Raw genomic sequence first — 57,671 nt, forward strand, 5'->3', positions numbered from 1 at the left:
ACCGATGTGAACAACTATTATCCTTTTGGCCTGAACCATATTGACGGACAGATCTCCAAAGGGAAATTAGGAAGTTATCTTAGTTATAAGTACAACGGGAAAGAGCTTCAGGAGACAGGAATGTATAACTACGGTGTAAGATTCTATATGCCTGACTTAGGAAGATGGGGAGTGGTAGATCCGTTGGCAGAAACATCCCGAAGGTGGTCTACTTATAATTACGCTTACAATCATCCGATTAGATTTATTGATCCCGATGGAAGACAGAATAAGGACGTGATTATTACGGGTGATAGAGCAGAAGAGGCTTTTAAACATCTGAAAGCATCAACCAATTTGGTGCTTAATAAAGGGAGTGATGGCAAATTAGAAGCTTCAGGAACGGTGAAAACAGAAGCCGATCAAAGATTATTAGATGCAATTAAAGATCCGGAAAAAACTGTAAAATTGGATGCAACCTCTTCTTATAAAGTTGGAGATGATGGTTTAATTATAGTGGGGGGATATTTAGGATCTCATAAAGAAGGCGATAAAATCATAGGGGATCTAGTTATTAATACAGATCAAGCAAGTAAGATAGAAGGAAATGGAGGAAAAAAGGTTTCAGCATTAGTTTTGCATGAGATATTAGAGTCTTATGAAGCGATGCAAGTAGGTAATGGTGTTCATAATTATCTTACTAAGGAGGGGCAAGATGCATATAAAATAGCACATGATAAGGTTATGAAGTATCCAGAAGCAGCTTCCGATGAGAATATATATAAAGATGAAGGTATTAGAAAGCTAGGGTATAATATATATTATCATAAAAATCCTGAAACAAATAAGACTAAAGATTTATTTATGCTAGAAACTAATTAAGTTAATATATATGAAATATTTATTTAATATAATTTTGATGTTAAATGTCTGTACATTTATTAGTTGTGTAAGTAACAAAAAAACATCAATTTATAATGTTGAAAAACTTGAAATTTATTCAATAGATACTACTGCAGATTTCTATGTTTTTGGAGTACAAAATAATTTGAAGAAACAAATAATTATTGCTGAAAAAGATAAAATAAAGTCCTGCAAACCATTTAAAAAATATATAATTGCTGATAGTATTAAAGAAGAAGTTAGAATTAAATCTGGTTCTAAATATGTAATGATTGGGTTTAATGAGTTTACAATTAATAAAATAAAAATAAAAGAAAAAGGAGAGTTAACTAAAGTTATTAATAATTGTAATTCTTTTTCAAAGTAATTATCAATATAAAATGTTATATTTTCCCGCTCTCCAAAGTTTGAAACTTCGGAGTAAGATAAATAAGTAGTCAAAGTTGTAAATTCTCCTGACTTTGTGCCAATAAACATAAAAACCACTGCATCTGTAGTGGTTTTTAAATACAGATTTAAGAAAACCGCTATATTTACTAATACAGAGACCACTTGAAAATGCCAGAGTGAGCTATGCCAAAAGCAGCGCAGGCTTTCCTGAAATAACGGATGTAAACAACTACTATCCTTTTGGTCTGAACCATATTGACGGGCAGATCTCCAAAGGGAAATTAGGAAGTTATCTTAGTTATAAATACAATGGCAAGGAGCTGCAAGAGACAGGAATGTATGATTACGGAGCTAGAATGTATATGCCGGATTTGGGTAGATGGGGTGTGCTGGATAGAGCTTCGGAACACGTACCAGAATTTTCACCGTACACTTTTACATTTAATGATCCGATTGGGTTTGTTGATAATGATGGAGAATTTCCCGGGCCTACAGGTGCTGTAATAGGTATCTTAGCTGATTATATTGGACAAGTTGCAGGACATTATTTCTTTGATAACATGTCCTTTAAAGATTCTATGGTTAAAGATATTAATTATTGGTCTTTGGGGATCTCTGGAGTAACAGGAGCGCTTACTGGAGGAATAGATTCATTTAAAACTACAATCACAAGTAAAGTAGGAAAAAGAATTTTTGTAAATATGATTGATTATGGTGTTGATGTTCTTGTGAATACGGTCGGAGGCGTATTATCAGATCAATTAGATGAAGGCAAATTTGATGTTTGGAAATCATTAACAGGAGGATTGATTGAAGCAGGTGTAGGTAAATTGATACCATTAAAATATGTTGATAAATTAGAAAAAAAATTATTACATAAAATGAATGTTAATGCTAATAAAGCAGCAAAAATTAAATCAAAATTAGGAAACGTTACAAGAAAGAAAACAATAAAAAAATTAGAAGCCAAACTTCAGGTAGCAGAAAATAATGTTATTAATTATACTTCTGCCTATACAGGTGTTAAAACAGTAAACGATGTTTTCAAAAAAACAGGTGTAAATGGATTAACAGATCAGTTGTTTAAAAAAGAAGAAGAACCTAAAAAAGAAGGGAAATTAACAATAGGTGAAGTAATATCTGAAAAAGGAATTTCTAATCAATAAATAGTAATGATAAAGAAGTATTATAAAAATCAAGTACTAATTATAGTTATAATCGTTTTAGGATTATTATTTACTATAAAACAATTTATAGAATATAATGATACAATAAATACAGACAATATTTTTATTACAAAAATCATAAAGCAAAATTGTCACGCAGCACCAAGAATGAAATCTACTGTATGGATTAATTTTAATGAAAAAATATATAGTATTGGGATTCCTTATAATGAATGCGTTAATTATCCGATTGGTAATAATATAAAGGTTTTGTATAATAAGAATAATGATGAATTTATATATAAGGTTGAAAATCCTAAGTATTTAAAAAATATTATTCTTCTAGGAATATTTTTAATAATATCTTTTTTGCCTTGGCAATATATAAATGAGAAACTATTCAAAAAAGTCGCAAAATACTAAGTAAGTGATAAGCACCCTGCTACCGTACGATTATATCGTGTGGCAGATAATAAAAAAACCTCGCAAAATGCGAGGTTTTTTGTGTTTTATAGAGTGTAATTTTCTACGAATAAGCTTGCTTGGCTTTAAAATCTCTTATTAAAGCATCAATAACCAAATAGATTTGTTCTTTAGCAGATTTTGATAAATTACCAATCTCCTCAATACGTTTTAAAGTATTGCTGTCAACTTCCAAAGAAGTTTTTCCTACGAGATAATCCAAAGAAACCTGCAAAGCATCTGCAATTTTAATAGCGACTTCAATCGATACAAAGTTGTAACAATTACGGATAATATTGAGAATAAAGCCCTTCTATATAAATATTTTAAAAATACTAAACCATCTAAAACTTTTAATTTAAAACCCTTTAATAAAAATGTAATATATGATTCTCCCCCTCATTTAGGGATCAGATTTGATAAGAATGGGAAAATTTATTTTATTTGTATGGGAGACAAGACACGTGAAATAAAACAATTACTAGGCTTTAATAGTAAATTGGAAGACTGTCAAGAATAACCACACTGCGCAAAGTACTGACTTTGAGCTAATAAACGTAAAAACCACTGAATCAGTAGTGGTTTTTATGTGCAGGTTAAGAAAACCGCTATATTTACCAGTACAGAGATCACCTGGGCAATGCAAGGGTGAGCTATGCCAAAAGCAGTCTATTATCACGAAGAATATCCTAGATATTTCCAACAGTCAAAAACCAAACCAGCTAAAGGTTCTCACCAAGCAGATAAACAGAGCATTGCTCTCCATCCTGAACCAATATCTTATCACCTTCAATTTTCACTTCCTGTTTATAGCTTCCGTATCCCCCACCCATTTTGAAAGCCTGTATAACTTCAATAATAAGCCGCGATCGCTGTAGATACAATACTCCATAAATAGCTGAACCAGTCCGCCTTACCAACAGCTGTTTGGCTTTCAGGGCATTCTCTGCATAAAATTTTTCCACCGTTCCATTGCTATTAAAAACAAGGTAATCATCATAATGCTTAGTATCTGAACCCCGGCTTATTTCAAGCTTGGGAGGGATAATATTAAATTTGCCTTTTGTTATATAAGTCCCTTCCATGATATACAGCTTATCAAAATAGATTCCTGGAAAATTTGTGGTTCTGAAGCTTTCCGCCTTTTTTAAAAACTTATTATGAATACGTTCCGACGACTGACAGGAAAAAAGAGAAAAGAAGGCAAGAAACACAATGACAATTTTCTGTTTTATCATAATATTAATAGACTTTAGATTTAACATATGTTTTGGTGTAGCCCTTTGTCTGGGGAGAAGGAAGAACCTCCCCTATTATAGTATCATTCTTTATAGATAACTTTTCCCGGGACAGAAACTTTCCGGCCTGTATATGTTTCAGCTTCCATCTCATTTCTGCTTTTTCATTATTGATACAGTAAACTCCTTCCAATGCATCTTTGCCCGATTTTTATTCAATTCAACCACCCGGCTGTTTTTGTAAAATTTCAATCCTTTTTCCAGAGACTTTACCCAAGCTGTGCCTGATCTGGAATTGAGCCAGTAAGATTTTCCTTCTATTGCGATCAGGTGATAAACAGCAGAAGTCTCTATCAGCTTATAAGTAGAACTGTCATTGCATAAAAGGGTTTTCCGTTGCCCTCCTGCTGTACAGCTGCTGCAGATCATAATCATCAACATGATATTCCGTAAAATATTCTCTGTCATGTGAAAGGATTTTATTCATATTAAATATACAAAAAACCTCTGATTATCAATACAATTACAACATCCCGACTGAATTAATTCACTATTCCCTAAAAATTAACCAAAGTTTAATCTAATACATAGGGATTGAAACTTAACGATTTATTATTTTTGATAAAATATACACATTCAGAATGTCAGTACACTTTAATCCACGAGATATTACATGGCTTGCCTTTAATGAAAGGGTTTTACAGGAGGCCATGGACGAAAAGGTCCCTTTACATTTAAGAATACGTTTTCTCGGAATTTTTTCCAATAATCTGGATGAATTCTTCAGAGTACGTGTTGCCGGATTAAAACGGGCCATGGATTTCAAGGAAAAAGTAATTGCCGAATCATTTTACCAGCCGCCATCCAAAATTTTGCAGAGAATCAACGATATCGTAATCCGTCAGCAGCAGAATTTTGACAAGACCTGGAAAAATATCCAGAATGAAATGGCTGAGCACAAAGTATATATCAAAAATGCCAAAAACCTGACAGCAAAACAAAAAGAATTTGTCAGAACTTACTTTGATGAAGTTGTGGAATCTAATGTTATTCCGATTCTTCTTCATGAAAACACCCCAATGCCTTATTTAAGAGATAAAAGCCTCTATCTGGGCGTTGCCATGAGAAAAAAGGACTGGCAGTATTCCAGTAATTATGCCATTATTGAAATTCCTTCCCGTTTTGTGGGAAGGTTTGTGCTGTTACCCACAGAAGATCCGGAAGAAAAAAACGTTATGCTGCTTGAAGATGTTATTACCTTCAACCTCCCGCATATTTTCTCCTATTTCGGGTATGATGAGTTTGCAGCCAACGCTTTTAAAGTGACAAAAGATGCCGAACTGGACCTGGATAATGACATCCGTACCAATTTTGCCGAAAAAATAGAAAAAGGTCTGAAAAACAGACGAAAAGGAAAGCCTACCCGATTTGTTTTTGATAAAGATATGGACAAAGCTTTACTGGAACTTCTGATCCGGAAGCTGAACCTCACCAAAAAAGACAGTATCATTCCGGGAGGAAAAATTCACAATTTCAAACATTTCATGGATTTTCCTGAGGTTTTTGAAAAATACGAAAAACCGGAAGAAAGAACCTCATTCACTCATCAGGCTTTTGAACATGGCGAAAGAGTTACAGACGTTATTCTAAAACAGGACGTACTTCTTACCTTTCCCTACCATAAGTATAACCCTGTAATTGATCTTCTCCGTGAGGCAGCCATGGACCCTGACGTAAAGTCTATACAAATTACCGCTTACCGTATGGCAAGCAGCTCCAAAATCATCAATGCCCTGATCTACGCTGCAAGAAATGGCAAAGAAGTAACGGTAATGCTGGAACTTCAGGCAAGGTTCGATGAAGAATCTAACCTGGAATGGAAAAATATGCTGGAACCGGAAGGGATCACCGTTCTGATAGGACTTCCCAATAAAAAAGTACACGCCAAGCTTTGTGTCATCAAGAAAAGAGCCCACAACAAAACCATCCAGTATGGCTTTGTAAGCACCGGAAACTTCAACGAAAAAACCGCCAGAATTTATGGAGACCATTTACTAATGACTTCTGATCGTGGTATCATGGCAGATATTAACAAAGTTTTCAATGTTCTCAAAAAACCAAAGGAAGATTATCTCCCTGTTTTGAAAACCTGTAAAAACCTACTTGTCTGCCCACAATTCATGCGGGAAAAGATCATTCATCATATCGACAAAGAGATTGAAGAAGCCAAAGCCGGAAGACGTTCCGAAATTATCGTTAAAGCCAATTCGGTAAGCGACCGTCTTTTAATTGAAAAACTCTACGATGCCGCAAAAGCAGGCGTTGTAATCAGAATGATCGTAAGAGGAATCTATTGTGCTGTTAATCAAAAGGATTTTAAAGAAAAAATTAAAGCCATCAGCATCGTAGACGAATACCTGGAACATGCCAGAGTGATGTATTTCTATAATAAAGGAGCCGAAGATATCTACATTTCTTCTGCTGACTGGATGACCCGAAACCTCGACTACAGAATAGAAGCCGCAGCAAAGATCACAGACAAAGCCCTGAAGAAAGAATTAAAAGATATTCTGGACATTCAGTTGAGAGATAACGTAAAAGCTCGTATTTTAGACAAAAAATTGAGCAACGAATATGTAAGGAATGATAAGAAAGAATGCCGTTCTCAAATAGAAACCTATAAATATTTAAAAGCTAAAACAAGCAAAAAATGAAGATCGCCGCGATAGACATAGGAAGTAACGCCGCAAGACTTTTGATCAATGAAGTAAAGATCAACAATAAAAAACCTGAATTTATTAAATTAAACCTTCTGAGAATTCCCCTGAGACTGGGAATGGATGTTTTCACCCTTGGAAAAATCGGAAGTGAAAGAGAAAAAATGGTCATCGATTCTATGAAAATCTTCAGTGACCTGATGAAAATTTATAAAGTAGACCATTACAGGGCATGTGCTACCAGCGCCATGCGTGATGCTGCCAACGGCAACGAAATCATCAGGCAGGTTAGAGAAACTTCAGGCATCAACATAGAAATTATTTCCGGAGATGAAGAGGCTACCCTGGTGTATGAAAACCATGTAGCAGAAGGTCTTGACAAAGAATTTGCCTATCTTTATATTGATGTTGGAGGGGGGTCTACAGAGCTTACCTTTTATGAAAACGGTAAAATGATCTATGAAAGATCTTTTAATATCGGAACCATCCGCCTTCTCAACAACCTGGTTACTGATGATAACTGGAAAGAAATGAAAGAGGCCATCAAGGAAAACATTACCAGTAAAAAGCCAATTGTTGCCATCGGTTCCGGAGGAAATATCAATAAAGTTTTCTCCATGAGCAAAACCAAAGACGGGAAACCAATGTCTCTCTCCCACCTTAAAAAAACCTATAAAGAGTTCAATGAACTTTCTGTGGATGAAAGAATGACAAAGTACAACCTCAGAGAAGACCGTGCGGACGTTCTTGTTCATGCTTTAAGGATCTTCAACAATGTTATGTCATGGGCTGACATCAGCAGGATATTTGTTCCTAAAATTTCAGTAGCAGACGGACTTATTCACAATATCTACAGCAAACTGCACGATAAAAAATAAATCCCGTCAATAAAATCATATTGAAAACCAGCCTTTTCCGGCTGGTTTTTATCTTTCTTATCAAAAAAATCACATAATCATACAAACCCTCCCCCACAAACGTCCGCAGAATCTGTGAAAGAAAAATGCTGGTTAATCTTCTACTTTACAGAACTTATTCAATAGAACTGATAATTAAAACAATTCTCATCAGGAATTTCAGGCTTTGATACTACAAAACAACCATATTCAGTGAAAAACATTCAAAACAGTATAATTTTTGATGTTCTTTAAAGTAAAATCAGATTGTAAAACGTCAACATAATATCAACAGCTAACAATGAATCCGATCAAAATAATTATCACAGGGGCTACAGGAATGGTAGGCGAAGGCGTTTTAATGGAATGTCTTGAAAATCCTCATGTTTCCGAAATTTTAAGCGTAAGCAGAAAACCCTCCGGTAAAAAGCATTCAAAGCTTAAAGAATATATCATTCCGGACTTTCAGACTATTGGTCTTCATGATGAAACCCTGAAAGGTTATGATGCCTGTTTTTTCTGTGCGGGAATCAGCAGTGTAGGGATGAATGAAGAAGAGTATACCAAAATTACATATGACACCACCCTTCATTTTGCTCAGGCTGTACTGAATCAGAATCCTGACATGGTTTTTAACTATGTCTCAGGTGCAGGTACTGATAAAACCGAAAGCGGAAAAATCATGTGGGCAAGGGTAAAAGGCAGAACAGAAAATGCATTAAGGAAGCTTGGCTTCAGGAATGAATTCAATTTTCGTCCCGGTTTTATGAAGCCTGTTGAAGGACAAATTAACATAAAATGGTTTTTTAAGCCTTTTATTTGGTTTTTTCCTATTTTTTTACCATCAAAATCATTAACTTTACACGAAGTAGGTAGAGCAATGATTAATGCCGTACACAGAGGCTATCCTACATCAGCTTTGGAAATTAGGGACATTAAAAATTTAGCAATATGAGAGAAATGTTAAAAAGAATAGTTCTGGTTATTTTTGTACTCTTGGTACTCACCGCAGTTTCAGGATTCTTCTATATGCAGAAACACCCTTTGGAGGGCAAAACACCAGCACAGAAAACTTTTAATTTCTCCGGAAAACAAACTAAATAAACCAGGAATCAGGAAAGCAAAACCATGATTTCATTTTTTGTATTTAAGGAAACCATTTATTAAACATTTCTTAAAGTTCCCTTAAAACAACTGCGGCGTATAAAGTTCATTTTTGCATACATCTAAAGTAAGTAAAAAATGATCAACAACTACCTCTTAAAAGGGTCTGTTATTGCCGCATTCTTCCTACAGAGCGGGCTTTCAGGACAGACACTTATTCATTACTGGAACTTTAATAACAATACATCCGAAATATCCGTCACCACACCGTCTTCGTCTCTAACAGGCGGATCTCTTACTGCTATTGCCGGAGGAACCAGTGTGATAGACTTTGCCAACGGAACCGGACAGAACTTCAATATCGAAAACCTGAATGCCAGAAACGGAGATCCTTCAGGAACCCACTTGAGATTCAACAACCCGATTGGAGGAGCATTACAGTTTAATCTTCCTACAACAGGATACAGCAATGTAGTTATAAAATTTACAACCAGAAGATCCGGACAGGGAGCCGGAACACAGATATGGTCTTATTCCACAGACGGAACTAATTTTATCCCCTATCAGAATGTCAGCCCTCAGGATGCCAATCCACAGTTGGTTACTTTTGATTTTTCTGCAGTTTCAGGAGTTTCTGATAATCCGAACTTTAAATTAAGAGCAGAATTCTCCGCCACAGGAGGCGGAACAGGAGGAAATAACCGCTTTGACAATTTCACCGTAGATGCTGCACCGGCCGGAGGGATTGACACTACCGCGCCAACTGTTGCCTATCTTCCCGCCAATAATACCAATAACGCTTCAACAACGGTTACCCCAACCCTATCTTTCAACGAAAACATAAGGCTGAAAGATAATTCTGCGATCAACGATTCTAATGCACAAAACCTGATAGAATTCCGCCTTGGAAATGCTTCAGGTACACCTGTTCCCTTTACAACAGCTTTCAGTAATAACACCATTACCATTATCCCTTCATCCGGCCTTATACCGGGGCAAACATACTATCTGGCCCTTAAACCTGATACTGTAGAGGATTTCAGTGATAATGCTGTTACAGCATCCACCTCCAGCACATTTACAACAGCAGGAACCACTGTTTCTTTGGATAAAAACTTTGTAAAAGTTAATGAAAATGCAGGAAATCTTGCTTTCAAAATCAATATAGCCAATCCTTCAGCAGCATCTGTGAACCTTGTGGTAAAACCGGCTCCGTTCAGTACGGCTGACAACAGTGATTTTACACTAGCCAGCCAGACCATCAATATTACACCGGGAATGACAGGCTATACCGTTAATATACCGATCATTGATGATACTATTGAAGAACAGCAGGCAGAATATTTTGTAGTAAGTCTTGAAAGCCCTTCTGGTGTAGTAATTTCAGGAGATCAGTCTGCAACGGTGTATATTGTAGATAATGACAAACCGGCTCCGGTTCCTTCCGGGCAGATCCAGCTGAACTATATCGGAAGCTTTGATCCTTCAGGAAATAATAACAGCTCTACAGAAATTGTTGTTCATGACCCTTCCACCCAAAGACTGTTTACCATCAGTTCTATTACGGATGTTTTTGATATCCTTGATTTCAGTACACCCACTGCTCCTTCGGTAATCAGAACAGTTAGTATGGCGCCTTATGGCGGTATTACCAGCATTGCTGTAAAAAACGGGATCATTGCCGCTGCTTCCCCCAATACCAATCCCCAGCAGAATGGCTCTGTTGTTTTCTTCGATATTAATGGAAATTTTCTGAAACAGGTTACTGTAGGCGCACTCCCGGATATGATTACCTTTACTCCCGACGGAACGAAAGTTATCACAGCCAATGAAGGGGAACCTAATGACGCTTACACCGTAGATCCGGAAGGAACCATCAGTATCATTGACATTTCAGGAGGTATCGGAAATCTTACCCAAAGTAATGTAACTACACTTAATTTTAATAGCTTTGATTCCCAGGCAGCAGCTTTAACAGCAACCGGTCTCAGAAAAGTAAGGACCAACAACACGCTATCCCAGGATCTGGAACCGGAATATGTAACAGTAAGCTCAGACAGTCAGAAAGCCTGGGTTTCCCTTCAGGAAAACAATGCCATGGCTGAAGTTGACCTTACTACAAAAACCATCACGGGAATCTGGGGATTGGGTAAGAAAGATATGAGCCTTCCCGGGAATGGCTTTGATGCTTCCGATAATAACGGAGAGGTACTAATCGCCAACTGGCCTGTGAAGGCCTATTACGTCCCTGATGCCATTCAGAATTACAAAGTTGGAAATACTCATTATATTGTAACCGCCAATGAAGGTGATGAGAAAGATCTTTCCGGATATAGTGAAAGAACAACAGTAGGAGCTAATAATTATACGTTGGATCCTGTATTGTTCCCTCAGGCATCAATATTAAAAGCGCCCCATAATTTAGGAAGATTCAGGGTGTCCGGTGCAACAGGAAATACGGACGGAGATTCGGATTTTGAAGAAATGGCAGCATTGGGTGCACGTTCCTTCTCTATTTTCAATACAGATACCAGGCAATTGGTTTATGACAGTGGGGACCAGTTTGAAAGGTATATTGCAGCCAATCATCCATTAATCTTTAATGCAGATAATGAATCCAACGGAACCAAGAACAGAAGCCGCGCCAAAGGTCCTGAACCGGAAGGGGTAGCATTGGGAACCATCAACGGACAGACCTATGCTTTTATTACGCTAGAAAGAACCGGAGGAGTAATGGTCTATAATATCACCAACCCCGGCAGTCCCGTATTTACGGATTATAAACATTCCCGCCTGACTTCTGCTTACGGAGGTGATAACGGTCCTGAAGGTATCATCTATATTGCTCCTGAAAATACAACAACCGGAAAAGGGTATGTCATTATTGCCAATGAAATCAGCGGAACTTTATCCATGTATGAAGTAGCTGTCTCTCCAACTCTTGGAACCGGAGAAACTAAAACAGAAAAGGCAACATTCAACATCTTCCCGAACCCTGTAAATAAAGGAAATACACTATATTTCAACAGAAAACAGGATTATGAACTGTTTGATATGTCCGGAAAAATGATCAGCAGTGAAAAAAATGCGCTGACCATAGAAACATCCAGGCTTTCTACGGGAATTTATCTTGTAAAAACTTCAGAAGGACATGTTAAAAGAGTTATTGTGAAGTAATTAAATGGAATATGGGAGTTACTATTGAACTGTTACCTCTTATCCTCATCTTATTTCCAACCTGAATTGAGATAACAGCTCACCAGATACACTAAAATTCCCGGAATAATCCGGGATTTTTTTATGACTACTAAATTCATTAGTTTTAGGCTTTGATTATTTCCATGAAAGAACAGTTAGAGAGTATCATTCAGCAATCCTATCACAAAGAAAGGCGCAATCTTTTCACCTTCCTGACCGGTGCGGGAATTTCTTCTGAAAGCGGCATTCCCACCTACCGCGGATCAGACGGGATCTGGGTAAAGGGAACACAGTTTCATAAGCCTGAAGAATTTGGTACTATGAGGTATTTCAGACAAAACCCTGAAGAAGTACTGCAGTATTCGCTGTTCAGAAAAAAGATGTTTGACAATGTAGAGCCCAATGAAAGTCATTTTGAGCTTGCTGCGATAGAGAACACACTTCAGGACAGGTTTCACCTGATTACCCAGAATATTGACAATCTTCACCGCCGTGCCGGAAGTGAGAGAATTTATGAAATTCATGGCAACAACAGAGAGATCAAATGTTCCAACGGATGTAAAAAGATTGTGAATCTTCCCGAAGAAATCAAAGGTAAAAATATTGATGAAGACCTTACAGAAAGGGATAAAGAACTGCTGACCTGCCCGGAATGCGGCCACTGGATGCGCCCCAACATCCTGTGGTTTGATGAATATTATGATGAAAAGACCAACAAAAGATTCAGTGCTTTAAAAAAAGCAAAGAACAGTGCCATCCTCTTTATTGTGGGAACTTCCGGAGCAACCAACCTTCCGATCGCCATCGCTGAAACAGCCCTGAGATACGGAGCCTTTATTGTAGACATTAATACCGAAGACAATAATTTCACAAAACTGATCCGGAATAAGAAAAATGCGCTAATTATCCGGGAAAAATCTACGGATACTCTAAAAGCAATCAGAGAGATTCTTGAAAGTATCAACCCGCAGGCGGTATAAAATTTAACTTTTCCTTGACATTGATAACATCATTTAATCCTTATATTTACCCGTACCAAATTCAAAATGAAAATGAAAAATATGAAAACATTAGGTGTTCTGGCTTTCTTACTGATAGGAACAGGAACCGCTTTTTCACAGTCCAGGAAAACAGAATCTTCAAAAGGAGTGGAACAGTCGGACAATGATAAAAAAATCCAGGTAGAAGGTGTCGGGCATAAGCTTAACTACACGCTTAACGGAGGAATTGTAGAAATAGCAGGAGGTGATAATACCGTAACGGTAAAAGGAAGTGCCAGAAAGATCTCCGTTTCCGGAACAGGAAATACCATATACATCGATAAAGTAGATAAAGTGGTGATGGAAGGAGGCGGTAATACCGTTTATTATAAAACTTCAGGAACAAAATCAGGAAAACCGGATGCTTCGCTCACAGGAGTAGGCAATAAAGTGGTTAAGAAATAAATATAATTAAAAATAAGGCTTGGACTAATCCTCTGAGCCTTTATTATTCTGAGCTGACATCCTATTTCTTTCCCTATAAATATAAACTTCTTCCATAATTCTATAACACTGCGGGAAATATTCATACTAATTTTATCCCGCGAAATGAAAAGAGTTTTTCACATACTGTTTCTTATCCTTTATATTGTGGTATCTTCAGGATTTACCACCAGTAAACATGTCTGCAAAGGAAATTCCAGTGAAATACATGTAGGGCTGAAAAACCTTTCAGATCTGGACTGCCCGAAATGCAGTGCCAATAAAGAGAAAAACCATACCGGATGCTGCAAGCTGGAGGTAAAAAAGATCTGTAAAGAAGATAATCTTCCTCATTCTTATAAAAATGCTTCTGTAAAGTTTTTATCCGCTTCCATTCCGTACTACAACTTAGGAACTGTTTTCGATAACATCTCTGCACTTGATCCGGAAAACCACACTTTTTATTTTGATCCTTCAAAATACCATCTTAACTACCCTTCCCTTTTTATCCTTCACTGCGTTTACAGAATTTAGAATACGATTGAATCATATGATACAATCCCCTTATCGGGAAACTATTTTTCAATCTTCATTCTAAATCTATCTTATGAATTTATCATTTAGAGCACTCATCCTCTGGCTGGGCTGCCCTGCTGTTTCCTTTGCCCAGCAGACGGGCTTAGAGGAGGTCCTGCGCAGGGCTGAAAAAAATTATCAGTCTATTCAGAAAAAAGAAGTACATATTCAGGCCTCCAATGAAAGGCTTAAACTTCAAAAAACCTATTATCTGCCGGAAGTTACGCTGATGGCTCAGCAAAATTTCGGAACTATCAACGCTTTAAACGGACCTATGTACAATGCAGGGGGACCGGGAATTGCTTCCACTTCAATGCCTCTTGCAGAGCAGAACTGGAATTCTGCATTCGGAAGCCTGTATCTGGCTAATATCAACTGGAACGTTTATACTTTCGGGAAACTTAAAATGAAGGAACAGCTGGAAAGGGCTGATATTGAGGTTCAGAAATCAGATCTTCGGCAGGAGATCTTTCAGCATCAGATTAAAACAGCTGCGGCTTATTTTAACCTTCTTGTCAGTCAACGTCTCGAAAATGTACAGCATGAAAACCACAAGCGTTCGGAAGTCATCTATACCATTGCAAAAGCGAGGGCTGAGAGCGGCCTGATTCCTGAAGTGGATGCTTCCCTGGCAAAAGCGGAAATGTCAAGTGCCCAGACCAGCATTATTAATGCCAATGATCATGTGCTGGAATATAATAAAAAGCTGGCAGACCTTCTGGCTGAAGATTTCACCCATTATCAGCCGGATCATTATTTCAGCAAAAATATTCCTTCCCTGAAAGAAGATTCTTTTTCTGTTCAGGACCACCCAAGTATCCTGTTCATTAATCAGAAAATCAATAAAAGCAGATATGACGAAGCTTACCTGAATACGATGGGGCTGCCGTCTCTTTCTCTTTTCGGAACATTTCAGGGGCGCGGCTCCGGTTTTGGATCCAACTATGTTCAGGATAATACCGTTTTTTCTACATCCTATTTAAAGGGTGTAGGAGTTGACCGGATGAATTATATTGTAGGATTCAACCTCAGCTGGAACCTTACTGATTTTTACAGAAACTCTTCAAGAGTCACTGAGCAGAAACTGATGACCAAAGCTCTGGATTATGACTACCAGCTTCTGAAACAGGAACTGACCAGCCAGCAGCGTCTCGCCGAAACAAAGTACCATAACGCTCTGGCAAAAGTTACAGAGGCTAAAATACAGGTAGAAGCTGCCTCAGATGCCTTCCGTCAGCAGAAAGCTTTATATGAAAACGGGTTAACCACTATTGTAGATTTTACCCAGGCCCTGTATATTCTGAACCGTGCAGAAATCAATTTTGAGATTGCCCAGAACAATTCATGGCAGGCCGTTGTTCTTATCGCAGCTTCAGCAGGTGATATTTCAGTCATTACAAAAGCAATTATCCACTAACAAAAATCAGATATGAATCTTATAAAGTTTGCCTTACGCAGACCGATATCTGTTATGGTATTGGTACTGGGCCTGCTGTTCTTCGGAATTAAAGCAGCCAAAGACGTTAAAGTAGATATTCTTCCGGAAATGAACCTGCCTGTAGTGTATGTGGCCCATTCTTTCAACGGCTATACTCCGCAGCAGATGGAGGGATATTTCACTAAAATGTATGTGAATATGCTGTTATTTACAAGCGGCATCAAAAGTATAGAATCTAAAAATACCCAGGGATTAACCCTCATGAAAGTTAATTTTTATGAAGGAACCAATATGGGAGAAGCCATTGCACAGATCAATGCACTGTCTACCCGTTCACAGGTGTTTCTTCCGCCCGGAGCGCCGCCGCCATTCATTATCCGGTTTGACTCTTCTTCCCAACCGGTAGGGCAGCTGGTTTTCCGGAGCAATACCAAAACCAATAATGAGCTGCAGGATATTGCCAATTTCAATGCACGTCCTTTCCTGATTGCTATTCCGGGGCTGACCACTGCGCCACCATTCGGTGGAAGTCCCAGAACTATAGAAGTGAATGTAGATCTTTACAGGCTTCGTGCCCACAACTTATCTCCGGAACAGGTTGTGGAAGCCATAAGCAGGAACAATATCACTTCTCCTTCCGGGAATGTATACATTGGAGACATCAATTATCTGACCCCTACCAATAACACGGTAAAAAAAATAGAGGAGTTGGGGGATATTCCACTTTTTAAAGGAACAGCAGACAATGTATACATCCGTGATGTTGCCACCGTAAAAGACGGAGCCGATGTTGCAACAGGTTATGCTCTGATTGATGGAAAACGTTCTGTCTATATCAATATCGCAAAAGCCAGTAATGCATCAACTATGGAAGTTGTTAACAAACTAAAGGAATCCCTTCCAAAGATCCAGCGGAATATGCCGGATGATGTGAAGATCTCTTATGAGTTTGACCAGTCTGTTTATATTTCAAGCGCTCTGAAAAGTTTAGCGGTTGAAGGAATTCTGGGAGCACTATTAACCGGGCTTATGGTAATGCTTTTTCTGAATGACCGCCGGGCTGCCCTCATTGTGATCATGACGATCCCTATATCTATTATTTCAGGGGTATTGTTTTTAAAATTATTCGGGCAGTCGATTAATATCATGTCTTTATCCGGTCTTGCTCTCGCTATAGGAATTCTTGTGGATGAAAGTACGGTAACCATTGAAAATATACACCAGCATTTCGCCATGGGTAAAACCAGAGCACAGGCTGTATGGGATGCCTGCCGGGAGATTGCATTTCCCAAACTGCTGATCATGCTCTGTATCCTGGCGGTATTTGCTCCAGCCCTGATGATGAGCGGTATTCCGGGATCGCTGTTTATGCCTTTGGCTATGGCTATCGGTTTTTCGATGATCGTTTCTTTTATTTTATCCCAGACTTTTGTTCCGGTAATGGCTAACTGGATGATGAAACATGACCCTAAGAACTGTGAAAACCATCAGGAAAACTGGTTTACCGGTTTCCGGGATCGTTTTGCGGTTTTTTTATCCTCTCTTATGAAAAGGAGGAAGATAGTTGTGAGCCTGAGCCTTGTTATTATTTCAGGTATTGGAACCGGACTGTATCAGATTACAGGAAAAGATGTACTTCCAACGGTCAATTCGCGTCAGTTTCAGGTTCGTATAAAAGCGGCTGAAGGAACCCGCATTGAAGTCACAGAAATTAAAGTGAAAAAATTTCTGGAACACCTGAAGCATAAAGTTGGCAAAGACAACATTGCGATTTCTTCGGTGTTTATAGGGCAGCATCCGTCAACTTTTGCAGTAAGTCCTATCTACCTGTACAATGCAGGACCTCACGAAGCTTTAATGCAGGTTGCCTTAAAGAAATTCAACGGAAATTCTGATGAGCTCAAAGATGAACTTCGCAGGTATTACAAAGAGAAAATGCCGGATCTGCAGATTTCTTTTGAACCTATAGAGCTGACCGAAAAAATATTGAGTCAGGGAGCCAATACCCCGATTGAGATCAGGATTTCGGGGATGATGAAAAAGATGAACCGGATGTATGCGGAAAAACTTTTAGCTCAACTGAAAGAGATTGAGTACATGCGTGACCAGCAGATTCCTCAGTCGATGAATTACCCTGCCCTGCAGATTAATATTGACAGAACTCGTGCTGCACAGCTCGGACTGGATGCACAGGATATTGCCAAATCACTGGTCACTGCCACGGCATCAACGCGATACACCAATAAAAACTTCTGGGTTGGCGGTATGATGGGCATTGCCTATGATGTACAGGTGCAAACTCCCCAGAATATTCTTAACAGTAAAGAGGAGCTGGCTAATCTTCCTCTGACTAAAAATTCAGACAGACCTGTTTTAGGAGATGTAGCTTCCATTACTTCCGCCAAAGAATCAGGCGAAAGCTATAACCTGGGAACAATGGGATACACAACCGTTACTGCTAATATTCATAAAACTGACCTTGAACAAGCGTCAAAAGATGTAAAGAAAGCCATTGAAGCTTTAGGTGAGCTTCCGAAAGGAGTTAACATTGAGGTTTCAGGAATGGTTCCTGTACTGAATGAGACGATGTCCAGCCTTTCTTCCGGGCTGCTTATTGCCGCTGCCGTCATTTTTCTTATGCTGGCGGCAACATTCCAGTCTTTCCGTGTATCACTGGTGATTCTTACAACGGTTCCGTTTGTGATCGCCGGTTCCCTTGCTCTGCTTAAAATTACCGGATCTACTCTGAACTTACAGTCGTATATGGGGCTTATTATGTCTGTGGGAGTTTCTATTGCCAATGCTGTTTTACTGGTCAGCAATGCGGAAACCCTCCGGAAATCTACAGGAAATGCCCCGGAAGCAGGTATTGAGGCTGCCAGACTTCGTATCCGTCCGATCATTATGACCACGCTCGCTATGGCTGCCGGAATGCTTCCGATGGCGATAGGTTTCGGAGAAGGAGGAGACCAGGTTTCACCACTTGGCAGAGCCGTAATAGGGGGACTTATCTTCTCTACATTTTCTGTACTGATTATTCTTCCGCTTGTTTTCGGATGGATTCAGCAGAAAGCAGGTACTGTTTCACCTTCACTGGATCCTGAAGATGAAGAAAGTATTTATTATTCTAATTCCCAATCTTAATTTTTACATCAATGAAAAACATTTTATATATAGCCGCCACCTTAAGTTTAAGTAGTATTTATATTTCCTGTAAAGAAGAGAAAGCGACAACTAAAACGGAAGCAGTAAAGCCAATGATGCAGAGCATGGAAACGGTAAAAATCAAAAAAAGCAATCCCAAAGTAGAGTTGAAACTTGCTGGAGAGCTGGTTCCTGATCAGGAGACCGCCATATTTGCAAAAGTACAGAGCTATGTAAAGAAAATTAGTGCTGATATTGGAACGCATGTGAGTGCGGGCCAGGTTCTTATGGTTCTTGAAGCTCCTGAAATACAATCCCAGGCAGCCAGTGCCAAAGCAAAATGGCAGGCGCAGGAAGCAATCTATGCTGCTACAAGATCAAGCTATGACAGAATGTACAGAGCCAATGAAACCAAAGGAGCTATTGCCAAGGACGCTCTGGATCAGATTACCGCACGAAAGCTTTCAGATGAAGCCCAGTTGAACGCAGCCAGATCGGCTTACAATGAAATTCAGGATATTAACCGGTATCTGGTGATCCGTGCCCCTTTCAGCGGGGTTATTACTGAAAGAAATGTGGATCCTGGAGCCTATGTAGGACCTATGGGCGGAATCCCGCTGATGGTGATACAGAGTACCTCTAAATTACGCTTAAGCCTTTCGATACCGGAAGCTAATGTCCCTTATCTGAATATAGGCGACACTGTTTCATTCAGAGTGAATGCAATTCCTGAAAAAAGCTTTAAAGCCCGAATCTCCCGAAAGTCAGGCTCTTTAGATCTTAAACTCCGTTCAGAGAAAATTGAGGCTGATTTTATCAACCACTCCAGGGAGCTAAAGCCTTTTATGATTGCTGAATCATTTATTCCTTTACAAAATAAGGAAGCTACATTTTTTATTCCAAGATCTGCCGTTGTAGAAAGCAATATGGGCATTTATGTGATTAAGAATGAAAACGGAAAGGCCAAATTCATTCCTGTGAGGAAAGGAAGAATCCTGAATGATACTGTTGAGGTTTTCGGAGAGCTGTCGGAAGGAGATACAATCATTAAAAAAGGAAGCGAAGAAATTTTAGAAGGAACCTCCATTAAATAAGATCAAAAATGAAAACAGTATTAAGAAACACATGCATTATTTTTTTCAGCGCGGCTGCTTTATATGCCTGCTCTCATGAAAAATCCCAAAACAAGGTTAAAGAAAATCAGCCTGAAATGGTTCATAAAGCCCGGCCTGCTGCTTCCGGAAAGTATGTAAAAGGAAGCAGGGTTCCCAATGAGGCAGTCTGTATGGTCAACAATGCCTATATGGGTAAAAAACAGATTGAAGTTCCACATGACGGAAAGATATATTACGGCTGTTGCGAAATGTGCGTAGAACGTATTCCGAAGGATAAAAGCGTAAGGGAAGCGATAGATCCTTACAGTGGAAAAACAGTGGATAAAGCCAATGCCTATATTGTGATGATCAGTGATGAGGGAGAGGTAGCTTATTTTGAGAATGAAGATAATTATATGAAGTTTTTAGAACAGCATTCATAGTTATATTTTTCTGATTATTTGTTTGGGTTCCGGGCGTCTGCGACGCCCGGAATCTCTATGTCCAGTAAAAATGAGGGCAATCCAATAAAAAAGACAGGCTTTTTAAGCCTGTCTTCACAATATATCAGATATATTTTTACTCTACATTGATTACTTTTTCAATTTCCGGAGCATGCTGTTTGATGGTATTTTCCACGCCCAGTTTCAGGGTTGAAAAATTCAGTGAACATCCGGAACAGTTACCCAAAAGTTTTACAAAAACCTGATTATCCTTCACGTCAATAAGCTCAATATCGCCTCCGTCTTTATTCAAAAACGGCCTGATGCTTTCCAGAGCTTCCATTACTCTTGTTACTGTATCTTCGTGTGTTATGTTTGTTTCCATATTTTTTGATTCAATTCGGTTTTTCAGACGCCCTGAAAATAATTAATTTTTTGCTTTCGGCGAGCATCCTGCAATTGTGGTGATTTTCACCGCTTCTGTAGGAGGAAGATTTTTATTTCTTTCCACTAAACTTTCTACCATTTTTCTTGCTGTTTCTGTGTAAATGTCAGCAATTTTAGAACCTTCCTGGAGTGCTGCAGGTCTTCCTACATCTCCTGCTTCTCTGATGCTCTGGATTAAAGGAATTTCTCCTAATACCGGAATTCCAAGATCTTCTGCCAGATATTGTGCTCCCTGGTTTCCAAAGATATAATATTTATTGTCAGGAAGTTCTTCCGGTGTAAAATACGCCATATTTTCAATTAATCCAAGCACCGGAATGTTAATACTTTCCATCTGGAACATTGCAATTCCTTTTCTTACATCTGCAAGGGCTACATGCTGAGGTGTACTTACGATTACGGCTCCCGTTACCGGTACTTCCTGAATAATGGAAAGGTGAATATCTCCTGTTCCCGGCGGAAGGTCAATCAGTAAAAAGTCAAGCTCTCCCCAGGCAGCATCTCTGATCATCTGATTCAGGGCCTTGGAAGCCATCGGGCCTCTCCATACCACAGCCTGGTTTGCTCCTGAAAAATATCCGATAGAAAGCATCTTTACGCCGTAATTTTCTATAGGTTTCATGAGATTCTTCCCGTTTACTTCTACAGAAATAGGTTTTTCACCTTCAGTATCAAACATCGTTGGAACAGACGGGCCATAAATATCTGCATCCAGTAATCCTACTTTGAATCCCATTTTAGCCAGGGTAACCGCCATATTGGCTGAAACTGTAGACTTACCTACTCCCCCTTTTCCTGAAGCAATAGCAATAATATTCTGAATTCCCGGGATCTGCTTCCCTTTGATCTGACTCTGCTGAATTTCACTCGGTTCCGGAGAAACAATTTTAAGTTTTAAATGAATGTCTTCTCCAAATTCACTGGCAAAAGCCTGTTTCATGGCTGCTTCCAGCTTTTTCTTTTCATGCATCGCAGGTGAATGCGCCGTCATGTCAATGTAAACATCATTACCCATGATCTGAAGATTATTCACCAAATCGTCTACTTCTATCTCTTTAAGGAAATCTTGAACCTTTTCTTTCGTCAACATACTAAATATAAATTGTTCACAAATTTACGCATTTTTTCGATAATTTAGAATCAATAAAATCTATAACCCAATGTGATAAATAAGATAAGTATCATAGTATTCCATTCTATTTTGCTAACTTCATCCCGAAAAACAAAAAATTCACCAAACACCTCATAACGTATGTCTGCTACTGCCTATCCTTCCAAATATGCTTCCCCAAAAGGTCTTTTCACAGTCGGGAAAACCCGTTTTAAATGGTATGACCTGGCTGCTGATCCGGCAGACATTTCTCAGCAGGACCTTCAAAATGCCCGAATATGTATTGAAAATGCAGGTGAAAATTTTCAGACTACAGACGACCTGGGATTTGTCATTATGCACCGGTGCGGTCATAATTACCTGCTGCTCGTATGTACCTGGAGAAGTGAAAACGAACTTTGGGAAAGCGTTTATTATGACGGATCCGGAAAATTCGAAATCTGGGACCGGAATAAAACCCATCTTCCAACCTACTGTGTCTGGGAAATGGGTATTGTTTACCACGAATCCCGGGCATGGAAAAGATTCTTAGGAACAAACAGGGATGAAAACAACAGACAGGATTATTTAAATGATTTTTTTGAAGGAGAAGTATAAATCTATCCATATTCACAGGCGATTATCAGAACCTGGAATCCTGGTAGTTGTTAAGACAAAAAACTAACATCTGTTTAACAACAGACATAAAAGATTTTGACACCTAAGTTTAAATACTTTGCCTGTAGAAGTTCATTTAAGTTCTTAAAAATCTACAATTTTTATTTACCACAGAATCAGAAATTTGCGGATTTATTGAATAGAAGCGGACTAAAGTCCGCCTAATTAATAAACATCCCGTCCTCCGGCTTTAGCCAGAACCTGAAATTGGCCTATTTTAATTCGCCCTGTACTTTTCATCAAATTTCACATTCCGGTCTGCGCCTTTCACTTTTTTATTTCCAAAAGTATAAGTCGCGGATAAAGTAAGCCTTCTTGCATCATAATAATTGTTGTAATAATGGGTTCCTGTTGTATAATAAATCTCTCCCCTGCTTCTTGACTGTTTGAAAATATCCGAAACAAACAGATTCATCTGGAGGCTTCTTTCCATAAGGCTCAGCTTAAGCCCTGAAGTGAAATTTCCGGCAAAATCCATGTATACATTTCCGGAATTGGAAGGCAGGCGGAACCAGTAATTGAAAATAAGCTGTACTGTTTTACTTTTATTAAGCGACAGATTGTTCTGAACATTAAAATTATAGCTGGTTCCTTTCCTGGATGCAGCGTCTGTAGCAAAAACCTCTGTATTCATGTAAGACAGATCTGCAGAATAATTGGCTTCCCAGAATTTGAAAAAGGTATCAGAGTAATTGAGAGAAACTCCCATGCTGTTCTGGTTATAAAAATTAGCAAAAGTACTGATCCTGTTTTCTCCCTGAAGATTCGCAAGCTGGTCAAACTCATCAACTGATCTCTGATAATAGGCGGAGGCAGACAGTTTTCCTTTATAGATATATGAAAGTTCAAAATTATGATTGATTGAAGGCTTCAGAAGAGGATTTCCCGTGAAATAAGAGTTCACATTGATGTACCAGCGGTAAGGATTGATAGCACGGAATCCGGGTCTGTTGATCCTTTTTGAGTAATTCAGGCTGAAGGTATTATTTTCGTTACTTTTATACGTTACATAAGCTGTAGGAAAGAACTTTCCGTAAGAGTTTTCAGTCTGCTGGCCAGAAGTTAAAGAATTTCCGTTGATGGTAGAATATTCATACCGAAGCCCTGCTTTTGCTGACCATTTTTCGCTGAACTCTTTTTCAAAGCTTAGGTAAGCCGCATAATTTTTCTCATTATATTCAAATACATTACTTTTTACAGGATCTTCAACATAGCTTCCGTTAGTCAGATTCAGATAAGCAATATCAGAATTATTGTCAAAATTGGTGAACTTTATTCCGGCTTCCGTCTTGGCAAACTTATAGGGTAACGTAAGATCGGCCTGTCCTGAATAAATCTTATAATCTACCGTAGAAGGTGTTCTCACAACAAAACTTTGTCCTGAGTTTTCTATAGTGGTGAAATCAATTGTACTTCCCGGAGTATTAGAAAAATAATTTCCTGTGAAGCTCAGTTTATTGTCCTGTTTTCCGAATTTAAGATCATAATAAGCACTCAACGTTTGCTGCCTGTTTTCGGATCGGTGCTCCGCATAAGTTGTCAGTGTATTGGTATAGTTTCCATTCTGAGAATAATCCGAATTATTGTTAATATCCATATTGGAATTTCCAAATCCGTAATCATAGATAAGTCCAATATTAGACTTTTTGCTAAGCTGATAATCCAGGCTCAGGTTCGCTCCCAGTCCATCTCCGAAATCCCTTCTGTCATCAGAACTTTTAACACCGTCTGCTCCTTCGATCCTATAATTTTCGAAAGAATATTTTTCATATTTAAACTGCCTTAGTTTTAAGGAAGATCGAAGCTTATCATTCTGGTAGTTAATGGTTGTACTGTTGGAAGTTCCGGTATAGGTCTGCTGCTGAAGACTTGTGGTAAGGCTTCCGCTCCAGCCCAGATTCTGGTTTTTCTTCAGGACAATATTAATCAGCCCGCTGTTTCCCTGTGCTTCATATTTAGCAGGAGGAGTTGTGATTACCTCAATTTTTTCAATATTTTCAGATCTCAGGCTTTTAAGATAGGTCACCAGCTCACTTCCGGAAAGGTTCAGCATCCGTTCATTAATCATTACTGCTACTCCGCTTTTCCCGATGATTGAAATTCCTGAATTGTCATCTACTTTCAGCAAAGGAGTTGTTGCCAATGCTTCGGCCCCGTCCATCCCCTGTGAAGCTACAGAATTGGATACATTAAAGATCAGGCGGTCGGCTTTTCTTTCGATCATTTTTTTTCTTGCGGTGAGGGTAACTCCTTCAATCTGCTTTTCCTGTTTTTTATCAATAGAAAAATCCTTCTTCATATCACCGTTTACCGTAATATCAGAGGATAACATTTCAGTTCCGTCCTGTATAAGCCTTATGGTATAATTTCCATTTTCCGGAAGCTTCAGCTTATAGTTTCCTTTTTCATCTGAAATAGCGGTTTGCTTCTGCTCTCCTTTTGAAGCAATGATCTCAATATATGAAACGGTATTTCCTGTCTGGGTAATTTTTCCTGTAACCTGTTGTGAAAAAGCAAAAACCGGCAAAAGCATAACAGCCGAAAGTAATGTTTTCTTCATGTATTCTATAGTAGTAGTTTTCAGTAAGACAACCTTACTCTTTCTTTTATTACATTCTGTTCTGCTGTTTTTTCAATATATTCGCTGGCATAAAATTACGATATGAAAAAAAGTCTTGCTGCATTTTCTTTATTCATTGCACAGATTATCTATTCTCAGAATTATGCACAATATGTCAACCCTTTCATCGGAACAGGTGGGCATGGTCATACTTTTCCAGGAGCAACGGTTCCTTTTGGAATGGTTCAGCTTTCTCCGGACACCAGAATAGACGGGAGCTGGGATGGATGCAGTGGGTATCATTATTCAGACTCCGTGATTTATGGCTTTTCTCATACCCACCTCAACGGAACCGGAGTTTCCGATTATGGTGATATTATGCTGATGCCTACGATGGGAAATCCAAGCCTGAATAATAAAGACTATTCCTCAAAATTTTCGCATAAAAATGAAAAAGCTTCGGCAGGATTTTACTCCGTTAAATTAGATAAGAACAACATTGATGTACGCCTGACCACCACCCAGAGAGTCGGCTATCACGAATATACCTTCAACAATCCGGGTAAGGCTAATATCATCCTGGATCTCAACCACCGTGATAAGCTTCTGGAAGGTGAAGTGAAGGTTATAGACGACAAAACTATTGAAGTTCTAAGAAGAAGTGAAGCCTGGGCAGCTAACCAATATGTGTATGCCAGAATTGAGTTTTCAAAGCCTATGAAAATTTCAAAAAAAGAGGTTAACGGAAAACAGGAAGACAGGCTTTTCACCGGAACAAAGCTGGCAATGGCCTTCTCTGCTGATGTAAAAAAAGGAGAAAAGATCAATGTGAAAATAGCACTTTCCCCAACCGGTTACGAAGGAGCAGCCAAAAACATGATTGCAGAAGGAAAGTCCTCAGATTTTGAAGCTATAAAAAAACAGGCGGAAACAGACTGGAATAAGGAACTTTCAAAAATTGAAGTAAAATCTGATGATAAGGATAAGCTGTCGGTATTTTACACTGCCATGTATCATGTTTTCACCCAGCCTAATATCCATATGGATGCTGATGGAAAGTACAGGGGCAGAGACCATAAGCTGTACACGGCAAAAGGGTTCAGTTATTACACCGTATTTTCACTTTGGGATACCTTCAGAAGCGCACACCCGCTGATGACCTTAATTGACCGAAAAAGAACAGCCGATTTCATTAATACCTTTATTAGACAATATGAACAGGGCGGTAAACTTCCGGTATGGGAACTGGCTTCCAACGAAACAGAATGTATGATCGGCTACCATGCCGTTTCTGTTATTGCCGATGCTATGGCTAAAGGAATTAAAGGATTTGATTACGAAAAAGCATTCGAAGCATCTAAAAATTCTGCCATGCTGGATATTTTCGGTCTCAATGCTTATAAACAGAACAACTATATCAGTATAGACGATGAGCATGAAAGTGTTTCCAAAACGGTGGAATATGCCTATGATGACTGGTGCATTGCCCAGATGGCCAAAATTTTAGGCAAAAAAGATGATTACCAGTATTTCATGAAGCGTTCCCAGAACTGGAAAAACCTTTACAACCCCAAAAATGGTTTTATACAGCCGAGAAAGAACGGAAACTGGCTGGAGCCGTTTGATCCCAGGGAAGTCAACAACAATTATACGGAGGGCAATTCCTGGCATTATTCCTATTCGGTACAGCAGGATATTCCGGGACTGATTGCAGCCCATGGCGGAAAGGAGAAATTCGAACAGTTCATTGATGCTATTTTTGCAGCATCTGATAAAACGACCGGCAGAGAGCAGGCAGATATTACCGGACTGATGGGACAATATGCCCAGGGAAATGAACCAAGCCATCACATTGCTTATCTGTACAATTATGTAGATAAACCTGAAAAAACGGATGTCAAAATCCGGTATATTCTCGATCATTTTTATAAAAATACTCCGGACGGCCTGATTGGAAATGAAGACTGCGGCCAGATGAGTGCATGGTATATTTTAAGCTCACTGGGAATTTATCCTGTTACTCCGGGACTTCCTGAATGGCAGACCACTACTCCTTATTTTGATGAGGTTGCCATTCATCTGGAAGACGGAAGCACAAGGGTTATTACTAAAAATACGGCAAAAACTGAGCTTAAAAAATTGGGATTTGAGACTACCCAACCGGCAAAAGATTTTAAATATGCCCAACAGACTGCTTCTCCGGTAATATCTTCAGACAGGATCTTTGATTTTTCAGCAAAAGTAGAAATCACCCCACTGAACCCGGAAGACAAAGTATATTACATGACTTTGGATGAAAGTGATGCCAACAAAAGAAAAACATTCTCTGCATACAAAGGTCCTTTTACCATCAGCAAAACCACCCACGTTCAGGCCTATTCCGAAAGAAAAGGAGAAAAAAGTTCGGTAACAACTGCTGTTTTTAACAGAAGACCTAATTACTGGGATATTTCCATCAGTTCAACGGCTACTCCACAATACGCTGCCGGCGGAAAACTGGCATTAATTGATGGAATCAGAGGGGATATCAACTGGAGAAAAGGTGAATGGCACGGATATCAGGGACAGAATTTTGAAGCTGTTATCGATCTGAAATCACCACAGCAGATCACCAGATTATCTTCAACTTATCTGCAGGACAGCAGATCATGGATCCTGATGCCTAAAAAAGTAGAATATTACGCTTCCATGAACAATAAAGATTTCATCCTCCTGAAAACCATAGACAATACTATTGATCCGAAGGATGAAAAAGTACAGATCAAAGATTTTGAAACAGAAATTCTTCCTACCGAAGCACAATACATCAAAGTAAAAGCTTATTATTTTGGTAAACTGCCGGAATGGCATCAGGGAACAGGCGGTGAAGCTTATATTTTTATTGATGAGATTTCGGTAAAGTAATTACAGATTTTAATTATAAGTCTGTTTCATCTTTTTTATTACCTTAAACCACCAGGCAAAACATCAAATTCCGGACACCAGCACAAAGAAATTAAGCCAGTTGTCTTTATTAGCCAACGCTATTAATACCGAGAAGAGAAAATGAAAGAAGCCAGATGATTTCAAATGGCTTCCATGATTTTAAAATATCGTTCATTATTCTTTTTAATTCAGCCTTTCTGACCAATTCAGCTCTTCCGGCAAATCCATATCAGAAAATTCTATATGAATCACTCTTCTCCTCCTTCCATCGGTTGTCCGGTTGGAACCGTGCAGAATAAGCGGTTTCATAATCATAATGCCTCCCTTTTTCACATCGCATATCTCTTCAGTTTCTGTAGCCCAGTTGATAGTTTCCGGTCTGTAGATTCCTTTGGCGTGTGATCCCGGAACCACTTTCAGGGCTCCGTTATTCTTATCCGTATCATCAAGATGGATTCTGATGGTAAAGATATTTTCCAGAATATTCAGAGGAGGCTGTACTGCAAACTGGTTCTTTTTTGTGGTCCAGGGTCCGAAATCGTCAATATCCAGCTTTTTATCTACTGAAATGGTCAGGTCCTGATGGTAAGCCACGTACCAGTTGGATGCTTCAGGTTTATCGAAATAAATACTTTTCACAGCAATATACTTCTCTCCGAAGACTTCCCTGATAATGGTTTTAACATGGTCATTGAAGATCAGATTCTTTACCTCCGGAATTTCTTTTAAAAACTGGCGTACAGCAAAAAGATCATCAGATTTCCTGAAATTTGAGCTGGAAGTATCTGAACTCTGAATTACTTCGCTGATTTTTTCAATCTCTTCTTCGGAAAATATATTATTGATTGTGGTAAAACCTTTTTCAGTAATATGTTCTTTATGGCTTTGAAGCCCAGTCATATCCATTAGACTTCCTGTGGTGTATTTTCAAGCTGTCCTTCCCATTTGGAAACTGCTGAAGTAGCCAATGCGTTTCCTAATACGTTAGTCATACTTCTTCCCATATCACAGAAGTGGTCAATTGGCAGGATAAGGGCAATTCCCTCAGGCGGAATCCCGAACATGGAACATGTTGCCACAATAATTACCAGTGATGCTCTCGGAACCCCGGCAATGCCTTTTGAAGTAAGCATTAATACTAAAAGCATTGTTATTTGCTGTCCCAATTCCATTTCAATTCCGTAGATCTGGGCAATAAAGATGGAAGCAAACGTCATATACATCATACTTCCGTCCAGGTTAAACGAGTATCCTAAAGGCAGGATAAAAGATACCACCCTGTTATTACATCCGAATTTTTCAAGCTCTTCTACCAGCTTCGGGAAAACAGCTTCTGAGCTTGTTGTAGAGAAAGCGATCAGCAACGGAGCCTTAATTCTTTTAAGCAAATCGAAAAGACGATTCCCAAGAATAAGATATCCTACCAGTAAAAGGACCACCCACAGAACGCCTAATGCGAAGAAAAAGTCTCTGAGGTAAATGGCGTACACCTTGAAAATTTCAAACCCGTTTACTGCAACCACAGCGGCAATTGCTCCCAAAACACCAAGCGGAGCAAACCACATGATATACCCTACCATTTTCAGAATGGCGTGGGCTATTATATCAAAAAGCTTTACTACCGGCTTTGAATATTCTTCGCCCAGATTGGCAAGTGCAACTCCGAACATAATGGAAAACACGACAATCTGAAGTACTTCATTGGTAGCAAAGGCTTCAAATAAACTTTTAGGAATCATATGCTTAACAAAATCTTCCATGGAAAAACTTTTACTGCTTTTCAGAAGATCTTCTGCTGCTGCGGCATCCTGAATCGGCAGTTTGGTTACATGTCCCGGCTCCAGCCAGTTCACAAGCACCAGACCGATAAAAAGAGAAACCAGTGAAGCTGAAATAAACCATAACATTGCTTTTGTCCCTACTCTTCCGATCATTTTGATGTCACTCATCTTGGCAATTCCTACCACAAGAGTTGTAAATACCAACGGTGCAATGATCATCTGTACCAGCCTGATGAAGACAGTTCCCAGCAGTTTTATATTTTTGGAAAAAGGTTCGGCGCTTTCAGGATACTGTATGTGTACCACACCTCCGATTCCCACTCCCAGAATAAGCGCAATGATAATGCCTATAAAAAGTTTATTTTGTCCTTTCATATATATTGTTCAATTGCCACAAATATAATAGTTTTTGAATTGGCACAAGATTTTGTTCTGTGCGGGTTAAGTTTACATTAATTTTATAATCCATTAAAATTAAATTCCTGGTTTAGAAAATATTGCAAAAAATTAATGAAACATTTATTGAGTTTTTATTCTTTTGGTACAAATTTTATTATTACATTTGATTGTATTAACAACATTAATAAATATACAATATGAAAAAAACTATCGCAATGGCTGCATTGGCTGTAGCTGTATCTTTCGGATCAGTTTCATGTAAAAAGAAAGTTTCTGATGCTGATCTTCAGACTCAGGCTACAACCGTGGTAACTTCTAATCCCAATGCTTCTGTAGAAGTAAAAGAAGGTGTGGCCCACTTAAGCGGAACTTTCGCAGACCCACAGTCTAAGGATGCCATGATTGCCAAGTTAAAAGCCATTAACGGAATGAAGGAAGTAATGGACATGGCAACTGTAGCAGCTCCTCCTGCACCGGTTGAAACAACTACTGCCGTAGATCCTGCAGTTCAGAAAAAAGTTCAGGATGCTGTTAAAGATTTCCCTTCTGTAAAAGTAGAAGTTGTAAACGGAGAGCTTACTCTTACAGGAAATGTTTCAGGCCTTCAGGCAAGAAAAATCAAAGAATCTATCGATGCTTTGAAAATCGGAAAGTATAACAATAACCTAGTCGTAAAATAATTTAAGATGAGTACATTACAAGATAAATATTCAAGTGTTGTTTCAGCAGCTCAGTCTGCAGGAATTTCAAACCTTCAGGTTCAGGAGCAGGATGGTATTCTTTATGTTTCAGGAAGCGCTTCCAATACAGCAGCAAAAGATGCAGTATGGAATGCTTTGGGAGCTATTGACTCTACCTATTCAGCTTCAGATATCAATATTGATGTACAGGTTGCAGGACTGGCTTCTGGTGCTTCTTTAACGGTAGCTACTGAAGAGTCTAATCTAAATATCAGACAGGAGCCGTCTACAGAGGCTGCTGTTGTGGGAAAAGCAGCAAAAGGTTCTTCTGTAACTCTTATTGAGCAGACTTCTGATGACTGGTGGAAAGTAAAAACAGATGACGGACAGGAAGGATATGCTTATTCAAGATATTTAAGAGCGTAATCTTTAAAAAAAGTTAAACTTTAAGAAATATTTGCCAAACATCTCCGAAAGGGGATGTTTTTTTATACTTTTACGCCTTTAAAAAAAACGATTACCCATGAAGAAACTCTTATCGGTGCTGATGCTGGCATGTACGATTCTTATTTTGCATGCCCAGGGCCTGCATATTGACGGAAAAGTATCAGATCCCGACAAAAAAGCCGTAGAAAACGCAACGGTTTATCTCCTGAAAGAAAAAGATTCATCCATTATTAATTATACGGCGACCAATAAGGAAGGTAAGTTTTCCCTGAAAACTGATGCTGTGAATGAGCCTTCGTTTTTAAAAATTGATGCTGATAAGCTTCAGTCTTACTCCAAAAAGCTTGAAAAGATCAGCCAGTCTCTGACCCTGGGGGATATAGAGCTGGAAAAAGGAAAGGTAACAAGCATTGATGAAGTAAAAATTATCGCCTCTCCGGTGAAGATCAAGAAAGATACCATAGAATTTAATGCTTCTGCCATTAAGGTACGCCCTGACAGTAAAATTGAAGAGCTTCTTAAGCAGATTCCCGGTGTAGAGATCAGCAATGAGGGAAAAATAACCGTAAACGGAAAGGAAGTGGATCAGATCATGATCAACGGAAAGCCTTTCTTTGACAAGGACGGTAAAATCGCCCTTCAGAATCTTCCCGCAGATATTATTAAAAATATTCAGTTTACCACTACCAAATCCAAAGAGGAAGAGCTGAGTGGAAAAACAGCAAAATCAAACAACACCACAATCAATTTTAATATCGACGAAAAAAAGAACAAAGGGCTCATATCAAGGCTTACAGTAGGATATGGCTCTGATGAACGGTATGAAGGCAGCGCCCTTTTAAGTTACTTTAAAAAAGACACTAAAATAAGTTTACTTGCTGCTTCCAATAACATCAACTCGCAGGGATTTTCCAATGATGAGGTTTTCGACAGCATGGGACATGGCCGTAATTCATGGCTGATGCAGGGAGGATCTGTTTCCACAGTAGGAAATACCACGTATTACAGCTCGGGCGGAAATAATAAAGGAATACAAAAGTCTACCACAATAGGATTCAATTACAGTGATAAACTTGGAAAGGATGCTGATCTGGATACGTTCAGCTTAATGCATGGAGATTCTGATCTGGAAACAAGATCTAAGGTTTCAAGAACAACCCTGCTTCCTGAATTCACCTTAAAAACCAATTCTGAAAACAGTGGAAAAAGTGAAAATAAGCAGTACAGCTTAGATACTTCAGCAAAGATCAGACTGGATTCTCTGACCAGCATTTATATTTCACCAAGATTTAACAGCTCCAGAACCTTCAGCTTTAACAATTCAAAATCATCCACTTTCCAGAACAACAGTCTTCTGAATGAAAGTGATGCGTACACCAGTACAGAATCTATAAACAATTCCTTCAATCCTTATATTTATTTCTCCAGAAAATTCAGTAAGAAAGGACGTTCCCTGAGTGCTAAAATGACCAGTGCCATCTCTGAATCCAGAAGGGATAATCTGAATCGCTCAGAAACGGCTTTTTACCAGAACAGCAACGTAACCACTCCTGTGAATGATAACAGGAACCAGCTTGCCAAAAATAAGAACCAGAGTAATGAATATAATTTCGGACTGGGATATTCTGAACCGATTTCAGATTCTGCATCCGTTAATTTTGAATTGAATTACAGCTCAAAAATAACCCGTGACCTGAGGGATGTTAATGATTTTAATGCAGCTACAGGACAATATTCAGACTATAATACACTTCTGTCCAACAGCATGAGGCAGAAAATTAATAAAATCACTCCTGAACTTACTTTCAGCCTCAATAAAAAGAAAGTAAACATCTGGGCTTCCCTGAACCTTGATGTTTCCGATATGAATGTTAATTCTGTTTTCAACGGGCAGCAGTATAATCTCCAGAAAAACTTTGTTCTTCCCGGGTATAATGTCAATCTTAATTATGAGCTTTCTGAAAATAAAAGGTTAAGCTTCTACCATTACGCAGATTTCAACATTCCCGGTGCAGAGCAGCTTACTCCTTATGAAGATACTTCCAACCCCCTTGTAACCTATACGGGTAACCCAAACCTGAAAAATACCTGGACCAATAACAGTTACCTGTATTTCAATAACTACAATATGGTAAAAAATATGAGTTATTATGTGAATCTAGGGTTTACGTACAGGGACAATGATATTATTAATTATTCGAAATACGACACTGCGGGGAAACAGCTTGTAACCTACGATAACATAAGCGGTAATAAGAATATCAATGCAGGAGCCGGTTTCAGCAAAAGTTTTAAATGGAAAGAAAATAAGGTGACCATCAGCCCGAGGTTCAATATGCAGTATAACTTCAATAAAGGATTTATCAACGGGCAGCTCTTTACGAGTGATTCGTACAGCATCAATCCGGGGCTTAACCTGACTTATGAAATTAAAGACAAAGTGACCATTAAGCCATCTTACAGACTCGGATATAATTTTTCAAAATACACCAATTACAGCATCGATCAGGTAAATACCACCAGCCAGGCCCTGAAACTAGAACTGACGAATTATCTTTTCAAGAGCAGGCTGGTTTTCGGAAATGATTTTGAATATAATACCAATTCCAATATTGCTCCCGGCTTTAAGAGGGATTTCTATTTCTGGAATACAAGTTTAGGTTATTCTTTCTTCAATAAGCAGTTTACGGCAAAAGTAAAGATTTATGATGTTCTGAATCAGAATCAGAGTGTAAGAAGAACAATTTCCAATGCTTACTTTGAAGATCGTGAAGATCTTATCCTGAAGCGTTATGTAATGTTTTCCATCAGTATGAAACTGAATAAGTTTGCAGGAAAAAAATCACAGGGAAAATAGTTTCCTTATCCTATTCACTCAACAGCCGGAACTTTTCCGGCTGTTTTTTTATGAATTAAAAGGCTGTATTATTTTAATCACAAACCTTAGTGGAGTTTTCGGGAAACTATTTTAACCACATCAGGCACAAAGGATTTTGACACTTTAGTGATCTTTAAGTTTAAATACCTTTGCGAATAGAAGTGGATCTATGTTCTTAAAAAATCTTCGAATTTTATTGAGCATCCAATAAAGAATCTGGTTAAATTATATTTTTTCAGGGAAGAATTATAAGTGAAGATACCAGAAACGTATTTTTATTTCTAAATTAGCCGCAAATTTTATGTATGAAGATTCCGGTTTCAATTTTATTCATTTTTCTTTTTATTTTTGGTAATGCCCAAAACAAAGAACAGAAAGATACTTTTGTAAAAGACAATTTCACTAAAAAGGAGGTTTACATCCCTATGCGCGACGGAACGAAGCTTTTCACCGCGATCTATATTCCGAAAGATATTTCCAATAAAAACAAATATCCGTTCCTGATGCAGAGAACCTGCTACAGCATTGCTCCATACGGAGAGAATGAATATAAAACTAAACTGGGACCTAATCCATATCTGATGAAGGAAAAGTATATTTTCGTATATCAGGATGTCCGCGGAAGATACATGAGTGAAGGCACATTCACCAATATGACCCCTCAGGTAGACCGTAAAACAAAGAAAGATGTGGATGAAAGCACAGATACCTACGACACTATTGAATGGCTTTTAAAAAATGTAAAAGACAACAACGGTAAGGCTGGTCAATACGGAACTTCTTATCCTGGCTTTTACACTGCTGTAGGAACACTGGCGCAACATCCTGCTTTGGTTGCCTCTTCTCCCCAGGCTCCGATTTCTGATTTCTGGAATGATGATTTCCTTCATAACGGAAAGGTTACACTGGGGTATTTCAAAACATTTCCTGTTTTTGGAGTACAGAAAACAAAGCCTGAAAATAAAGCCTGGTATACAAACTCCATGATTAAATCCACTTCTGAAGACGGTCTGAAATTTTACAGAGACATGGGAACTTTAAAGGATGGCTATGAAAAATATTATAAAGACAACTTCTTTATGACTGAGATTATGGATCATCCTAATTATGATGAATTCTGGCAGAAAAGAGGTCTGCTTCAGCATTTAAAAGATATAAAACATGCAGTAATGACTATTGGAGGGTGGTTTGATGCAGAAGATCTCGCCGGTCCTTTAAATATTTATAAAACGATTGAAAAGACAAGCCCGAAAGCCAAAAATACTATTGTAATGGGACCTTTCTCGCATGGAGGCTGGTCGCAGGAACAGGGAAAACATTTCCATAACCAGACGTATTTTGGGGACAGCATTGCTACCTACTATCAAAAAAACGTTGAAACTAAGTTCTTCAGCCATTATCTGAAAGGAAATACCAAAGAAGATGCAGGGCTTCCTGAAGCTTTAATGTATGATACAGGTTCCAAAGAATGGAGAGAGTTTGCCTCTTATCCTCCCAAAAACGCTCAGAAAATTAATTTCTATCTGGCAGGAGGAACATTGAAAAAAGCGGCAGGACAAGGTTATTCAGAATATTACAGCGATCCGAATAATCCTGTATTAAGCTCTGATAACCTCAAAGATTTCAACGGATTTACCCCAAAAAATTATATGTCTGAAGACCAGAGGTTTGCCGAAGGAAGACCGGATGTCCTGACTTTTACAACCGAAATTTTAACGGAAGATATTACTTTCGGAGGTGAAATTATGGCTAAACTGAACATTTCCTCTACCTCCACTGATGCTGATTTTGCGGTAAAGCTTATTGATGTTTATCCTGAAGATTTCAAACCGAAAGAGAAGAAAGACGGTGTCATCTACGGAAATTATCACCAGATGGTAAGAAGTGAAATTATGCCGGCCAGGTTCAGGAATTCAAAGGAAAAAGGAGAAGCGCTGGTTCCGAATCAGAAAACTGCGGTTAATTTCAGACTGCAGGATGTAATGCATACTTTTAAAAAAGGGCATAGAATACAGATTCAGATCAGCAGCACATGGTTCCCTCTGTTTGCTTTAAACCCGCAAAAGTTTCTTGAAAATCCAAACTTTGCTACGAAAGAGGATTATACGAAAGCATTCATTAAAGTCTATGATGACAGCTCTATTGAAGCTGATATTCTAAAATAAATAATTATAAAGGCGGCCGAGATTTTCAAGGCCGCCTTTCTTTTTATCACAGCTGTTGAGTACACGGAGATGTTATTAATAAGTTTGTTTTTTTAGTATTGCGGCTCCCATAACATGGAAGCAGTGTCATTATTCTTCAATGGTTCTGAATGTAAGATTTACCCTCGGTGTTTTTATTTTTGTGGTGGGTGGAAGGCGGTGGAGCCAGTTTTCCTGGGTTATTCCTTTCATAACCAGCAGGCTTCCGTTTTCCAGAAATATTTCTACTTTTTCCTTTGTTGTTTTATGTTTAAAAAGAAACTTTCTCTCTGCACCGAAAGTCAGCGAAGCGATGGCTCCGTGTTTTTTAAGGTCTTTTTCACCGTCACTGTGATAGGCCATTCCTTCACTTCCGTCGTGATATAAATTCAAGAGGCAGGAATTGTACGTTTCGCCTGAAATTTCCTCACACTTCTGTTTCAGTTCCAGCAGTTCAGACGTCCAGGGTTGGGCATATTTTGTTCGTTTGGAATAGGTATATTCAAAAGCTTTTTCACCAAACCAGGCTACTTTTCTTTTGGTTAAAATCAGTTTTCCGAAAATTACCGCTTCATCATTTTCCCATGGAATATGGTTAAACAGATAGTCGTAAAAGACATCTGATTTTTCTTTAGAAAATACTTTTCCATAGTAATGAACCGTTCCGTCATTCGGAAGGATATTTAATGGATATTCTGATAGTTCTTCGAACAGGCTCATCATAATTCAGAAAATTTAGTGATGGGTTAACGTATACATAATTTTTGTACCCTCATTATCATTCGCCTATAAAAAGTAAACAATAACGAGTACAAGGACAACAGCCAGTAACAATAGTTTTAGCCAGTTAAATAATTTTTCTTTTCTCTTAGCTTGAGATAACAGCGTTTCTTTCTGGTCGTTTTCAGATAGGATTTTCCGTTCCCTGACATCTTTATCTCTTATTAAGTTCCTATATCTTTCAGTAGAATACTTAAGGATCAGGTCATCTGTTAAAGGAGAGCTGTCTCTGTTAATATGCGGAATATATTTTATGTCTGTTATTTTACCTTCATCGTTCCAACTTTTATGAACCAGCATGTTTCCGTCTTTGTAAATATATTCTTCTTTAGTATTTTCCTGGTCTACATCAGCAGATTCATTGCCAGTCTTATTTTTGTCATAATAATAAGTCCACTTCCCGGTTCTTTTGCCCAATGAATAGTTTCCCTGGGAGTGTAGTCTCCCGTTTTTATACCAGCTTTTATATTCTCCGTCAGCTACATTATTGATATATGATCCCTCTGCATTTTTGATATTATCAGGATAAAGAATCATTATTTTGCCATTTTTACTATATCTTTTTAAAAGGGTATCAGGATTAGTTTTTAAATAATGCTGTATATGATGCTTACCCCAGGTATTAAAATAATGACTGAACTGCCACGGGTACATCAACTGGGAAATCCGTTCTATATCCTGTCTGATTTCCGATTCTGATTCTGGTAAAAATTCAATGACCGCAAAAAGCGGCTCCATTTTCAGATTTTTGTAAGCGCACAGCTTATGATGCCCGTCCAGAATATAGTCATGGAAATAATCTTTTTCTAAATATTTTCCTGTCAGAATTATGGCAAATGGCCTTGCCCCTGACAAAATTAAGCTTTCGTACTGCTTTACGAGATCGATATTGATTTCTTCCTTCGATTTCCAGGCGATAAAAGGATATTCATATCTATAAAAGCCATGGGCATTCGTATAGCTCCCATAAGCATTATAATCATAGATGAGATTTTGAAGCAGTTTCTCATCGTATTTTTTAATTTCTTCTTTTACATCACCCTGATCAAGTCTTTCATCTCCAAATACTGCTGCATTACTATAAACATTCCATGTTTTATTTGTGGAAAAACTCAATTGGTAGTTTCCATTTTGTAATAGGATTAAAAGAGGCTGCAGAATCTGAAACAGATCTTCTTCCCTTTCCGTATAATCCACCTCAAAATCAATTCCCTCAAGTGCATGATTAATAAGGTTTTTGTTTTCCTCGTTGATGGGAAATAATACCAGATTTTCATCCCCCGGATCATCACAGTCATCCCACAAAAAAACAGCAGGATTCATTCCTATTGACAAACATTCACTCTGATGATGAATATCATATTCAACAGAAACCAGGCCTTTACCATTTGTAATTTTAAAATTCATTGATCTTTGCTGCAATCCGGAATTCTTATTCATTCCCGGAAATCCAAAGGTAAGATAAAACACCAATACAAGGCTTATCTTTTAATGAATGAATTAGTATCCGTAAAATTCAGCCAGATCTGTTAAGAATAAGAAGTGAACTTTATAAATATATATGTGAGCTTTCCCAGCCTACGATCAGCTGTTTTCTCTCACTTCCCCATTTGTATCCTCCGATGTTTCCTGTAGACTGAATCACCCGGTGGCATGGGATAAGAAAAGCTACCGGATTGCTGCCGATTGCTGTTCCCACTGCCCTTGAAGCTTTAGGATTTCCTATTTTCTCAGCCAGACTGCCATAGGTAGATAGTTTTCCCATGGGAATAGTCAGTAAGCTTTCCCAGACTTTCAGCTGAAAATCGGTACCTTTTAAGTGCAATTTAATGGTATGGAGTTTCGTCCAGTCTTTGCTGAAGATGGACAGTGCATTCTGCTGTAGGGCATCCTGTTTTTCAGAAAAAGAAGCATTGGGAAATGTCTGTTTCAAATTTCCCAATGCTGTTTCCTTATCGTCTTCAAAAGCCATATAGCAGATTCCCTTTGCTGTAGAAGCGGTCATTACATTTCCAAAAGGACTTTCGGAGAAACTGTAATTGATGCTGAGGCTTTTTCCGCCGTTTTTATATTCTGCCGGAGACATTCCTTCCACTTTCACAAAAAGGTCATGAAGCCTGCTCGTGCTGGAAAACCCTGTCTCGTATGCGGTATCGAATAAACTTGCTTTTTCTTCCTTCAGTAAATTTTTAGCGTGCTCAATACTGATGAACTGTAAAAATTTTTTCGGACTTGTTCCTGCCCATTCTGTAAATATTTTCTGGAAATGAGCCGGGCTCAGATGAACTTTCTCTGCCACTTCATCCAAATTAGGCTGAAGCCTGAAATTGCTGCGGATATATTCTATCGCTTTGGCAATTCTGTTATAATCAATTTGATTTTGTGTGGACATACTATTTTGTTTTATTACCTCACAAATTTCCAAAGAATATATGGCTGAAAAAATCCGATTCCTGCGGAATATTAGTTATTGTTATAAATATCGTTGTAAGCAAGCATTTTGTAATATAATTTTGCTGCCAGGAAAGCCGTTGGCTTAGCCATTGGAGAATCCATTAATTCTACAATATCAAAAGCCACTACGTTGCATTTTTCAAATACTTTTCTTAACAGCTCCAGTGTAGGGTACCATGCCAGTCCTCCCGGTTCAGGTGTACCTGTAGAAGGAGCAATAGAAGGATCAAAGGCATCAAGGTCAATGGTGATATACACATTTCCTGAAACTTTTTCCAGAACATCATTTACCCAGTTTTCATTGTTGGCAATCTCGTGAGCAAAGAATACTCTCCCTTCCGGCAGATATTGTGCTTCTTCTGCATCCATAGAACGGATTCCCACCTGTACCAGGTTATGTTTCTGATTGGCTTCAAAAACAGCACATGCGTGGTTAGAAGTTGAACCATGGAACGCTGGACGTAAATCTGTGTGAGCATCCAGCTGAAGAACCGTTAAATTTTCAAATTTCTCGCCTACTGCACGGATAGAACCTATTGAAACAGAGTGTTCACCTCCGAAAAGAGTGAATACTTTACCTTCATGATTCAAAAGCTCCTTTGTTTTCTGGTAAACGGCTTCCGTCATTGCTTCAGGACTGGAATCTTCAGTAACCTCCCCTGCCAGATAAACTCCCTGAAGATAAGGTTCTGTCTGCGTTTCAATATCATAAAGCTCCATATTTTCAGAAGCATCCAGGAATAATTCAGGGCCCTTATCTGCACCTTTTCCCCATGTGGAAGTTCCGTCATAAGGAACTGTTACCAGCATTACTTTCGAGTTCTCTAACGTTGCGTTTTCTTCAGGAATTCCTGCGTATGTTCTCATGTTTTATTTAAAAATTTAAATGATATAAGATTGAATTATTTACCGCAAAGATACGAAGAAAAGTGATGAGTTGAAGTTCAGAGTTGAAGGTTGACTATTTAAAGTCCAATGCTTTTTGATGTTACACCTCATCTATCATCTATCCGTCTCTCTCACTTTCCTCCTACCAAATAAATACCTATTTTTGTGCAAAACTCAGAATATGTCCTTAAAAGCTGTTCTTTTCGATATGGATGGGGTGATTGTAGATACAGAACCATTGCATAGAAAAGCTTATTTCAAAACATTTGATGAATTGGAAATTGCAGTTTCCGAAGAACTATACACCTCTTTTACGGGAGCTTCTACCAAAAGAGTCTGTGAAACATTAATTCAGCAGTATCATTTACCTCATAGCAACGAAACCATTGCCAGCATCAAAAGGTCTCATTTTAAAGATTATTTTTATAATGATGATGAGTTCGACTTAATTCCCGGGGTAAGAGAGCTGATTATGCATTACCATGAAAACAGGGTTAAACTGATTCTTGCTTCTTCAGCTACAATGACTACCATCAATATGGTTTTTGAAAAATTCGGACTTGAAAAATATTTTAGCGGAAAGATAAGCGGGGCTGATTTAAAAGAATCCAAACCTCATCCCGAGGTTTTCCTATTAGCTGCTGAAATGGCTGGTGAACCCACTGAAAACTGCATGGTTATAGAAGATTCCACTAATGGAATTCTTGCTGCACACAGAGCAAAAATTTTCTGCTCGGCTTACAGAAGCCCACATTCCAAAAATCAGGATTACACATTGGCTGATGTTGTGGTTTCCGATTATGAAGATCTTAGGATTGATAAAATTTCAAAATATTTTTAAAGAATCTGAATTCGGGATAAGGAGTTTTAGTATAATTAGTATAAAAGGCCGCAAGATGGAAGAAAGAGGCTGGAAGTTACTTTTGAAACCTCTGTAAAATCGAATTAACTAAAAAAATGGCAATCTATTCTTGATAACCTTCAGAACTTTCCTCTTCTATCTCCCTGTTTCCAACTTCTATAAATCAAAAAAAATTATCCCAAACGGAGGTTAAATAATAAAAGCTCTCAGATTGTTGAGAGCTTTTATTTTGTTTCTATTTTGGCTAAAGCCTGCTGATTAAACAGATTATTTATATCCAAGAAGCCTTAAAACATCTTCCGGTTCCTGTTTTTCACGGAAAATTTCATATTGAAGTTCTCCGTTTTCATCTTTCTGGATCAGAACGTGTCTTGGCTGAGGCATCAGGCAATGGTGTACCCCGCCGTACCCTCCAATGGTTTCCTGATAAGCTCCTGTATGGAAAAACCCGATATAAAGGGGTTTTGTATCACTGAATACGGGAAGATAAATGGCGTTGGTATGCTGTTCAGAGTTATAATAATCATCTGAATCACAAGTCAGACCGCCTAAAAACACTCTTTCATACGTATCTTCCCATCTGTTCAGCGGAAGCATAATGAAGTGTCTTGAAATGGCCCATGTATCAGGAAGTGTAGTCATGAATGAAGAATCAATCATATTCCACTTTTCTCTGTCATTCTGACGTTTCTGAGAGATAATTTTGTATAGATTGGCACCGCTTTCTCCAACCGTAAAACTTCCGAATTCTGTATAAATGTTCGGTTCTTCCACTCCTTCTTCTTCACAGAATTTTTTAATCTGAGATACAATTTCCTCTACCATGTACTGATAGTCATAATCAAAATTCAGAGACGTTTTAATAGGGAAACCACCGCCAATATTCAGGGAATCCACTTCCGGAGCAATCTTTTTAAGACGCGCGTATACACGAAGACATTTATATAATTCGTTCCAGTAGTAAGAAGTATCCTTGATTCCTGTATTGATGAAGAAGTGAAGCATCTTCAGTCTTGCGTTTGGATGCTCCGCAATTTTCTGGCTGTAATAAGGGATAATATCCTTATATCCGATTCCTAATCTTGAGGTATAAAATTCGAATTTCGGTTCTTCTTCTGATGCAATTCTGATTCCGATATTAAAAGTGGAATCGATGCTTTCTGTAAGTTTATCCAGTTCACGGTAATTATCCAGAATCGGAGTAATGTTTTCAAAACCGCTATTGATCATATCTGAGATCTTAGTCAGATAATCATCTGTTTTGAAACCGTTGCAGATCACCTCAATATCTTTATTTACCTTTCCTTTATCATAAAGCGATTTTACGATATCCATATCGTAGGCAGAAGATGTTTCTATTGAAATTTCGTTTTTCAGGGCTTCTTCAAGAACAAAATTGAAATGACTGGACTTGGTACAGTAGCAATAGGTATAATTTTTTTTATATTCGGTCTTCTCAAAAGCTTCCTTAAACCAGCCTTTCGCCTTCTGGATATTTTGAGAAATTCTCGGCAGGTAGCTAATCTTTAGCGGAGTGCCAAATTTTTCAACGACTTCCATCAAAGGAATATCGTGAAACAACAAATTGTTCTCAGAAACATTAAATTCCTCCGTAGGAAAATATAATGTCTGATCAATAAGTTCCGAGTACTTTATTTTCATTTCTAAACAAGTGAATTAAGAAATGCAAAATTGCTAAAAAAGTTTGATTTTTAAGCGTTAAATTTATTATAATTTTCTATAATCCCTCGAGGACCCTATCCCGAAAATTTCTGTTCTGAAAATCAATAGGTAAACTTCTGAATATATTCATTTCTTTTATTTTCGGAAATACCCAGAATCTCATTTATGTATACATCCGTTGACCCATATTTTCTGGTGATCTCGTCAAATGCACTCTCTAAATATCTTTTTTCTACCCAGCTCAGTTTTTCCAGCACCTGAATATCCATCTTCGGATAAAGAAAATGCAGGGTATTTGCAAGGCTTAATCTTTTCCGGACAAGGTTTTCCCTGTAATTATTAGATAAAAGGTATTCGTTATAAATGGTCTTCCTGTCAAACTTCAGGATGGTCAGAATCAAAGCGGTAACAATTCCTGTACGGTCTTTTCCTGCTGTACAATGATAGAGAACCAGCTGATCAGACTCCATAATTTCCATAATGATTTTCCGGATGACTTCCGGATTTTCAGTTACATATTCTTTGTAGAAATCCGTCATTCTTTTATCGGCATCAGAACCCTTCACTTTCCCTTTTAATACGAGTTTTTTTGCCTGATCCAACTGATCGCCCTCATCTTCAAAAGCCGAATAATTTTTATAGATGATTTCATTGGGAAGATGGTCCTGCTTCTGAGCAATTTCTTTTGAATTCCTGAGATCAATAACCTCCCTGATTCCCAGCCTTTCAATGTCTCTGAAAGAACTTCTTTTAAGCTTATGAAGATGTCCGCTTCTGTATAATAAGCCCTGCCTTAAAGTTCTGCCTTCCATATTTCTGATATTTCCGGTCGTCCTGAAATTGACAACTTTTCTTATAGTAAAACGTTTTTCAGTACCAATGACACCGTAATCCGGGCTCTCAAAATGCTGTGTTTTACAGGCAAAAACACAGAATAATAAAAGTGTGAAAACTGATATTTTGATGAATCTATTCAATAGTTTTTAATTTACCTACAAAAAAGTTTAAATAAGTTTAATATATATTTGGATAGTCTGTCTCATTAATTCCGACAAAAAATAACACATCGCCTGATTCATATTCTACAGAAACTTCATCTTCAACGGCAAAATTCCGGGTTCCTATTCTTGAGATAATACTTAAACTTCCATTGGTCAAAGGCCAGTTAAGCCCTCTTGTTGTGATGTTATGTACTGAGGGAAAAGGATAAAGTGAGATCATCCTGTTTTTTACCCCTTTCAGTTTAAAATGATTAGAAATAAAATAATACTCCGAAAATTCATCATAAAATTTAATCTTCATCCGGTCTTTAAATCCGTAAGCTACTGTAAGATTTCCAAGGAAATGATCCTGTTCTCCACCGCTGCCGCCGAAAACATCAATCTCTGAAAAACTTTTTTCCAGAATAATTTCTAAAGCTTTATGAAAATCTGTTTTGTCCTGATCCAGTGTGAGGATAAATTTCTCCTGATACATCTCTTCATCTGATCCGGAATGTGAATCAAAATCCCCGGAAATAAAATCCAGCTTATCCAGAGGAAACCCCATTCTTTTTAAATAATGAAAAGCACCGTCTGTACAGGCGATCAACCCATAATTATTAAGATCGGGGAAAGATTCCGGCGCGTCTCCATTAATGAAAAGTAATGCTTTATCTTTCATTCGGATTCCAGTATTCTTCCGGTTCATTATTCAGTTTGGAAATGTATCTCGCCAAAACAAAAAGGTAATCTGAAAGCCTGTTCAGGTATTTGATAAGTTCGGGACGAACCTCTTCGGATTCATTTAAGAAAACAAGGGAACGCTCTGCCCTTCTGCAGATTGTTCTTGCTGCATGTAAAAATGTTGCTGATTTTCCGCCTCCCGGAAGAATAAAAAACTGAAGGGGTTCCAGTTTTTCATCAAAAGCATCCATCCACTGTTCCAGCTCTTCAATTTCTTTTTCAGAAATCACTAATGGTAAACGTGATTTTCCGTTGGCCAGCATAAGTTTATCAACCGGTGTTGCGGCCTCTGATCCTACAGTGAAGAGATCAAACTGAATTTTCTTCAGCTGCTTCAGCACTTCTTCATCCTGAATATGACTTTTAGCAATTCCTATGAATGAATTAAGCTCGTCTATATTTCCGTAGCTGTCCACTCTTGCACTGGCTTTGGACACTCTTGTTCCGCCGTATAAAGCGGTCTGTCCTTTGTCTCCTGTTTTTGTATAAATTTTCATAGGTACTAAAATACTTTATTTTACAGAATGTAAAAAAGATTCGTGCAAAAAGAATGACCAATAATCTGCCTTATACCATGTCTATGCTATTTACTGATTTCCACGTATTGTATAACGGTCTGGTTTTTGGGATTATAGATAAGGGTGCTGCTGTGAGGAAACCTTTTCAGCTTATAATATTCTATATTCCTATCGTTTTTAATATCTTCAAGGAAGCTTGTATCAAAGGTATTTTCAGGAAGAAACTTAGACATAAAACTTATTTTATCAATAATGCTCTGCCCGTCAATTTTACGGGCTGTTTTATCAGATTTACTTTCATCCGTGGAAGGTCTGCTTTCCAGAAAAGGAAGTAATACCGCAAGATCTGACTTATATTTAAGGATATAGCCTTCAGAACCGTTGGGAAATTTAAATTTCTTTCCGCTGTCTTCCGTCACGACTGCTTTTTCTGCCCCGGGAAATACCTCGTTGAATTTCACATCCCGGGAATTGGTTAAAGAATTGATAGATTCATTTACCGTTTTCTTTACGGTTTCCTCAACAGCCTGCTGTGCTTTCTGCTGCACGGTTTCCGTTGTTTTCTGAACCGTCCGGTCTATTTTTTCTTCTATTTTATTACAGGATACTAATAAAAAAACAGGAATAAACGACAAAATATACTTCTTCATTTTTAATTCTAAATTGATTTCTTTTTATTACTGCACTTTCATACTAACGCAAAAACCGGTCCGCATATTTTTAAAGAAATAAAAAAAATTTTCCACCCTTAAAATCCTACTGACAAACTGTTGTCATAACCCGGCCTTACCTTTGTATCAACAATAACAAACAAAACAATACAATTATGACAACTACCGCAACAATCACAAAACAATTCATGACATCTGAGCAATTATTAGAGCACTGGCAAGGGCACAGAAACCTGACAAGAAGGGTAATCGAAGCTTTTCCTGAAAAAGAATTATTTGAATTTTCCGTAGGTGGCATGAGACCTTTCGCCAAACTGGCAGTAGAACTCATCAGCATTGGCGGACCTGCTCTGAAAGGAATCATTGAAAAAAATATGGAGGCCTATAACGAAGAAGGATTTAATCCTAAAACAAAAGAAGAAATCTTAAAAAAATGGGATGAAGAAACAGAAGTAATCAATCATTATTTCAGCCAGATTACAGAAGAGCGTTTCCAGGAAACCTTCAACCTGTTCGGACAGTATGAATTTCCGGTATATCAGAACATTCTCTATTTTGTAGACAACGAAATCCACCACCGCGGACAAGGATATGTTTATCTGAGAGCTTTAGGAATTGAACCTCCGTTCTTCTGGGAGAGATTCTAAATATAATAAAAGTTAAAGACAAAAAGTAAATGGGCTGGTAAACTGTTTATTCTTCAATAATCATATCAAATTAAACTGCAACAAACTCATTTCACGGTTTCTCCCGCCAGCTTACAACATTGTCTTTTTCTTTTTTCATCAAAATTATTATTCAGCTAAATCATTATTGCCTTAAATCTCAGTGCGTTTGTGCTGAGATTTTTTATTGATGCTTTCCTGAAATTCTGGTAACAAGATCATTTATCTTCACTCTAAGACTGTCCGGCTCCAGAATAGTGGCGTGATCAGCAAATGTGATCAGCCAGCGCGGGAATCCTTCTTCAATCCATTCTGTTTCAAAAGTCATTTCCATTCCACTATCGGTTTCTGTTTCTCCAATAAAACCGTAATATTTTTTGGAGTTCACCAGATGCCCCATGATTTTTTTATCAACCAGCAATCTCACTTTGGTCTTATTGCCATTTCCGCTGTTCCTGTAATCATTAATCTGGCCATATTCCTGAAGAAACGGGATCTGGGTTTTAAAAATCTGAAGAATCCTGTCAACACGGAACTGTCTGAAATCTTTTCTCAGCGTACAGAATGCCATAATGTACCAGTAATTGAATTCAAAGAATACTCCTACCGCCTCAATAGTCCTTTTGGTAACCCTGGAATCCACCGTTTTATATTCAATAACCAGCTGGGTTTTATCAGCAATACTTTCCAGGATCGTTGGTATGACATTTTTGATATGATCTTCCGGCCCGGCGTGATGGCTAAAAACATCAATCTGTTTTTCGATATTCTGAATCAGGTTTTTGTCCGAATGCCTCAATACGGAACGTACTTTCTCCATCGCTGTCTGGTAATGATTTCCCAAACTCTGATGGGAAAATTTCTGCATCAGTTTTTCAGCCGTGATAAAGCTTAACACCTCTTCTTTGGTAAACATGATGGGTGGAAGCTTATACCCGTCCATTAAAGAATAGCCATTTCCGGCTTCCCCAATAATCGGAATTCCCGCATTTTCAAGGGTTTTCACATCCCGGTAAATTGTTCTGATGCTGACATCAAATTTTTCAGCCAGGTCTTGTGCCCTGACTGTTGTCTTCGACTGCAATTGTGTGAGGATAGCCGTTACCCTGTCAAGTTTTTTAAGATAGTGATCGTTCATAATTGCTCCGGCAAATCTATTATTCTTTTTTTGATCTTCAGCGGATAAAATCAATAGTTTTTTTAATTTCTACCGGTATCTGCTAATTTTCTTTATATGTATTTACCAGTTTATCCAGATTCAGACTTCTTGCTGATGCATCAAAAATTTCCCGGTAGGTTCCGTTGGCCATTACGAGTTCATCATGGATACCGCTTTCCACTACTCTTCCTTTTTTCATTACATAAATTTTATCAGAATCCAGGATCTGGGAAAGTGAATGGGAAATAATGATCACGGTACGTCCTTCTTTAATGGCGTCGAGTGAGTTTTTAATCTGTTCCGTGGCAATGGCATCCAGGCTGGCGGTAGGCTCATCAAGGAAAATAACCGGAGGATTCTTCAGAAATAACCGGGCAATGGCAATTCTCTGCTGCTGTCCTCCTGAAAGCTGTGTGGCGTCATGCTGATAGCCATCCGGAAGATCCAGGATCTGATCATGCAGGTAGGCTTTTTTAGCGGCTTCCTGAATTTCTTCAAAACTCGCATTCATATCACCATATCTGATATTGTCCTCGATGCTTCCCTGAAAAATATGATTTCTCTGAAGCACCAGACCGAGGTCATTTCTCAGGAAGGTGTTGTTATATTCATTTAAATCCACTCCGTCTAACAAAATTTCCCCGGAATCGGGTAGGTAAAATTTACATAAAAGATTGATCACCGTTGACTTTCCTGCACCGCTCAGCCCCACCAATGCCGTAGTTTTTCCGTTTTCAAATTTCATGGAAACATCATGCAGTGCCTTTGTTCCGTTCGGATAGGTGAAATCCACATTTTTTAGTTCGAAGGTTCCCTTAATTTCTTTTTCTATAAAAGTTCCGTTCTGTTCGGTTTCATTATCGGCATTCAGAATATCGAAATAGCCTTCTGCATAGATCATGGCATCATTCATATCATCGTAAATTCTGTGCAGCTGGCGGATTGGAGCCGAGACGTTATTGAACAGCATGATATGAAGCATAATCGCCCCGATAGTCATCTGCTGGTCCAGTACCAGGTATACCGTCAGAAGGATAATCAGAACTACTCCGAACTGTTCGATAAAGGTTTTTAATCCGTCATAGATAAAGTTGGTTTTCCGGGTAAACATCTGGCTTTCCATCAAATCCATCTGAAGATCATACTGTTTTTTACCTTCAAATTTTTCACGGACAAAACTTTTAATAACCATAATTGAGTTGATCAGATTCAGAAGACCAGATGTCTTCTTCTCCCTTTGATTTCTCAACCGGCGTCTTACTCCGCTCAGTTTCTTAGCCTGTAAAGAGCTTATGTAAAAATAAATCGGAACAATAATCGTGGAAACTATTCCAACATATACGTTCTGCATATACATAATGATCAGGGCAATGATGGCATTGGAAAAAAGCGGAAGAATATCAATGAAAAAATTCTGCACCAGTTTTGTCAGACTTTCAATGCCCCGGTCTATCCTGATCTGCAGCTTTCCGGATTCATGATTTTCATCGTTAAAATAAGCCACCTTATAGGTGAGAATCTTATCAATTGCCGATTGTGCCAGAACGGAACTTACATTAATCCTGATTTTTTCGCCATAAAATTTTTGTCCGAAATTGATGAAAATGTTCAGAAGCTCTTTTCCGAGTAAAATAATAGAAATCACAATAAGAATATGAATTCCTTCCGACATAGGATGCGGAAGATGGGTAAGTTTTGTAACCTCATCCACCGTATATTTCAGCACAATGGGATTGACCTGTGCAGCCAAAGCTCCCAAAAAAGTAAGAAATAAGGTGCCGTAAATCATTAAACGGTAAGGCCTGATGAAGGGAACAAGCTGTTTATAAATTCCGAATAGAGTAACTGTTCTGTTAAAAGGTTTTGCCATAGAATGTATTTTAACTGAAAAACGTACCGTTTCTGAGAGAAAAGGTACGTTTTATTCTATTTTTCAGCAAATGATCTGCTTTTTTTAACAATCAAATTATCCTTCGTAGAAATAGGTAGTCAGGTAATGCAGCTCCGGTCTGCTTGCTGCTTTTGATTCTGCTTCGGCCTGTTCCCGGGAATACATGGCCGTGAGTTCTTTTCTTTGAAAAACAAAAGAGTTGTTGGCATTTTTATCAACTACCTCATTGAAGATATGCTCAATCTCTGAATTGCCTAATGAAGCAAAACCGATATCTTCAAAACCATACATCAGTCTCAGGTCATCAAACTGGCTGAAATTATCGTCTACAAAGGCCTGTAGCTGTGTCTTAGAATCAAAATTCCCAGCCCAGATATTGTATATGTATTTTTTCTTTTTCGGTTTGTCCAGAATACTCTGATAAACGAAGTTTTCTCCAAGATAAGCTTCTCTTACCTGCGGATCGTTGGCCAGATCTTCAGGAAGTCCTTCTTTCAGGATCTTTCCTTCAAACATAATGTAAGTTTTATTCGTAATAGCCAGGGTCTGCTGTACATTGTGGTCGGTAATAAGAATTCCGATATTTTTATCAACCAGGCTTCTTACGATTTTCTGGATATCTTCCACCGCAATTGGATCAACCCCTGCGAAAGGTTCATCCAGAAGGATAAAGTTCGGGCTTGTAGCGAGACATCTTGCAATCTCTGTACGGCGTCTCTCTCCTCCGGAAAGAAGGTCCCCACGGTTTTTACGAACGTGCTGCAATGAGAATTCTTCAATCAGCTCATCACATTTGATCTGCTGTTCACGTTTTGAAAGCTTGGTCAGCTGTAAAACGCCCATGATATTTTCTTCTACAGACAATTTTCTGAAAACGGAAGCTTCCTGAGCCAGATATCCGATTCCTTTCTGGGCCCTGCGGTACATGGCATCTGTTGTGATCTCCTGTTTATCAAGGAAAATTTTTCCTGAAGTAGGCTTCACCAGTCCTACGATCATATAAAACGAAGTGGTTTTCCCGGCTCCGTTCGGCCCCAGCAAACCAACAATTTCTCCCTGTTGAACCTGTACAGAAACGCCTTTTACAACTTTTTTAGGACCGTATTCCTTGATCAAATTTTCTCCTCGTAAAATCATAGCGCAAATATAGAAAAGTAAACGAATAAAGTAAACCTTTTTATTAACATTTAACTTGTTTCCGTCTTTGAAAAATCAGGTTCTAACCATCAGGAAATTACCATACTTTACATAAGCCTCATCCTAATAGATTTTGCCTTGCAAAATGATACCTGTGTCCCAGGAATATCTGTGTAGATGATGACGGAGGCAATAATCTGATTTGTCCCGGACATCCTCATTACTACGTCTGTTTCGGCCGTTCAACAAAAAACACCTCCATTTTAGAGGTGTTTTGTTTATATATATAGCTGCATGCTTATTTATTTAAAAGCATTGCGGCTTCTTTGGCAAAATAAGTAAAGATCATATCCGCTCCGGCTCTTTTGAAGCAGGTAAGACTTTCTATGATGGTTTTGTCATTATCCAGCCAGCCATTCTGTGCAGCTGCTTTCACCATGGCATATTCTCCGCTTACGTTGTAAACAGCAATCGGAAGATCAATAGCTTCACGAACTTTGGAAACGATATCCAGATAAGGAAGTCCCGGTTTAATCATGATGATGTCTGCCCCTTCTTCAATATCTTTATAGACTTCATTTAATGCTTCACGGGAATTGTGGAAATCCATCTGGTACGTTTTCTTATCTTTCGGAATTTCCATATTGTCTTTCGGGGCACTATCCAGAGCACTTCTGAATGGTCCGTAGAATGAACTCGCATATTTTGCAGAATAGCTCAGAATTCCTACATCGGTAAATCCGCTTTCCTCCAGAGCTTCACGAATCACCTGTACTCTTCCGTCCATCATATCGCTTGGTGCCACAATGTCAGCTCCTGCTTCTGCATGTGATACAGACATTCTGGCTAAAGCATCATTGGTGGCGTCATTGATGATTTTCCCGTTCTCTATGATTCCGTCATGCCCGTAAATGGAGTAAGGATCCAGCGCAACATCAGGCATTACGATCATTTCCGGAACGGCATCTTTAATCGCTCTGATGGTTTTCTGCATCAGCCCGTCTCTATTCCAGGCTTCTTTTCCTGTATTGTCTTTCAGATGTTCGGACACTTTCATGTACAGATTGACAGATTTCACTCCTAAAGAAAATAATTCCTTACATTCTTTAACAGTCAGATCGATGCTCCTCCTGAAAATTCCCGGCATCGACGGGATTGCTTCCTGCTGGTTTTCGCCCTCCATTACGAAGATAGGCATTACAAAATCATCCGTTGTAAGAGTATTTTCTCTTACTAAACTTCTGATAGATTCATTAATTCTTAGCCTTCTATTTCTTGAATGTATCATTTTGGAATACTTTTTGAATAAGTTTATGCAAATTTACTACAAGTTCAATAAAAAAGTATTGCACGGAATTGTAGAATTTGTTATTTTTGTTTTAATACATTCGAGAAATTATAATATTGATGAAAAAACTTTTACTTTTATTTATATTTATAGGCACTTTTGTTGGTTTTTCCACCAATTTAAAAGCTCAGTTGAGAGAGCCGGGTTCCCTGTCACAGAAAGCTGATGATGGTGTGCTGGTTGCTTATCCGAATCCTGCAAAGGATTACCTGCTGATTAAAGCTAAAGATTCTTCTCTTAAGATCAAGAGCGTAACTTTTTATTCTATTTTAGGAATGCAGGTGGCCAGTTACAGTGTCAACATGAATTCGGGGGAAATCAATATTGAAAAATTGAAACCCGGAAAATATCTGATTCGCTATATCTTAAGCGATAATACCCAAAAGGTTACTCAAATTGTAAAACAATAAAATTTAAATCCTGATAATCATCAGGATTTTTTCTTTTGCATTCATTCTGTTTTAATAATTCCGTAACTTACGGAACTTTTGTAGAATTAGGAATAAAAATTGAAAACAAGGCAGAAAGTTTAATCTAAAACCTGATAAAATAATATTTACCACAAATGTTTATCCTTGCGATAAGTATTATTCTCCCAATTTTTCAACTTCCTCTTTTTATAGTCTCATTGTAAAAAACAATTTAATGCTAAAAGCTGAACATATCAGAAAGACCTATAGCGCAGGAAAAAAAGTGGCATTGGATGATTTCAGCATCCATGTTCCGAAAGGCAGCATTTATGGTCTTCTAGGTCCGAACGGAGCCGGAAAAACTTCTTTTATCCGTATCATCAATCAGATTACCCAGGCCGATTCCGGAGATATATGGATCAACGGAGACCGCCTTAATCCCAATCATATCAGAGACATCGGTTATATGCCTGAAGAAAGAGGGCTGTATAAAAATATGACTGTCGGAGATCAGCTCCTCTATTTCGGGGAACTGAAAGGGATGAGTAAAAATGATGCGCTGAATGAGGCAAAAAAATGGTTTGATAAACTGAACATTGATCAGTGGTGGAAAAAGAAACTTTCTGAACTCTCCAAGGGAATGGCCCAGAAGATTCAGTTTGTGGTAACGGTTCTTCACCGACCTCACCTTCTGATCCTGGATGAGCCTTTTTCGGGCTTTGATCCTGTGAATGCAAATCTTATCAAGGACCAGATTATTGACCTTAAAAATAATGGAACAACCATTATTCTTTCCACCCACAGAATGGAAAGTGTGGAAGAAATGTGTGATTATGTGGCTTTGATTAATAATTCTAAAAAGATTATTGACGGAAGGGTTTTTGATGTCAGAGAGAAGTTTAAAAAGAATATTTTCGGAGTTACGCTTTCTGAAGTGAATGAAACCAAGTTTGAAAATTTTAAAACCCAATATGAAATTTTTAATTTCTCCAACGAAAATAACCTGGTTTCTTTTGAACTAAAAAATGAAAGCGGGCAAAACGATATTCTGATGGATCTTGTACACATTGGAAAAGTTAGATCTTTCGACGAAAGAATTCCGAGCATGAATGAAGTGTTTATTAATGCCGTAAGTAACCATTCTTAATTTTATGAATAATATTTTTTTAATTACAAAAAGGGAATTTCTTACTCAGGTGAAGAAAAAATCCTTCATTATACTAACGCTTCTGGCTCCTCTTCTTTTGGTTGCTTTTGGTGCCGTGATCGGACTCATGTTTAAAGCTAATGAGTCTCACAGCGTAATTGAAGTAGTGGACAAAAGCGGACTTTTCAAAGATCAGCTGAAATCCAATGACAAGCTTAATTATGTATTTGTTTCTACCGCGGATGAAAAGTCAAAGATCAATAATCTGAAAGACAATGAATCTCTGGATGGCATTCTGATTCTTCCGGCATTAAACGGGCAGAATTACGATGAGCTTCAGAACAGCTCAAGGCTTGTAGTCAACAGTAAAATAGGTTTTGATACGAAACAAAAGATTGTTTCTGATATTACGGATGTCATTAAAAAGGAAAAGATCAAGCAGCTGGGCATTCAGGAAACCCAACTTAATGATCTGGACAAGGGATTTACTTTAAAAACGATTAATGTTTCTGAAAATAATAAGGAAGATTCGGATCTTGCTTTTGGGGTAAAAAGCGGATTAAGCATCCTTCTGATGTATGTAACCTTCATGTTTATTATTATTTATGGCGTAAGGGTGATGAGAAGTGTTCTTGAGGAGAAAAATAACCGTGTGGTAGAAATCATTATCTCATCAGTAAAACCTTTTGAGCTGATGATGGGTAAAATTCTTGGGGTAACACTGGTAGCCCTGACTCAATTTGTAATCTGGATCACTATGTCTGTTATCGGAGCTTTGATCCTGAATACAGGCTTTTCTTCTCTTCAGAAAAATCTTCCCGGAGGCAGTGAAGAAGTGGCCAGTAAACTGGATATTGCACAGATTGCCACTCAGGTTTCCCACAGCCTGCTGGAACTGAATTTCCCGCTAATTATTTTCGTATTCATTGTATTTTTCCTTCTGGGATATATTTTCTACAGCTCTATTTACGCCGCCATTGGTTCTGCCGTGGATAACGAAACGGAAACCCAGCAGTTTACCTTATTTGCTATTTTGCCGCTTAGTTTAGGGATGTACGGAAGCTTTTCTTTGATGAATAATCCTGATGGTCCTTTGGGCTTCTGGCTGTCTATTATTCCGTTCACATCTCCGGTAGCGATGATTGCAAGGATACCGTTTGGTGTTCCGGCCTGGCAGATTGCCCTGTCTATTGTATTATTGCTGGGAACAACCATTTTTATGATCTTTTTAGCCGGAAAAATCTACCGTGTGGGGATTCTGATGTATGGCAATAAGGCTACGCTGAAGGAGATCTGGAAATGGATTAAAGGATAAAAGAATATTTTGGATTTAACGCAAAGTTCTAATTCCTGATTCTGTTGATTTTACGAGGTAAAGAAGGGAATTAACTCCGTTGATCAGATGAAGTGGATAAGCATACTGCTTTATTGCCTCTTTAATTTCCATATCTTACTTTTTTAAAAAGCTTCAAAATAATAAAAAGACAAATTAACTAATTCCTGTATTGAAATAAAAAGTCCCGGAAATTTTATTTCCGGGACTTTTTTATGGTGAATAATAATTATTCTATTTGAATATGTAGCTTAAGCTTACGCCTAAAACCTGTTCAGATTTCTTTTTATTAGTTCCTCCTTTTTCTTTAGCAAGATCAGGATAGGTATCTGAAAGACCTAAATCATATTTTAGGGTTATTTCAAGCTGTCTCTTGTAGCTGTAACCGATTCCTAATCCCAGTGCGAAATTGAAGCTTGATGCTTTTCCGCTAACTGCCGGATACAGAGGGTCTGTTACATCAGGATCGTAGTAAGGTCTGCTTGCCGGAGCATTTTTAACATTCTGATTCAGGAGAAAGTTAAATCTTGGCCCGATCATTCCGAAGAATTCCGATTCAGCTTCTGAAAAGTATCCTTTGAAGTAAACAGGTACGCTCAGGTAGTTGTTAGCATATACTGCGTCATAACCATCCTTTCCTTTAGCTTCTTTATCTTTGCCGGTTTCTCCTGCACCATAGTACGTTACTTCCGGCTGTAAAAAGAACTGGTTGGCCTTTCCGATCGGGATAAGAGCTAAAGCTCCACCCTGAAATGCGAATCTGGCACCAGAAGGATTATGGGCATTCCTTACACGGGAATAGTTACCTCCGGCAGTGACACCAAATCTTGTGCTTCCAAAATCAATCTGAGCAAAAGAAAGGGTTGAAACAGCCAATGCAGAGGTCAATAAAAGTTTTTTCATATTGTATTGGTTTTTACAGCTTATTATCCAAGGATTTTTGCAACGGTAGCACCGATATCAGCAGGAGAATCTACAACGTTGATTCCGTTTTCTCTCATGATCTCCATTTTAGCCTGAGCTGTATCTTCAGCTCCTCCTACGATAGCACCAGCGTGTCCCATTGTTCTTCCTTTAGGAGCGGTTTGTCCGGCGATAAATCCTACAACCGGCTTAGTAGATCCGCTTGCTTTGTACCATCTTGCAGCTTCTGCTTCAAGACCACCACCAATTTCACCGATCATTACCACAGCTTCAGTTTCAGGATCGTTGATGAATAACTCAAGCGCTTCTCTTGTAGTTGTTCCGATGATTGGGTCACCACCGATACCAATAGCAGTAGAAATACCGTAACCTGCTCTTACTACCTGGTCAGCCGCTTCATAAGTAAGGGTACCTGATTTTGAAACAATACCTACTTTACCTTTTTTGAAAACGAACCCTGGCATGATACCAATTTTAGCTTCTTCAGAAGTAATGATTCCCGGACAGTTAGGACCGATTAATCTGCAGTCTCTGTCAGCGATATAAGATTTTACTTTTACCATATCTGCTACAGGAATACCTTCAGTAATACATACGATAACTTTGATACCTGCTTCAGCAGCTTCCATAATTGCATCAGCAGCAAATGCAGGCGGTACGAAGATGATACTTACGTTAGCTCCGGCTTTTTCAACAGCATCTGCTACTGTATTGAATACCGGCTTTCCTAAGTGCTCAGATCCTCCTTTTCCCGGAGTAACCCCACCTACTACGTTTGTTCCGTATTCAATCATCTGACCAGCGTGGAAAGTTCCTTCGTTCCCTGTAAATCCTTGTACAATTACTTTAGAATCTTTGTTTACTAAAATTGACATTTTATTGTTGTTTTAATTTATTTAACTATTTTATTAATGCTCACAAATTTACTCAAATTTCTTTGAATTCAGATAAAACCTTCGGAATTGTTTATTTGAGATTTCTCAGCTTTACCTCTTTTTTAAGATAGCCTTTAAAATCTTCTGCAAACATACCGATATAGGTTCCTTTTTTAAGGTCCCGGTTTACTCCGGTCTTCCCGAGAAGAACAGATCCACTTTCAATGGTATTCCCGGAAGCAATGCCTACCTGTCCCCAAAGTGTTACCTCATCTCCAATGATGCAACATCCTGCTACTCCTACCTGTGAAGCGATCAGGCATTTTTTCCCGATCACGGTATCATGTCCTATCTGGATCTGGTTATCTAACACTGATCCTTCTCCTATGATGGTGGAATCTGTAACTCCACGGTCAATGGTACATCCGTTTCCGATCTCTACATTATTCTCAATGACTACATTTCCTACGGAGATCAGCCTGTCGAAATTACCGTTCACCTTTCTGTAATAGAAGGCATCCCCCCCCAGTACAGTGTTGGACTGAATGATCACATTATCTCCGATTACCGTTCTGTCTCCTATCACTACATTAGGAAAAATAAGCACATTTTTCCCGATCGTCACATTGTTTCCAATCACAGCTGAAGAATGAATTCTGGTTCCTTCTCCTATTTCAACATCATGAAGTTCTTCTGTAAAGTTGTAGATTCTGGTAAAATGGGTATTGATTTTATTGAAGTCCCTGAAAGGATCATCAGACACCAGGAGTGCTTTTCCTTCCGGACATTCCACTTCTTTATCAATCAAAATGATTGTGGCGGCAGAATTTAAGGCTTTATCGTAATATTTAGGATGGTTAACAAATACGATATCTCCAGGCTTCACCCTGTGAATTTCATTGGTTCCCAAAACTTCAAAGTCC

The 57,671-nt window shown here is 38.4% G+C and carries 49 protein-coding genes and 1 pseudogene (1 of these 50 running past the window's edge); 27 read left to right on the forward strand and 23 right to left on the reverse strand.

Going from position 1 to position 57,671, the window contains the following annotated elements; translation table 11 throughout:
• From AOB46_RS17555 to AOB46_RS17570, 4 genes are all read left to right on the forward strand, one after another.
• Positions 1 to 861, forward strand: an 861-nt coding sequence (locus AOB46_RS17555; RefSeq protein ID WP_131724411.1) for an RHS repeat-associated core domain-containing protein, incomplete at its 5' end; no start/stop codon positions are given.
• Between the two features lie 10 nt (positions 862 to 871).
• A complete protein-coding gene (locus AOB46_RS17560) occupies positions 872 to 1,249 on the forward strand; it encodes a hypothetical protein (protein WP_062701792.1) in 378 nt (125 codons plus the stop codon).
• 199 nt (positions 1,250 to 1,448) lie between these two features.
• The gene (locus AOB46_RS17565) at positions 1,449 to 2,438 is read left to right on the forward strand and encodes an RHS repeat-associated core domain-containing protein (RefSeq protein WP_062701794.1); all 990 of its coding nucleotides are present in this window, start codon (positions 1,449 to 1,451) and stop codon (positions 2,436 to 2,438) included.
• 6 nt (positions 2,439 to 2,444) lie between these two features.
• A complete protein-coding gene (locus AOB46_RS17570; protein ID WP_062701796.1) occupies positions 2,445 to 2,861 on the forward strand; it encodes a hypothetical protein in 417 nt (138 codons plus the stop codon).
• Positions 2,862 to 3,622: 761 nt separating this feature from the next.
• On the opposite strand, the gene AOB46_RS17575 is transcribed toward AOB46_RS17570, so the two are convergent.
• Together AOB46_RS17575 and AOB46_RS17580 are read right to left on the reverse strand one after the other, a co-directional pair.
• Positions 3,623 to 4,138: a hypothetical protein gene (locus AOB46_RS17575; RefSeq protein WP_131724412.1), complete on the reverse strand. Its 516-nt coding sequence runs from the start codon at positions 4,136 to 4,138 to the stop codon at positions 3,623 to 3,625.
• A 150-nt stretch (positions 4,139 to 4,288) separates the two neighbouring features.
• Positions 4,289 to 4,606 (reverse strand): hypothetical protein, encoded by a 318-nt coding sequence (locus tag AOB46_RS17580; RefSeq protein ID WP_062701800.1) that lies wholly within the window; start codon positions 4,604 to 4,606, stop codon positions 4,289 to 4,291.
• Between the two features lie 173 nt (positions 4,607 to 4,779).
• Here AOB46_RS17580 and ppk1 point away from each other — a divergent pair, with 173 nt between their 5' ends.
• The 12 genes from ppk1 to AOB46_RS17635 all read left to right on the forward strand — a co-directional run bounded on the left by ppk1 (position 4,780) and on the right by AOB46_RS17635 (position 20,211).
• A complete protein-coding gene (gene ppk1 / locus AOB46_RS17585; RefSeq protein ID WP_062701802.1) occupies positions 4,780 to 6,852 on the forward strand; it encodes a polyphosphate kinase 1 in 2,073 nt (690 codons plus the stop codon).
• The gene (locus tag AOB46_RS17590; protein ID WP_062701804.1) at positions 6,849 to 7,733 is read left to right on the forward strand and encodes an exopolyphosphatase; all 885 of its coding nucleotides are present in this window, start codon (positions 6,849 to 6,851) and stop codon (positions 7,731 to 7,733) included. The genes ppk1 and AOB46_RS17590 overlap by 4 nt, the downstream gene beginning before the upstream one ends.
• A 319-nt stretch (positions 7,734 to 8,052) precedes the next feature.
• A complete protein-coding gene (locus AOB46_RS17595) occupies positions 8,053 to 8,706 on the forward strand; it encodes an NAD-dependent epimerase/dehydratase family protein (protein ID WP_062701806.1) in 654 nt (217 codons plus the stop codon).
• A complete protein-coding gene (locus tag AOB46_RS23465; RefSeq protein WP_157845080.1) occupies positions 8,703 to 8,855 on the forward strand; it encodes a hypothetical protein in 153 nt (50 codons plus the stop codon). The genes AOB46_RS17595 and AOB46_RS23465 overlap by 4 nt, the downstream gene beginning before the upstream one ends.
• Positions 8,856 to 8,993: 138 nt before the next feature.
• Positions 8,994 to 12,032, forward strand: coding sequence for a choice-of-anchor I family protein (locus tag AOB46_RS17600; protein WP_062701808.1), 3,039 nt, complete (start codon positions 8,994 to 8,996; stop codon positions 12,030 to 12,032).
• 164 nt (positions 12,033 to 12,196) lie between these two features.
• The gene (locus AOB46_RS17605; RefSeq protein ID WP_062701810.1) at positions 12,197 to 13,033 is read left to right on the forward strand and encodes an SIR2 family NAD-dependent protein deacylase; all 837 of its coding nucleotides are present in this window, start codon (positions 12,197 to 12,199) and stop codon (positions 13,031 to 13,033) included.
• An 81-nt stretch (positions 13,034 to 13,114) separates the two neighbouring features.
• The gene (locus AOB46_RS17610) at positions 13,115 to 13,498 is read left to right on the forward strand and encodes a DUF3060 domain-containing protein (RefSeq protein ID WP_241489239.1); all 384 of its coding nucleotides are present in this window, start codon (positions 13,115 to 13,117) and stop codon (positions 13,496 to 13,498) included.
• Between the two features lie 144 nt (positions 13,499 to 13,642).
• Complete coding sequence (locus tag AOB46_RS17615) at positions 13,643 to 14,050, forward strand: HYC_CC_PP family protein (protein ID WP_062701812.1); 408 nt, start codon at positions 13,643 to 13,645, stop codon at positions 14,048 to 14,050.
• A 73-nt stretch (positions 14,051 to 14,123) separates the two neighbouring features.
• Positions 14,124 to 15,509 (forward strand): TolC family protein, encoded by a 1,386-nt coding sequence (locus tag AOB46_RS17620; RefSeq protein WP_062701813.1) that lies wholly within the window; start codon positions 14,124 to 14,126, stop codon positions 15,507 to 15,509.
• 12 nt (positions 15,510 to 15,521) lie between these two features.
• Positions 15,522 to 18,674: an efflux RND transporter permease subunit gene (locus AOB46_RS17625; protein WP_062701815.1), complete on the forward strand. Its 3,153-nt coding sequence runs from the start codon at positions 15,522 to 15,524 to the stop codon at positions 18,672 to 18,674.
• Between the two features lie 11 nt (positions 18,675 to 18,685).
• Positions 18,686 to 19,768: an efflux RND transporter periplasmic adaptor subunit gene (locus tag AOB46_RS17630; RefSeq protein WP_062701817.1), complete on the forward strand. Its 1,083-nt coding sequence runs from the start codon at positions 18,686 to 18,688 to the stop codon at positions 19,766 to 19,768.
• 8 nt (positions 19,769 to 19,776) lie between these two features.
• Complete coding sequence (locus tag AOB46_RS17635; RefSeq protein WP_062701819.1) at positions 19,777 to 20,211, forward strand: hypothetical protein; 435 nt, start codon at positions 19,777 to 19,779, stop codon at positions 20,209 to 20,211.
• Between the two features lie 136 nt (positions 20,212 to 20,347).
• On the opposite strand, the gene AOB46_RS17640 is transcribed toward AOB46_RS17635, so the two are convergent.
• Together AOB46_RS17640 and AOB46_RS17645 are read right to left on the reverse strand one after the other, a co-directional pair.
• Positions 20,348 to 20,596, reverse strand: a complete 249-nt coding sequence (locus AOB46_RS17640) for a NifU family protein (RefSeq protein WP_002977212.1) — start codon at positions 20,594 to 20,596, stop codon at positions 20,348 to 20,350.
• Between the two features lie 42 nt (positions 20,597 to 20,638).
• Complete coding sequence (locus AOB46_RS17645; protein WP_062701821.1) at positions 20,639 to 21,748, reverse strand: Mrp/NBP35 family ATP-binding protein; 1,110 nt, start codon at positions 21,746 to 21,748, stop codon at positions 20,639 to 20,641.
• Positions 21,749 to 21,910: 162 nt separating this feature from the next.
• Between AOB46_RS17645 and AOB46_RS17650 the strand changes: the two genes are divergently transcribed.
• A complete protein-coding gene (locus tag AOB46_RS17650; protein WP_062701823.1) occupies positions 21,911 to 22,366 on the forward strand; it encodes a hypothetical protein in 456 nt (151 codons plus the stop codon).
• Between the two features lie 277 nt (positions 22,367 to 22,643).
• Here the strand turns inward: AOB46_RS17650 and AOB46_RS17655 are convergent, their stop codons facing one another.
• Positions 22,644 to 24,986: an outer membrane beta-barrel family protein gene (locus tag AOB46_RS17655; RefSeq protein ID WP_062701825.1), complete on the reverse strand. Its 2,343-nt coding sequence runs from the start codon at positions 24,984 to 24,986 to the stop codon at positions 22,644 to 22,646.
• Positions 24,987 to 25,088: 102 nt separating this feature from the next.
• Between AOB46_RS17655 and AOB46_RS17660 the strand changes: the two genes are divergently transcribed.
• Positions 25,089 to 27,890 (forward strand): GH92 family glycosyl hydrolase, encoded by a 2,802-nt coding sequence (locus tag AOB46_RS17660; RefSeq protein ID WP_062701827.1) that lies wholly within the window; start codon positions 25,089 to 25,091, stop codon positions 27,888 to 27,890.
• Positions 27,891 to 28,094: 204 nt separating this feature from the next.
• Here the strand turns inward: AOB46_RS17660 and AOB46_RS17665 are convergent, their stop codons facing one another.
• Entirely contained in the window at positions 28,095 to 28,811 is a 717-nt protein-coding gene (locus AOB46_RS17665) for a phytanoyl-CoA dioxygenase family protein (RefSeq protein ID WP_062701995.1), read from the reverse strand.
• Positions 28,812 to 28,816: 5 nt separating this feature from the next.
• Positions 28,817 to 30,067, reverse strand: coding sequence for a dicarboxylate/amino acid:cation symporter (locus AOB46_RS17670; protein ID WP_062701828.1), 1,251 nt, complete (start codon positions 30,065 to 30,067; stop codon positions 28,817 to 28,819).
• 221 nt (positions 30,068 to 30,288) lie between these two features.
• On the opposite strand from AOB46_RS17670, the gene AOB46_RS17675 reads away from it, so the two are divergent.
• The 4 genes from AOB46_RS17675 to AOB46_RS17690 all read left to right on the forward strand — a co-directional run bounded on the left by AOB46_RS17675 (position 30,289) and on the right by AOB46_RS17690 (position 36,261).
• Positions 30,289 to 30,771, forward strand: coding sequence for a BON domain-containing protein (locus tag AOB46_RS17675; protein WP_062701830.1), 483 nt, complete (start codon positions 30,289 to 30,291; stop codon positions 30,769 to 30,771).
• A 6-nt stretch (positions 30,772 to 30,777) separates the two neighbouring features.
• Complete coding sequence (locus AOB46_RS17680) at positions 30,778 to 31,197, forward strand: SH3 domain-containing protein (RefSeq protein WP_062701832.1); 420 nt, start codon at positions 30,778 to 30,780, stop codon at positions 31,195 to 31,197.
• A 97-nt stretch (positions 31,198 to 31,294) separates the two neighbouring features.
• Positions 31,295 to 34,075: a TonB-dependent receptor gene (locus AOB46_RS17685; protein ID WP_062701834.1), complete on the forward strand. Its 2,781-nt coding sequence runs from the start codon at positions 31,295 to 31,297 to the stop codon at positions 34,073 to 34,075.
• Positions 34,076 to 34,401: 326 nt separating this feature from the next.
• Positions 34,402 to 36,261: a CocE/NonD family hydrolase gene (locus tag AOB46_RS17690; RefSeq protein ID WP_062701836.1), complete on the forward strand. Its 1,860-nt coding sequence runs from the start codon at positions 34,402 to 34,404 to the stop codon at positions 36,259 to 36,261.
• A gap of 129 nt (positions 36,262 to 36,390) precedes the next feature.
• Here AOB46_RS17690 and AOB46_RS17695 read toward each other — a convergent pair whose 3' ends face one another.
• From AOB46_RS17695 to speB, 4 genes are all read right to left on the reverse strand, one after another.
• Entirely contained in the window at positions 36,391 to 36,999 is a 609-nt protein-coding gene (locus AOB46_RS17695; RefSeq protein ID WP_062701997.1) for an alpha-ketoglutarate-dependent dioxygenase AlkB family protein, read from the reverse strand.
• Positions 37,000 to 37,065: 66 nt separating this feature from the next.
• Positions 37,066 to 38,466, reverse strand: coding sequence for a toxin-antitoxin system YwqK family antitoxin (locus AOB46_RS17700; protein WP_131724413.1), 1,401 nt, complete (start codon positions 38,464 to 38,466; stop codon positions 37,066 to 37,068).
• 142 nt (positions 38,467 to 38,608) lie between these two features.
• Complete coding sequence (locus AOB46_RS17705) at positions 38,609 to 39,451, reverse strand: bifunctional helix-turn-helix domain-containing protein/methylated-DNA--[protein]-cysteine S-methyltransferase (RefSeq protein WP_062701841.1); 843 nt, start codon at positions 39,449 to 39,451, stop codon at positions 38,609 to 38,611.
• A gap of 71 nt (positions 39,452 to 39,522) precedes the next feature.
• Positions 39,523 to 40,380, reverse strand: coding sequence for an agmatinase (gene speB / locus AOB46_RS17710; protein WP_062701843.1), 858 nt, complete (start codon positions 40,378 to 40,380; stop codon positions 39,523 to 39,525).
• Positions 40,381 to 40,582: 202 nt separating this feature from the next.
• Here speB and AOB46_RS17715 point away from each other — a divergent pair, with 202 nt between their 5' ends.
• Complete coding sequence (locus AOB46_RS17715; protein WP_062701846.1) at positions 40,583 to 41,242, forward strand: HAD family hydrolase; 660 nt, start codon at positions 40,583 to 40,585, stop codon at positions 41,240 to 41,242.
• A 288-nt stretch (positions 41,243 to 41,530) separates the two neighbouring features.
• On the opposite strand, the gene AOB46_RS17720 is transcribed toward AOB46_RS17715, so the two are convergent.
• From AOB46_RS17720 to AOB46_RS17740, 5 genes are all read right to left on the reverse strand, one after another.
• A complete protein-coding gene (locus tag AOB46_RS17720) occupies positions 41,531 to 42,925 on the reverse strand; it encodes an arginine decarboxylase (protein ID WP_062701847.1) in 1,395 nt (464 codons plus the stop codon).
• Between the two features lie 122 nt (positions 42,926 to 43,047).
• Entirely contained in the window at positions 43,048 to 43,923 is an 876-nt protein-coding gene (locus AOB46_RS17725) for a tyrosine-protein phosphatase (RefSeq protein WP_062701849.1), read from the reverse strand.
• A gap of 37 nt (positions 43,924 to 43,960) precedes the next feature.
• Complete coding sequence (locus AOB46_RS17730) at positions 43,961 to 44,608, reverse strand: thiamine diphosphokinase (RefSeq protein WP_062701999.1); 648 nt, start codon at positions 44,606 to 44,608, stop codon at positions 43,961 to 43,963.
• Entirely contained in the window at positions 44,598 to 45,167 is a 570-nt protein-coding gene (locus AOB46_RS17735; protein WP_062701851.1) for a cob(I)yrinic acid a,c-diamide adenosyltransferase, read from the reverse strand. Before AOB46_RS17735 ends, AOB46_RS17730 begins: the two co-directional genes overlap by 11 nt.
• An 86-nt stretch (positions 45,168 to 45,253) precedes the next feature.
• Entirely contained in the window at positions 45,254 to 45,838 is a 585-nt protein-coding gene (locus AOB46_RS17740; protein WP_062701853.1) for a hypothetical protein, read from the reverse strand.
• A 176-nt stretch (positions 45,839 to 46,014) separates the two neighbouring features.
• On the opposite strand from AOB46_RS17740, the gene AOB46_RS17745 reads away from it, so the two are divergent.
• Entirely contained in the window at positions 46,015 to 46,506 is a 492-nt protein-coding gene (locus AOB46_RS17745; RefSeq protein WP_062701854.1) for a DinB family protein, read from the forward strand.
• Between the two features lie 202 nt (positions 46,507 to 46,708).
• Here AOB46_RS17745 and AOB46_RS17750 read toward each other — a convergent pair whose 3' ends face one another.
• The 4 genes and pseudogenes from AOB46_RS17750 to hemB form a co-directional block, all read right to left on the reverse strand.
• Positions 46,709 to 47,662 (reverse strand): helix-turn-helix transcriptional regulator, encoded by a 954-nt coding sequence (locus tag AOB46_RS17750; protein WP_062702001.1) that lies wholly within the window; start codon positions 47,660 to 47,662, stop codon positions 46,709 to 46,711.
• 82 nt (positions 47,663 to 47,744) lie between these two features.
• Positions 47,745 to 49,472, reverse strand: coding sequence for an ABC transporter ATP-binding protein (locus AOB46_RS17755; RefSeq protein WP_062702003.1), 1,728 nt, complete (start codon positions 49,470 to 49,472; stop codon positions 47,745 to 47,747).
• A gap of 513 nt (positions 49,473 to 49,985) precedes the next feature.
• Positions 49,986 to 50,711, reverse strand: a pseudogene (gene lptB, locus AOB46_RS17760) (LPS export ABC transporter ATP-binding protein); the annotation flags it as partial.
• Between the two features lie 298 nt (positions 50,712 to 51,009).
• Positions 51,010 to 51,999, reverse strand: a complete 990-nt coding sequence (gene hemB, locus AOB46_RS17765; protein WP_062701856.1) for a porphobilinogen synthase — start codon at positions 51,997 to 51,999, stop codon at positions 51,010 to 51,012.
• Between the two features lie 119 nt (positions 52,000 to 52,118).
• Here hemB and AOB46_RS17770 point away from each other — a divergent pair, with 119 nt between their 5' ends.
• From AOB46_RS17770 to AOB46_RS17780, 3 genes are all read left to right on the forward strand, one after another.
• Entirely contained in the window at positions 52,119 to 52,469 is a 351-nt protein-coding gene (locus AOB46_RS17770; protein WP_062701858.1) for a T9SS type A sorting domain-containing protein, read from the forward strand.
• A 235-nt stretch (positions 52,470 to 52,704) separates the two neighbouring features.
• Positions 52,705 to 53,616, forward strand: coding sequence for an ABC transporter ATP-binding protein (locus tag AOB46_RS17775; protein ID WP_062701860.1), 912 nt, complete (start codon positions 52,705 to 52,707; stop codon positions 53,614 to 53,616).
• Between the two features lie 4 nt (positions 53,617 to 53,620).
• A complete protein-coding gene (locus AOB46_RS17780; protein ID WP_062701862.1) occupies positions 53,621 to 54,931 on the forward strand; it encodes an ABC transporter permease in 1,311 nt (436 codons plus the stop codon).
• 252 nt (positions 54,932 to 55,183) lie between these two features.
• On the opposite strand, the gene AOB46_RS17785 is transcribed toward AOB46_RS17780, so the two are convergent.
• The 3 genes from AOB46_RS17785 to AOB46_RS17795 form a co-directional block, all read right to left on the reverse strand.
• A complete protein-coding gene (locus tag AOB46_RS17785; protein ID WP_062701864.1) occupies positions 55,184 to 55,852 on the reverse strand; it encodes a porin family protein in 669 nt (222 codons plus the stop codon).
• Positions 55,853 to 55,875: 23 nt separating this feature from the next.
• Positions 55,876 to 56,748: a succinate--CoA ligase subunit alpha gene (gene sucD / locus AOB46_RS17790; protein WP_002977143.1), complete on the reverse strand. Its 873-nt coding sequence runs from the start codon at positions 56,746 to 56,748 to the stop codon at positions 55,876 to 55,878.
• A gap of 91 nt (positions 56,749 to 56,839) precedes the next feature.
• Positions 56,840 to 57,671: the 3' portion of an LpxD N-terminal domain-containing protein gene (locus tag AOB46_RS17795; protein WP_062701866.1), read on the reverse strand. 71 nt of this gene lie beyond the right edge of the window; only the last 832 of its 903 coding nucleotides appear in the window; its start codon lies beyond the right edge, outside the window — the gene reads right to left on this strand; it ends in the stop codon at positions 56,840 to 56,842.

Origin of the sequence: Chryseobacterium indologenes (assembly GCF_001295265.1) — a bacterium.
GTDB classification, from domain to species: domain Bacteria; phylum Bacteroidota; class Bacteroidia; order Flavobacteriales; family Weeksellaceae; genus Chryseobacterium; species Chryseobacterium indologenes_A.

Coding starts and splice junctions, on each gene's coding strand:
- AOB46_RS17570 (WP_062701796.1), top strand. CDS start 2,445: ATGATAAAGAAGTATTATAAAAATCAAGTACTAATTATAGTTATAATC.
- AOB46_RS17780 (WP_062701862.1), top strand. CDS start 53,621: ATGAATAATATTTTTTTAATTACAAAAAGGGAATTTCTTACTCAGGTG.
- AOB46_RS17595 (WP_062701806.1), top strand. CDS start 8,053: ATGAATCCGATCAAAATAATTATCACAGGGGCTACAGGAATGGTAGGC.
- AOB46_RS17605 (WP_062701810.1), top strand. CDS start 12,197: ATGAAAGAACAGTTAGAGAGTATCATTCAGCAATCCTATCACAAAGAA.
- AOB46_RS17785 (WP_062701864.1), bottom strand. CDS start 55,852: ATGAAAAAACTTTTATTGACCTCTGCATTGGCTGTTTCAACCCTTTCT.
- AOB46_RS17625 (WP_062701815.1), top strand. CDS start 15,522: ATGAATCTTATAAAGTTTGCCTTACGCAGACCGATATCTGTTATGGTA.
- AOB46_RS23465 (WP_157845080.1), top strand. CDS start 8,703: ATGAGAGAAATGTTAAAAAGAATAGTTCTGGTTATTTTTGTACTCTTG.
- AOB46_RS17665 (WP_062701995.1), bottom strand. CDS start 28,811: ATGACTGGGCTTCAAAGCCATAAAGAACATATTACTGAAAAAGGTTTT.
- speB (WP_062701843.1), bottom strand. CDS start 40,380: ATGAGAACATACGCAGGAATTCCTGAAGAAAACGCAACGTTAGAGAAC.
- ppk1 (WP_062701802.1), top strand. CDS start 4,780: ATGTCAGTACACTTTAATCCACGAGATATTACATGGCTTGCCTTTAAT.
- AOB46_RS17640 (WP_002977212.1), bottom strand. CDS start 20,596: ATGGAAACAAACATAACACACGAAGATACAGTAACAAGAGTAATGGAA.
- AOB46_RS17615 (WP_062701812.1), top strand. CDS start 13,643: ATGAAAAGAGTTTTTCACATACTGTTTCTTATCCTTTATATTGTGGTA.
- AOB46_RS17580 (WP_062701800.1), bottom strand. CDS start 4,606: ATGACAGAGAATATTTTACGGAATATCATGTTGATGATTATGATCTGC.
- AOB46_RS17770 (WP_062701858.1), top strand. CDS start 52,119: ATGAAAAAACTTTTACTTTTATTTATATTTATAGGCACTTTTGTTGGT.
- AOB46_RS17755 (WP_062702003.1), bottom strand. CDS start 49,472: ATGATTTACGGCACCTTATTTCTTACTTTTTTGGGAGCTTTGGCTGCA.
- AOB46_RS17715 (WP_062701846.1), top strand. CDS start 40,583: ATGTCCTTAAAAGCTGTTCTTTTCGATATGGATGGGGTGATTGTAGAT.
- AOB46_RS17575 (WP_131724412.1), bottom strand. CDS start 4,138: ATGATAAAACAGAAAATTGTCATTGTGTTTCTTGCCTTCTTTTCTCTT.
- AOB46_RS17650 (WP_062701823.1), top strand. CDS start 21,911: ATGTCTGCTACTGCCTATCCTTCCAAATATGCTTCCCCAAAAGGTCTT.
- AOB46_RS17720 (WP_062701847.1), bottom strand. CDS start 42,925: ATGAAAATAAAGTACTCGGAACTTATTGATCAGACATTATATTTTCCT.
- AOB46_RS17600 (WP_062701808.1), top strand. CDS start 8,994: ATGATCAACAACTACCTCTTAAAAGGGTCTGTTATTGCCGCATTCTTC.
- AOB46_RS17590 (WP_062701804.1), top strand. CDS start 6,849: ATGAAGATCGCCGCGATAGACATAGGAAGTAACGCCGCAAGACTTTTG.
- AOB46_RS17750 (WP_062702001.1), bottom strand. CDS start 47,662: ATGAACGATCACTATCTTAAAAAACTTGACAGGGTAACGGCTATCCTC.
- AOB46_RS17745 (WP_062701854.1), top strand. CDS start 46,015: ATGACAACTACCGCAACAATCACAAAACAATTCATGACATCTGAGCAA.
- AOB46_RS17630 (WP_062701817.1), top strand. CDS start 18,686: ATGAAAAACATTTTATATATAGCCGCCACCTTAAGTTTAAGTAGTATT.
- AOB46_RS17675 (WP_062701830.1), top strand. CDS start 30,289: ATGAAAAAAACTATCGCAATGGCTGCATTGGCTGTAGCTGTATCTTTC.
- AOB46_RS17690 (WP_062701836.1), top strand. CDS start 34,402: ATGAAGATTCCGGTTTCAATTTTATTCATTTTTCTTTTTATTTTTGGT.
- AOB46_RS17655 (WP_062701825.1), bottom strand. CDS start 24,986: ATGAAGAAAACATTACTTTCGGCTGTTATGCTTTTGCCGGTTTTTGCT.
- AOB46_RS17705 (WP_062701841.1), bottom strand. CDS start 39,451: ATGTCCACACAAAATCAAATTGATTATAACAGAATTGCCAAAGCGATA.
- AOB46_RS17635 (WP_062701819.1), top strand. CDS start 19,777: ATGAAAACAGTATTAAGAAACACATGCATTATTTTTTTCAGCGCGGCT.
- AOB46_RS17740 (WP_062701853.1), bottom strand. CDS start 45,838: ATGAAGAAGTATATTTTGTCGTTTATTCCTGTTTTTTTATTAGTATCC.
- sucD (WP_002977143.1), bottom strand. CDS start 56,748: ATGTCAATTTTAGTAAACAAAGATTCTAAAGTAATTGTACAAGGATTT.
- AOB46_RS17735 (WP_062701851.1), bottom strand. CDS start 45,167: ATGAAAATTTATACAAAAACAGGAGACAAAGGACAGACCGCTTTATAC.
- AOB46_RS17700 (WP_131724413.1), bottom strand. CDS start 38,466: ATGAATTTTAAAATTACAAATGGTAAAGGCCTGGTTTCTGTTGAATAT.
- AOB46_RS17730 (WP_062701999.1), bottom strand. CDS start 44,608: ATGAAAGATAAAGCATTACTTTTCATTAATGGAGACGCGCCGGAATCT.
- AOB46_RS17660 (WP_062701827.1), top strand. CDS start 25,089: ATGAAAAAAAGTCTTGCTGCATTTTCTTTATTCATTGCACAGATTATC.
- AOB46_RS17685 (WP_062701834.1), top strand. CDS start 31,295: ATGAAGAAACTCTTATCGGTGCTGATGCTGGCATGTACGATTCTTATT.
- AOB46_RS17670 (WP_062701828.1), bottom strand. CDS start 30,067: ATGAAAGGACAAAATAAACTTTTTATAGGCATTATCATTGCGCTTATT.
- AOB46_RS17610 (WP_241489239.1), top strand. CDS start 13,115: ATGAAAACATTAGGTGTTCTGGCTTTCTTACTGATAGGAACAGGAACC.
- AOB46_RS17645 (WP_062701821.1), bottom strand. CDS start 21,748: ATGTTGACGAAAGAAAAGGTTCAAGATTTCCTTAAAGAGATAGAAGTA.
- AOB46_RS17695 (WP_062701997.1), bottom strand. CDS start 36,999: ATGAGCCTGTTCGAAGAACTATCAGAATATCCATTAAATATCCTTCCG.
- AOB46_RS17620 (WP_062701813.1), top strand. CDS start 14,124: ATGAATTTATCATTTAGAGCACTCATCCTCTGGCTGGGCTGCCCTGCT.
- AOB46_RS17775 (WP_062701860.1), top strand. CDS start 52,705: ATGCTAAAAGCTGAACATATCAGAAAGACCTATAGCGCAGGAAAAAAA.
- hemB (WP_062701856.1), bottom strand. CDS start 51,999: ATGATACATTCAAGAAATAGAAGGCTAAGAATTAATGAATCTATCAGA.
- AOB46_RS17560 (WP_062701792.1), top strand. CDS start 872: ATGAAATATTTATTTAATATAATTTTGATGTTAAATGTCTGTACATTT.
- AOB46_RS17680 (WP_062701832.1), top strand. CDS start 30,778: ATGAGTACATTACAAGATAAATATTCAAGTGTTGTTTCAGCAGCTCAG.